Genomic DNA, 52,309 nt, shown 5'->3' with positions numbered 1-52,309 from the left:
GGCGATCATCGATGCCAAAAAGGACAAGCCCCACTGGGGCGCCCGCAAGATCAGGGAGCTCCTGGTGCGGCGCCTGGCAGGTGACGTGCGCATTCCCGCCCGCTCGACCATTCATGCTGTCCTTGACCGCTACGGCCTTGTGAAGCGGGCAGGCAAGAGGCGCCAGAGGGCATTGGGAACCTCCCTTTCATCCGGATCGGTTCCCAATGCCCTCTGGTGTGTCGACTTCAAGGGAGAGTTCCGTCTCGGTAATCAGGCCTACTGTTACCCGTTGACCGTGACCGACCATGCTTCGCGCTTCATCCTGGCCTGCGAGGCATTGGAGGGTACAAAGGAAGTGCCCGTCATTGCCGCCTTCCACACCCTGTTCCAGGAGCGTGGCCTGCCCGATGCCATACGTTCGGACAATGGCGTCCCGTTTGCCAGTCCCAACGGGCTCTACAATCTCTCGAAACTCTCTGTCTGGTGGCTCAGACTCGGCATCGCCATCGAACGCATCAAGCCCGGCCATCCGCAGCAGAATGGCCGGCATGAGCGCATGCACCTGACCCTGAAGCAGGAAACCACCCGGCCGGCCTGCGAAAATCACCTGCAACAGCAGGTGCGGTTCGATGACTTCGTCAGGGAATACAACACAGAACGTCCGCATGAAGGCCTCGCCATGGCGACCCCTGCAGAGATCTACACGCCGTCATCGCGCATCTATGACGGCCTGCCAGACATCGATTATCCCTTCCATGATCGCGAGGTCCTGATAACCGCCTGCGGCCGGATCTGCATGCATCGGAAAAAAATCAATATCTCCACCGTGCTCGCGGGTCAGCGTGTCGGCGTAAAGGAGGTCGACGACGGAATATGGCTCGTCTCCTTCATGCACTATGACCTCGGATACGTTGACCTCGAGCAGAGAACCCTGCAGACAATCGACAACCCGTTCGGAGCAAAAGTGTAACCCATCTCTCCGGTACATACTGTGACCTATGTGTCCGGGCCGGACAAATAACGCCTGGCAGGGGCAGTAGGACTCGAACCTACGACACCCGGTTTTGGAGACCGGTACTCTACCAACTGAGCTATACCCCTACAGGCGAAGCGGTGGTTTGCCCCAAATGCTTGCGGGCTGCAAGACAGAAGGTTCAGACAAACACCAAAACTGGAGCTGTTTTGCCCCTCCTTGGGCGCCAACGGAAAAGGCCGCTTCCTTCCGGAAGCGGCCTTTGTCTTTGTGTTGCTGTGTCCAGCCTACTTCTTGATGGACGAGACGACGCCGGCGCCGACGGTGCGGCCGCCTTCACGGATGGCGAAGCGCAGGCCCTGGTCCATGGCGATCGGCTGGATCAGCTCGACATCCATTTTCACATTGTCGCCCGGAAGGACCATTTCCTTGTCGGCCGGCAGGGTCACAACACCCGTCACGTCGGTCGTGCGGAAGTAGAACTGCGGACGGTAATTGGTGAAGAACGGCGTGTGACGGCCACCCTCTTCCTTGGTCAGGATGTAGGCTTCGGCTTCGAACGTCGTGTGCGGCGTGATCGAACCCGGCTTGCAGAGAACCTGGCCGCGCTCGACGCCTTCACGGTCAACACCGCGAAGCAGTGCACCGATATTGTCGCCAGCCTGGCCCTGGTCGAGCAGCTTGCGGAACATTTCAACGCCGGTACAGGTCGTCTTGACGGTCGGACGGATGCCGACAATCTCGATTTCCTCACCCACCTTGATGATGCCCTGCTCGATACGGCCGGTCACAACCGTGCCGCGGCCCGAGATCGAGAACACGTCTTCGACCGGCATCAGGAAGGGCTTGTCCAGCGGACGCTCAGGCGTCGGGATATAGTCATCCACAGCCTGCATCAGCTCGAGCACCTTGTCCTTGCCGATTTCAGGATTACGGCCCTCGACAGCGGCCAGCGCGGAGCCCGCGATGATCGGAATCTCGTCGCCCGGGAAGTCGTACGAGGACAGAAGTTCACGCACTTCCATCTCGACCAGTTCCAGAAGCTCGGCATCATCGACCTGGTCAACCTTGTTCAGGAAGACAACCATGGCCGGAACGCCAACCTGCTTGGCCAGCAGGATGTGCTCGCGCGTCTGCGGCATCGGGCCGTCAGCGGCGTTCACAACCAGGATCGCGCCGTCCATCTGCGCCGCACCGGTGATCATGTTCTTCACATAGTCAGCGTGGCCGGGGCAGTCGACGTGCGCATAGTGGCGGTTGGCCGTCTCATACTCGACGTGCGCCGTGTTGATCGTGATGCCGCGCGCCTTTTCTTCCGGCGCAGAGTCGATGTCCGCATAGGACTTCGCTTCGCCGCCGCTTGCTTCCGCAAGAACCATCGAAATCGCCGCCGTCAGCGTCGTCTTGCCGTGGTCAACGTGTCCAATCGTGCCGATGTTCACGTGCGGCTTGTTGCGTTCAAACTTTGCCTTGCCCATCGGGCCTCTCCTTGATGTGTCTGGTGTCCGGCCCGCCGGACGAGGTTTGATATTGAAATAGCAGGCAGACTGCCCGTTAAACGCGCCTCTTACCCATGTGCGGCGAGGGTTTCAAGCGGGCATTTGTAGGCTGGCTGCGCGCGGTGACACCCGCTTGCCTTCCGGACCCAAGGCCGGATATGCCATGAATCAGCTTATTCACCGAGGGACGTTTTATGGTTTCATACCTTTCCGCACACGCCCAGCGAGTTCGCAGAAGCCCACTGAAAGACATCGCCGCGAAACGTGCAGGTGCGTCCACCCTCACTGCAGCTGGCTGGCGCATCGATATGGCGCGGCAATACCTCGACGCCGAATCCGAGGCCGCCCTGATCGAATTCGGGCGCACCAGCGATCTCGAAGCTGAGGCAGAGGCGCTATTTGGGGCGGCCATCGTCAACCCGTCTGAAGGTCGCCCTGCCCTGCATTGGGCGCTTCGGTCGACATCGCCGCTCTCCGGAGAGGCCGAGACCGTCAGGCAAAGCGTGCTGCCTGCCCTGCAATTTGCCCGCGACGTTCGTTCCGGCAAAGAGACGACCGCCAATGGCAAGGTGTTCACTTCCATCGTTCATATCGGAATCGGCGGATCCGATTTCGGGCCACGCCTTATCGCCGATGCCTTCGAAGACTCAGCACCTGCCGGAATGGACCTTCGCTTCTGCGCCAATGTCGATCCTCTGGATCTCGACCGGGCGCTGGCCGGACTCGATCCCAAAGAGACGCTCGTCATCGGCGTGTCCAAATCGTTCGGCACCGAAGAGACTCTTTATAATCTCGCCCGTGCACGCACCTGGCTAGAGCGCGCGCTCGGTGAAGATGCCGCCCTGCACCTGGCTCTCGTGACCGCCGCCCCGGAAAAGGCGAAAGCCTGGCTCGGCGGACGCGATGCACACATGTTCGATATGCCCCTATCGGTCGGCGGACGGTTTTCACTCTGGTCGGCTGCATCGCTCGCCTGCATGATCTACCTGACCGCTGACGTATTCGAGCGGATTCTGGCGGGTGCCGAGGAGATGGACAGGCACACACGCGATACACCGCTGGCTACCAATGTGCCTATGCGCCTTGCCCTGCTCGACTACTGGAACACGTCAGTTCTGGATGACAGGATGCGCGTTCTGCTGGCCTATGCAAACCGGCTGAGGCTGCTGCCAACTTATCTGCAACAGCTCGAAATGGAATCGAATGGCAAGAGCGTCGGCCCGGACGGCGCGCAGGTGCCGGTGGCAACAGCCCCTGCCCTGTGGGGCGGGGAAGGCTCGGTCGGCCAGCATTCCTATCACCAATGGCTGCATCAGGGCTCACAGGCCGTTCCGTGCGAATTCATCCTGGCTCCCGACACCGGTCGCGATTCCGAAGGCTTGGCGGCTCTCGCTGCTCATGCCCTCGCCCAGGCCGAAGTCCTCGCCAATGGGCGTAACCTCGCTGAAGTCCTGAAAGAAGAACCCGGTCTTGAGGACAATGTCGCCCGCCAGAAGGTCCACGCCGGGGGACGCGCCTCGACATTCATGATGCACAAGGCGTTTGGACCCGAAGCCTTTGGCGCGCTGGTCGCAATGTACGAACATCGCACTTATTTTGCCGGCAAGCTTTGGGGCCTCAATCCCTTCGACCAGTGGGGCGTCGAGCGCGGCAAGACCATGGCTGCACGCTTAAAACCCGCCTTGACAGGTGATGCGTCTGCGACCGATCCCGTTACCGCCTCTCTGATCTCAGCTCTGCGCTAGACATGGCATCGATCCGAATCCTCCGCGAAAAGGCAATCGGGGAGACGCGCTGGGTCGCTTATGACGCAACAGATCGCCCGATCGCGCTGCGGCTGGACAGATGGAGCGATCAGGATACGCGCGCGCACCTCGGCAGTGTGGCCGAATGTAGAATCCGGGCGATCCATGAACGCCAGGGCGGGGCTTTTGTTGAACTCTCTCGCGGAATCGAGGCCTTCATGCGCCTTGCCGAAGGACACCGGCTGACAGAGGGCCAGAGCATTACGGTGAAAATCGTTGCGGAAGCCCGGCACGGAAAGCTCGCCCGCGTCCAGTTGATCGACCCGCGCGAAAAGGGACAGCCTCAACAAAGTGCCGCAGACCTTTGGATATCGCGCCTTGCCAATGCCGCCAACGCAATACCGGAAGATGTGCCCGTCGGAGACCCGAATATTCAGGCCGCCTGCGAAGAGGCCCTTTCGGAATTGGTAACACTGCACGGCGGCGGCACGCTCCGAATACAACCCACAGCAGCGCTTGTTGCCGTCGACCTCGACACATCAGGCCGTAATGATAATGGCCGGGCGGCTGCCCGCGCACTGCGCATAAACCTCGAGGCTGGTCGTGAACTCGCGCGTCAGATAAGCCTTCGCAATCTCGGCGGCGCGGCCGTACTGGACTGTGTTTCGCCGATCAACCGGGATGCAGGCATTAATGTGCGTGATGGATTCCTCGCCGCCTTCGCCGCCATTTCAACGCGGCAGGCCAAGGCACTTGCGCCATCGCCGTTCGGTTTGATGGAAGCATCAATCGCCTGGGGAGAAACACCCATTGCCGACCGGCTGCTGGATCTGGCAGGCGTACCGACCGACGAAACCCTGTGTCTTGACGGGCTTCGCCACTTGCAGCGAGAAGCCCGGGCGCAACCCATGGCGCGTTTCCAGTTGAACCTCCCGGAGCGCGCACATGCGTGGATGATCGGGTGCGGCCTTGACCTTCAGGCCCGCCTTGACGAGTCTTTCGGCGCCAGATTGACAATATCGCCCCACGCCAAGCCCCAGCCCGAAGTATTCCAGATATGAGCAAGCCCATTTCCCCCGAAAAGCGTACACCGAAATGCGCGCATTGCCGCAAGAAGCCCGTTTCGCCTGAGTATCGGCCATTCTGCTCGAAGCGATGTGCCGATGTCGACCTGGGTCAGTGGTTGAAGGGTGGATACGCTATCCCCGGCGCACCTGTTGAATTGGACGAGAACGTCGACAGCGGACGCGCGCTGGAAGACTTCTCAGGTGATGACTGAAAACGCGATAGACAAGCGTGCCCGGCTTGGTTATTACCCGCCTTCCCTACTGGCCCGCCCGGGTAGCTCAGGGGTAGAGCAGCGGATTGAAAATCCGCGTGTCGGTGGTTCGATTCCGCCCCCGGGCACCATTTCGCCTCCCGACAGGACACCTTCCCGCCAGACATAAGGCGGAACGACTGCCTCCAAATCGAGCAACCTGCATGTTATAGGGGGGCGCCAAGCAGCAGAACGGAACCTGGCGAAGGTTTGTGAGTACCATTGCCAGGTGCTCACATGATCAAAACTCGTCCCCATTCGTCCCGGCGCCTCGTTGCCGTATCCAATCGTACGTCATTCGGCAGCCCCAGCGCAGGCGGGCTTGCCGTGGCCCTGTCCGACACGCTCGCCGAAACAGGCGGCCTGTGGATCGGATGGAGCGGCAAGATCTTCGACATGCCGCGGCGGCGCGTCCATTTAACTGAAGAAGGCGGCGTGTCCTTCGCCCTGATCGACATGTCAAAGTCTGATTATGAAGGCTTCTATCTGGGCTATGCCAACAGCGTCCTTTGGCCGGTCATGCACAATCGACTCGATCTGGCCGTATTCGACAGCGACTATCTTGCCGCCTATACTGCCATCAATCAGCAATTCGCTCGGGCCATATCGGACCAGACCGCGCCTAGCGACCTTATCTGGGTTCAGGACTACCATTTCTTCCTGATTGCAAAGCAGTTGAAAGATGCCGGTTGTCATCGTCAGACCGGTTTCTTCCTTCATATTCCTTTTCCCGCGCCAGAAGTGTTCCGCTCGATCCCTGACCACCGATTGCTCGGTGAGGGCTTGTGCGCCTATGACGTCGTCGGCCTTCAAAGCCCGCATGATTGCAAGAATTTCACGCGCTACATTCAGGAAGAACTGGGCGCCGAACAGGTCGGGGAAGAACGCTACAGGATTGGCGACCACACCTTCACATTGCGGCTTTGCCCAATTGGAATCGACGCAGAGAGTTTCAGCCAAAGCGCAACCAGCGATGCAGCTGAAAATGCGGCGCGCAAACTCGCAAAGTTCCTAGGCGATCGGCATCTCATCATCGGCGTCGACCGGATGGATTATTCAAAAGGCCTGCCGCAGCGTTTCGAAGGCATGGCAACGCTTTTCGACAAATATCCCGTCCTCCATGGCAGCATATCCTTCACTCAGATTGCGCCGCCGTCCCGCTCCGTCGTCGAGGAGTACGCTCAACTTCGACAGCAACTCGACGAATTGTCAGGCCGCATCAACGGTGACTATGGCGATCTCGACTGGATACCCATCCGCTATCTGGCGCGCGGCTATGAGCGAGATGAACTTGCCGGGCTGTACCGTCTGGCAAGAGTGGGGCTGGTCACGCCGCTGCAGGATGGCATGAACCTCGTCGCGAAGGAGTACATTGCGGCGCAGGATCCGGACGATCCCGGGGTGCTGGTGCTCTCCCAGTTTGCAGGCGCGGCCGAGCAGATGAAAGAGGCCCTCATCATCAATCCTCATGACCGGGACGCCGTCGCTGATTCCGTGCTCACGGCGCTCAACATGCCGCTCGAAGAACGCAAAAGGCGCTGGCGTGTCCTGTATGACGGCATTTGCCGTCAGGACATCACCTGGTGGCGAGAACACTTCCTCTCTGCGTTTGACTCAGCCCCGGCCGGAACCTAGTGCAGGGCATGCCCCGCATTCCTGAACGATCCTTCACGCTTTCGGCGCACGACGCAGTCTTTCTCGACTTCGATGGCACGCTTGCCGCCCTCCAGGACGATGCGGAAACCGTCTGGCTAGCCGACGGCATGGCGCCAATACTGGAGGCCTGCGCTGACCGCCTGGACGGCGCGCTTGCCATCATTTCCGGACGTGATGCCGATGACCTCGCCAGGCGCGTGCCGCAATCCCTCTGGCGTTTCGGCAACCACGGCTTGCGCGTCCTGGCGCCGGACGAACATTCTGGTGGCAACATGACAGCGGCTCCGCATCAGCTGATCGAGGCAGTGTCGGATATTGCCGGTCGGTATCCGGGCGTTCGCGTAGAGCCGAAAGGGCAGGTTCTCGCCGTGCATTACCGCGCCACACCTTCAGCCGAAGCGGAACTCGGCATCGCCCTCAGGCAGGCTATCCAGCCCTTCGCCGGCTACAGCCTGCAACATGGAAAGATGGTCTACGAAGCCAAACCCGCCGCTGCCAACAAGGGCGACTGCCTGCTAAGGGCCATTTCGCGCGAACCCTTCGCAGGACGCCGTCCGGTAATGATCGGCGATGACACGACCGATGAAGACGCTTTCATCGCCGCCCAGAGCGCTGGCGGCATTGCGGTCAAGATCGGCGACGGCAAGACAGCCGCGCGTCATCATATGGCAACAGTGGATGACGTACACGCACTATTGAGGGAGTTTGCATCCGAATGAGCACGTTGGACATGGGCATAATCGGAAATGGAACCATCGCGGGCCTGGTCAGCGCTGACGGTGACTACCAATGGCTTTGCCTTCCGCGCTTTGATGGCGAGCCCGTATTCAATCAGCTGTTGGGCGGTTCCGGCACGTTCAATGTCTGGATCGACGGATTGAAATCGCGGTCACAAACCTATGACGCCAATACGGCTATTCTCCGTACGCGCCTGGAAGCAGAAGATGATGCCATACTGGAAATCGTCGATTTTGCGCCGCGGTTTGAAAATCGTGGCCGCGTGTTTCGCCCTGTGTCCGTAGTGCGGCGCTTCCACGTTATCTCCGGTACGCCGCGAGTGCGGATCACGCTCACGCCCGAGACAGATTGGGGTGCGCGCCAACTGCCTTCGGTGCGCGGCGTCAATCACATCCGCTTCACTGATGGCGAACTGGCCTTCCGGGTCACCACGGATGCCCCTGTTTCCTACGTCCTGTCGGGCACGAGCTTCCTCCTCGAGCATGACGTATCCTTCATCCTCGGCGCGGATGAGTCCCTGACCGATACGGTCGATGTCATTACGCTCGACTGGGAAGAACGTACGCGGAAATACTGGTCAAAATGGTCGCGCAGTCTCGCCGTGCCGTTTGAATGGCAAGACGCCACGATTCGCGCGGCCATTACGCTGAAACTCTGCGTGTTCGAGGAAACCGGCGGCATCGTGGCTGCGCTTACAACGTCAATTCCCGAACATGAAGGATCTGAGCGAAACTGGGACTACCGCTACTGCTGGATCCGCGATGCCTATTTCACGGTATCCGCCCTCAATCGCCTGTCCGCCATGGGCACGCTGGAACACTACATGCGCTGGGTTCGCAACATCGTCGCGCAGTCACGCGGCGGACACATCCAGCCGGTCTATGGCATCGGCCTCGAATCCGATCTCACCGAAGAACATGCCACGCACCTTCCCGGATATCGCGGCATGGGCCCGGTGCGCCGCGGCAATCAGGCGGCCGAACACGTTCAGCATGATGTCTATGGCCAGGTCGTTCTGGGCGTATCGCAATCCTTCTTCGATCACCGCCTGCTTTCGCCGCCCGGCATTGCCGAATTTCACCAGCTCGAACCTGTTGGTGAACGCGCCTTCGCCGTGCACGACACGCCGGATGCCGGCATCTGGGAATTCCGGACCATCGCCAACGTGCACACGTCCTCAGCGATCATGTGCTGGGCCGCCTGCGACCGCCTGTCGAAGATCGCCTCGCACCTTTGCCTGCCCGACCGCGCAACCTATTGGACCGAGCGGGCCGCCATCATCCACCAGACAATTATGGAAAAGGCCTGGAATCCCGACATTGGCGCCTTCACTGCCGCGTTTTGCGGCGATGACCTCGACGCGTCAGTGCTGCTCATGGCCGAGATCGGCTTCCTCCCGCCAACTGACGCGCGCTACATCGCAACGGTTGATGCAATCGACAAAACCCTTCGCGAAGGCAACCATGTCTATCGCTACAAGACCGAGGATGATTTCGGGCGCCCGAAGACGGCCTTCACCGCGTGCACCTTCTGGCATATCGATGCCCTGTTCCGCGTCGGCCGCTCAGACGAGGCGCGCGAAATGTTTGAATCCGTTCTCGCCAGCCGCAACCATGTCGGCCTGCTGTCTGAAGATGTTGATCCCGTCACCGGCGATCTCTGGGGCAACTTCCCGCAAACCTATTGCATGGTCGGCATCATCAATTCGGCGGCCCTGCTCAGCAAACCGTGGACGTCCGTAGTCTAGATTCAGGCTGCAACATCCGACGATTTTGATCGCGGTACCGACGCGTCGAGCACGCCCGGAACGTCCCATTCTCCCTCTGGCCGGATCATGACCATGGGATCGGTTGCGGGCTTCAACACCTGCGGGTGCTCAGGTAGAGGAATTTCGATCTCAAGGTAATCGAAATCCGAGAACGAGAATTGCGGGCGTCCTTCAGCCAGCTTGCATCGGAACGTGCGCGACCAGACTGGCCAGAGGCGCGACTGGATCTGTGCGATCATCAACCGGTACCCTTTTCGCGTGGCCAGTTCGAACGCCTCGGCCAGCATGACCGGCAATGCAGGGCGTCCCCTCTCACTGCGCAGCAGAACGACGCGTTCCAGTTTGGCAAAACCGGCAAACCATCTCATACTGAGCGTGCCGACCGCGTTTTCACCGTCAAAAACGAGAAAGTGCGTAGCGCATAGGTCGTTTCCGTCAAATTCCTCTGTGTACGGGCACGCCTGCTCCGCCATGAAAACTGCCGCGCGTATGGATACCATCTTCTGGTAGTCTTCCAGAGTGCGCACAGGCCGCGCTGCGTAACGCTCAAAAGCGCCCGCTGGCACAGCGCGACACAATACAGTCTCTCCGATCGACGGCCTGTCCCTCACGCCGCTTCCCCGGAAACAGGTGTCAGCGCTTCCTGGACATAGAGGTCTGCAAGTCCCCCTTCATAGGGCGTAAAGCCGAGGCGTTCCATGGATCGCCGGCCATCTTCGGTCGCGCCGCGCGCAAAGCATGGATAGGCACTGAACAGCTCCACGCGCATGACCGCCGCCGCAGTCATCACGTTCCATCGCGCCTCGCGTGTCGCGCCAGCATAGACGCCGATATAGAAAGCAGTACAGCCCTCTCCATTTGAACACAGATGCGCCGGATCGGGTCGCGCCGGATTGTAGGATCCATCCCGAACGGCCGCTTCACCTTGCTTTGACAAGGGCAAGGTCAGGAAAATGCCCTCGACGGGGTCTCCCGTCACCCATGCCGTCATTCCCGTGATACGATCCATTTCGGCCACGGCGTCGGGATCGGCAATCTTTGAAGACATCAGCGACTCGGCCAGCGCAATGCCCTGTTCCAGCTCCGAACGGGTCGCCCGGCGGAAGCCGAATGCCGCGCCTTTTTCAGCCACACGGGCCAAATCGATAAAGCCAAATCGCGTAAAACCATTTATGATTGTATTCATATCTGTTTACCACTAGAAGCGTACTTAAGTGATGCCACAGGCGTTGCTGCGTGGCTTGACCGACAACTGAAACGGGGGATTACACCCGTGAAAGAGGGCGCGCATGCTGAACGAGACATTTGACTGGGATCGATTGCGGATATTCCGCGCGGTCGCAGAACTGGGCAGCATGTCTGCTGCGGCCGATAAATTGGGAGGATCCGTCCCCACAATCAGCCGGCGCATCAGCGAGCTTGAACGGGCCCTCCGGACCGAACTCCTGAAACGATCCACCAGGGGAATTGATCTGACCGAGGCCGGCAGACTTCTACTCCGTCATGCCAATCTCATGGCCGATATCGTCTCCGCGGCGCATGATGACGTGTCGGATTCCGATACGCCCGATGCCGGGCCGGTACATATCATGACCTGCGATGCGCTCGGCCCCTATTGGCTCGCCCCCATCCAGCCGGAATTCAGGATGCGTCATCCGGGCGTAGAGCTGACGCTCTCGACTTCGAACCGGATCCCCGACCTGCTGGAAAATGAAGCAGATATCGCGATCCAGTATGAACAGCCCAAACGCAGCGAGCTTATCTGCCGCCGCATGGGCGTCGTTCACTATCTCTGCTTCGCGTCTAAAGATTACCTCGCCCAAAACGGCGCGCCCGCTAGCCTGTCAGACTTTCATGAACATGGTTGCTTGCTACATGAAGGCTATGTTCATCAGTCCAGCCGCTGGGCAGATGGCGCCGAACTGGCGAGACGGCTAATCCCGTTTTCGCTGGTCACCAATTGCACGGCGACATTGATCTCATCCTGCTTGGCGGGCGGCGGTGTCGCCGTACTCCCATCCTATGTTGCGGCCGCTTATCCGGCACTCGTCCCCCTGCCCCTTCCGGCCATGGCGTCGATCCAGTTCTGGCTCAGCTATACGGAACGCATCCGGCGTCTTGGCCGGGGCCAGGTCGTGATCGAATGGCTTCGCCAGGCATTCGATCCAGCCAAATCCGGCTGGTTTCGCGAAAGCCTCGTTCGACCGTAGCGGACAGGCGACGCCCCTTCGGCAGAACCTTTTGCCTCGAATTTCGCACAACACGCATGAATTCTCTCAAGTCCTCCTATTCCCGCGCACGGTCTTTCCCGCTAGGTCTGGGACATCATCGCACCAATGGGAATCTGCCTATGCCGAGCAAACTCGATCATCTCAAGACCCTCGAGCAACGCCTGCTATGGCTGTCGGCTTGGACGGTTCACAATGCCAACCACCTTCGGGACAAGCACGATGACGATGTAAAGGTCGGCGGCCACCAGGCTTCCTGCGCGTCCATGGTGTCGATCATGACGGCGCTCTATTTCCACACACTGCGCCCCGAAGATCGCATCGCTGTCAAACCGCATGCCGCACCGGTCTACCACGCCATGCACTACCTTATGGGCAACCAGACCCTCGAAAAACTTCAGAACTTTCGCGGCTATGGCGGCGCGCAGTCCTATCCAAGCCGCACCAAGGACATTGACGATGTCGATTTCTCCACCGGCTCGGTCGGTCTTGGCGTTGCGGAAACCGCCTTTGCATCGATTGTGCAGGACTATCTCGAAGCCAAACCCTGGGCCTCAGAACGTCCGCTCGGCCGGATGGTTGCGCTCGTGGGCGACGCCGAGCTCGATGAAGGCAATGTCTATGAATGCCTGCAGGAAGGCTGGAAACACGACCTGCGCAATACATGGTGGATCATCGACTATAACCGCCAGAGCCTCGACGGCGTTGTCCACGAAGGTCTCTGGGAAAAGGTCGAAGCCATCTTCAAGGCTTTCGGCTGGCGCACGGTCGTGCTGCGCCATGGCGCGCTGCAGCGTGCGGCGTTTGCAGAGCCCGGTGGCGAGGCGCTGAAGGAATGGATCCAGTCCTGTCCGAATGCAGACTATTCCGCGCTGACCTATCAGGGTGGCGCCGCCTGGCGCAACCGGCTGATGGACGACCTCGGAGACCAGGGAGACGTCAGCGCCCTACTCTCCAGACGCAACGACGACGACCTCGGCGCCTTGATGAACAATCTCGGCGGCCAGTGCATCGAGACGCTGACCGAAGCCTTCGATGACATCACCGATGACACGCCCACCGTCTTCCTTGCCTACACGATCAAGGGCTGGGGCACACCGCTCGCCGGTCACAAGGACAATCACGCCGGCTTGATGAACAAGTCCCAGATGGCCGACTTTCAGGCCAGGATGGGCATTGCCGCAGGCGACGAATGGGTGCCCATGGCAGGCGTCGAAGACTCCTCTGCCCTCAACGCCTTCCTGCGGGGCGTTCCCTTCTTCGCAGATGGCCCCCGCCGCTTCACTGCCCAACGGGTCGCCAGTTCCGGACCGATTTTTCTCGACGATGACGTCCAGTCCACGCAGGCCGGTTTCGGCAAGATCCTCGACGCGCTCGCCAAGTCGAAAACCGAACTCGCCGACCGCATCGTCACCACCTCGCCGGATGTCACGGTCTCGACGAATCTCGGCCCCTGGGTTAACCGGCGTTCCCTTTTCGCCCGCGAATCCAAGGGTGACACCTTCCGCGAGCAGCAGATCCCATCGACACAGAAGTGGCAATTTTCCCCGACGGGCCAGCATATCGAACTCGGCATTGCCGAAATGAACCTCTTCCTCCTGCTCGGTGCGGCGGGCCTATCGCATTCCCTGTTCGGCGAGCGCCTCATCCCCATAGGCACCGTCTATGATCCCTTCATCGCCCGAGGCCTCGATGCGCTGAACTATGCCTGCTACCAGGACGCCCGATTCATCATCGTCGGCACCCCTTCAGGCGTCACGCTCGCCCCGGAGGGCGGCGCCCACCAGTCTATCGGCGCCCAGCTAATCGGCATGAGCCAGGACGGACTCGTCTCGTTCGAGCCTGCATTCCTCGACGAACTCTCCATCATCATGGACTGGTCTTTCGACTATCTCCAGCGCGATGGCGACGGAGACCCTGACGAACGCACCTGGCTGCGCGACGAGACGGGCGGCTCGGTCTATCTGCGCCTCACGACGCGCCCTCTGGAACAGGTCCGGTGGTCTGATCGCGGCGACGAGACCTTCCGGCAGGGCGTCATTGACGGAGGCTACTGGCTGCGCAAGCCCGGCCCGAATTGCGAGATCGTGATCGCCTATCAGGGCTGCGTCGCGCCTGAGGCCATCAAGGCCGCCGGACGCATCGGCAACAATCGCCGCGATATCGGCGTCCTCGCCGTTACCTCCGCAGACCGCCTCAATTCAGGCTGGACCGCCGCCCGCCGGGCCCGCGCCCGTGGCAACAAGGGCGCCAAAAGCCAGATCGAACGCCTGATGGAACAGGTGCCCCGCGACTGCACGCTCATCACCGTCACCGATGGTCACCCCGCCACGCTCGCCTGGATCGGCGGCGTGAAAGGCCACGCGACGACGCCGCTCGGAGTCGAACATTTCGGCCAGACCGGCACGATTCGCGACCTCTACCGGCACTTCCAGATCGATGCCGAAGCCATTGTGTCGGCAGCAAGCCACCTGTCGCCCGGCAAGGTGATCTGATCAGGCCGTTTCAAACCATCCCTGCAGGCGCGCCGCATCATGGCGGCATTGCTCCGGGCTGCCAAACAGCTGCCGGTTCACGCCAATCCGTTTGAACCAGTAATGCAGGCCGACAAGGTCCGTGAAGCCCATTCCGCCATGCACTTCCGTCGCCGTCCGCGCGATGAACGTGCCGGCTTCGGCGAGGTGCGATTTTGCCAGTGCCGCCATGACCAGTCCTTCCGGTTCGCCAGTATCCAGTGCATGCGCCGCATGCCAGATAAGCGCCCGTGAAGGCTCCAGCCGCGCAGCCATCTCGGCGCACATGTGCTTCACGGCCTGGAACGAACCGATCACCCGCCCGAATTGCTGACGCTCGCCGGCATAGGCCACGGCCTTGTCCAGCATGGCCTGCGCCGCGCCGAGCGTATCGGCCGCCACCAGCAGCCGTGCCGCAGCCAGAACTTCGTCGTCAGGATTCAGTGTCATTTCACTCATCTGACCACCAAAGCGCACTTCCGAGAAAATCCGCGTCCGGTCGATTGTCTGCATGACCGCCAGTTCCGGCGTCTCCACCACATGAAGCGCGCCGCTGATATCTGCGGCCAGCAAATGCGTGGAGCCCTCTGCCGACACCGCCAGCAGCAACGTGCCCGACAGCTTGTCGTTTTCCACCATCACGCCCGCCCCATCGCGGCGCGATGACAGCTCGGTCAAAGCCAGCCCCATCCGGGTTTCGCCCGAGGCGATCCCCGGCAGGAACCCTTCCCCAGCAAACCGCATTGCATGCGAGGCAACTGTTGTCGCCATGAACCGGCTCGGCGCAATCGCATAGCCGAGCGCCTCCTGCACAACGCAGGCATCCAGCAGGCCGAGGCCTAGCCCGCCATGGTCTTCAGCAATGTGAAGTCCGGCAAGCCCGAATTCATCGAGCCCGGTTGCCAGTGAAGCCGCAGCCGCTTCATCCCCGACCGCGATCTTGCGGATTGTGTCCAGCGGTGCGGCATCCTTCAGGAAGCCATTCAGGCTGTCCTGCAACATGCGCTGGTCCTCCGAGAGTGCAAATTCCATGGGTCTTATCCTCTCAGGCCTTGGCCAATTTGGGTTCGCGCGGCAGGCCAAGGCCCCGTTCCGCAATAATGTTCTTCTGGATCTGCGCCGTGCCCCCGCCAATGATCAGCCCAAGGTCGTACATGTAGCGCGCCTGCCACGAACCATCTGCCCGCAAATGCTCGCCCTGCTCGTACATAACGCCGAGTTCGCCCAGCGCATCAATCGCCAGCCGTGCAATCTCGTGGTTCAGCTCGCACCCCATCAGCTTCACGACGAGGCCAGCCAGCCCAGCACTCTCCTTCTTCAGGTTATGCGTCGTGATACGCAGTCCATTGGCCTGCATCGCGTAGACTTCGCCCTGCAGCTTCAGCAACCGGTCGCGCAGCAGGGGATTGTCGATCAGGCGTTCGCCATTCACCGTCTCCCGCTTCATCATGTCCACCAGCTCGACAAGCCGCCCTTTGGTCGCGTTCGGGTCGCCCAGCATGCCCCGTTCGTGCGTCAGGGTCGCATTGGCGACCTGCCAGCCCTTGTTGGCCTCGAACACGATGCCGCTCTTGGGCACGCGCACATCTGTGAAGAAGACCTCATTGAAATTCGCCGTTCCGGTCATGTCGACAAGCGGCCGAACCTCTATGCCCGGCGTCTCCATGGAGAACAGGATGTAGGAGATTCCCTCATGCTTCTTCGCCGCGGGGTCCGTCCGCACAAGGCAGAAGATCATGTCGGCCTGCTTGGCGGTCGATGTCCAGATCTTGCTGCCATTGATCACATAATCATCGCCATCTTCCACAGCTGCTGTCCGCAGCGCCGCGAGGTCCGATCCCGCACCCGGCTCCGAATAGCCCTGACACCAGATCATTTCGCCATACAGTGTCGGTCGGATATAGGCCGCCTTCTGTTCCGGGGTGCCGAGTTCCAGCAATGTCGGCACAAGCATCGAAATGCCCTGGCTGGACATGGCGCGAGGCAGGCCCGACCGGGCGAATTCTTCGGCAATGATACGCGACTTCAGGATATCAGGCTCAGCGCCATACCCGCCATACTCGGTCGGAATGGTGCGTGCCGCGAGGCCCTTTTCGATCAACAGTTTCTGCCAGGCCAGCCGCTTGGGATTCTTCATCCCCCTGTCGTCACTGGTCGGTGCAAGGTGTGCATTTGCGGCGAGAATGTCGGCCACTTCCTGACGGAAGGCCTCGTATTCCGGGCTGAACGATAGATCCATGGTCGCGGGGTTCCCTGATTTTTTCAGGACACTGGCAACCCTTCCCTTGGGGCTGCCAAGAGGCGTTCTGCTGTTTCACGTCTTTCTGCTTGCTGAACGCAGGGTAAGCCAGCCTAGTGTCAGTCAAACCCAATCTGGAGGAACGCCCAATGTCAGTCGAATACGAAACCCGAGGCCATCTCGCAATCATCACGCTCAACCGCCCGGAAGCCCGCAACGCCATCAACGGCGTCATGGCTACCGGCATCGAGAGCGCCCTTGACCGTTTTGAAAGCGATCCGGATATCTGGGTTGCCATCCTAACGGCGAATGGCAAGGCATTCTGCGCGGGTGCGGACCTGAAAGAAATCAACGCCGGCAATGGCGGCGCACTCGGCACCGAAAAAGGCGGCTTCGCAGGCATCGTGAAGCGCGAGCGCACCAAGCCCCTCATCGCAGCCATCACCGGCAGCGCCCTGGCCGGCGGAACTGAGATCGCACTCTCCTGCGACATGATCGTGTGCGCCGACACCACCAATTTCGGCCTGCCGGAAGTCAAGCGCTCGCTCGCTGCCGCTGCGGGTGGCCTGTTCCGCCTGCCCCGCGTCATCGGCATGCCGACAGCGCTCGAAGTGATCCTGACGGGTGATCCCCTGCCCTCGCAGCGCGCCTACGAACTCGGCATGGTCAACAAGGTCGTCCCCGAAGCGGACGTCATGGACGAAGCCACGAAACTGGCTGACCGCATCATCGCGAATGCGCCACTTGCCGTTCAGGCCAGCCGCAAGGTCGCCGCCGCCGCACTGACCGATAATGACGAAAACCTCTGGCGCGCCAGCGGCAAGGCCTTCGCGGGCCTCGTCGGAACGGAAGACTTCAAGGAAGGCCCGCTTGCATTCATCGAAAAGCGGGCGCCCGTCTGGAAAGGCAAATAGCCTAGTCCTCTCGCACCACACGTGCCTTTCCGCGGCCGAGGGCCAGCGCCTTGATCGCGCCGCGGAAAGTCTGCACTTCCTGCTCGGTCCAGTCAGCCCGGATCAGGGCTGCACGAAGATTGTCTTTCATCAAGGGCGTTTTCGCCGGCGGGAAGAAATATCCGGCCCGTTCCAGCTCTGCCTCGAAATGCTCGAACATCCGGAACACGTCATCCCGCGTCGCAGGCGGCGATCCCGCCGAGCCAGCATCCAACGGCGCCGCTACGGGTGTGACATGGCTCTGCGAGGGATAGTCAGCCGGGCTTTCCGCTGCGCTCAGCTTGCCCCACTCATGCGCAAACACGCAAACGGCCTGCGCGAGGTTCAGGCTCTTGAATTCGGGACTCACCGGATAGGTCATCAAAAGATCGGCCAGGGCCACCGCCTCGTTCGGCAGGCCCGACTTCTCGCCCCCGAACATCACCGCTGCCACCCCCTTGCCCCCCACAAACCGCCCATGCGCCGCCTCTGCCGCCCCGACCGCATCCGTCACGCGCTTCTCGATGCCCCGCAACCGCGCCGTCGCTGCGATCAGGTAAGTCACACCCTCCAGCACATCCTGCAGTGTTTCATGCACATTCACAGTCACGCCCGCCTCGAACGCACCCGCTGACATGGTTTCCGCGGCCGGATTCGGCCACCCATCGCGCGGCGCCACCAGCCGCAGGTCCGTCAGCCCGAAATTGCGCATCACCCGCGCCGCCGCGCCAATGTTTTCACCAAGTTGCGGGGAATGAAGGATGACGCAGGGTCTGCGCTGTTCTGACATGGTGGAACCTGTTTTGACGCGGGCAGCCGCTCTGCTATAGGCCACTCCAATAGCTCCAACCGCAAGGATTACAAAACATGGCTAAGATCAAGGTCAAGAACCCGATTGTCGAAATGGACGGGGACGAGATGACCCGCATCATCTGGCAACTCATCAAGGACAAGCTGATCCATCCTTACCTGGATGTCGATCTGAAGTATTACGACCTGTCGATCCAGAAACGCGACGAGACGGATGACCAGATCACCGTCGATGCCGCTGAAGCCACCAAGAAATACGGCGTCGCCGTCAAATGCGCCACGATCACGCCTGACGAACAACGTGTCGAAGAGTTCAAGCTGAAGAAAATGTGGAAGTCGCCCAACGGCACGATCCGCAACATCCTGGGCGGCGTCGTCTTCCGCGAACCGATCGTGATCTCCAACGTCCCGCGCCTCGTTCCAGGCTGGACCAAGCCTGTCGTCATTGGCCGTCACGCTTTTGGCGACCAGTACAAGGCCACTGACTTCCTCGTGCCCGGCAAGGGCAAACTGACCATGACCTGGGTCGGCGAGAATGGCGACAAGATCGAAAAGGAAGTCTTCGACTTCCCGGAAGCCGGCATCGCCATGGGCATGTACAACCTCGACCAGTCGATCCGTGACTTCGCGCGCGCAAGCTTCAATTACGGCATGCAGCGCAAATGGCCGGTCTATTTGTCAACCAAGAACACGATCCTCAAGGCCTATGACGGCCGCTTCAAGGACCTGTTCCAGGAGATTTTCGACGCAGAATTTGCTGACAAGTTCAAGGCATTCGGCGGTACGTATGAGCACCGCCTGATCGACGACATGGTGGCAGCGGCAATGAAATGGTCCGGCGGTTACGTCTGGGCCTGCAAGAACTATGATGGCGACGTGCAGTCCGACACGGTTGCCCAGGGCTACGGCTCGCTGGGACTGATGACGTCGGTGCTGATGACACCCGATGGCAACACGGTCGAGGCTGAAGCCGCTCACGGCACTGTCACGCGCCACTACCGCAACCACCAGAAGGGCGAAGCGACCTCGACCAACTCGATCGCTTCGATCTATGCTTGGACGCAAGGCCTGAGCCATCGTGGCCGCATGGACGGCACACCTGACGTTCAGGCATTTGCTCAAACTCTGGAGCAGACCATCGTGAAGACCGTGGAAGCCGGTTACATGACGAAAGACCTCGCGCTACTCGTCGGGCCTGACCAGGAATGGCTGACGACCGAAGGCTTCATCGAGAAAGTCTCCGAAAACCTGCAGGCGGAAATGGCGAAGGCTTAAGCTTTTCGTCCAGCGCAAAAAAAGACCCCCGTCACTGCGAAGTGACGGGGGTTTTCTTTTTTCAGGCATGAGCTTCCAAAGGCCGGCTAGATAACCCCGCCGACCAGATGGCCAATCCCGGCTGTCAGCGCCATGGCCAGCGCCCCCCAGAATGTCACCCTCAGGGTCGGGCGCCATATGCTGGCCCCGCCTGCCTTTGCCCCGACCACGCCGAGCAAGGCGAGAAAGACAAGCGATGCAGCCGCTTCAACAGGCACAAGCACGCCAAGCGGCACAATCCAGACAAGTGCGAGAGGCAGGGCTGCCCCGATCGCGAATGAAATCGCGGACGAGATTGCTGCCTGAACCGGCTTCGCCGCAGTCATATCGGTAATGCCTAGCTCGTCGCGCGCGTGGGCCCGGAGCGGATCGTCTGCTGTCATCTGGCTCGCGACCTCTTTGGCCGTCTCCGGTTTCAGGCCGCGTTCTTCATAGATGCCGGCCAGTTCAGCCAGTTCTGCCTCTGGCAGGTCAATCAGCTCCTGTCGCTCTTTGGCCAGTTCCGCCTGCTCGGCATCCGACTGCGAACTGACCGATACGTACTCACCCGCAGCCATCGACATGGCACCGGCAACCAGTGCCGCGACGCCGGCAACGGCAATCTCGCCCTTTCCGGAGGAGGCCGCAGCGACCCCGATGATCAGGCTGGCCGTGGAAACGATCCCGTCATTCGCCCCCAGTACGGCGGCCCGCATCCAGCCGATCCGGGACATTTGGTGACGTTCGTAGTGAAAATGAAATCGCGGCATAGGAATCCTGATTGTTGCTGGCTGACTGCACTGTCAGGCGTGAGAGATAATCGCGGAATGCGTCAAATGCCGCATTAGTCGGCCTGGTTCACCGAAACACCCAGGGATTCTACGGTACTGATCGTCAGGTACCCAACGGGTAGACCATTGGCGCGCTGGTAATCTTCCATCGCCTTTAGCGTGGCCGGTCCGAATTCGCCGTCTGCGGGTACGGCGTAACCTTTTTCGTTCAGCGCCTGCTGCACCTCCTTTATCTTCGCCGGCGAGGCATTTGTATTGCAAAGGACCTCGCGCGACTCGACGTTGCCCCCACCTGTCACTTCGCGCTTCTCGACAGTGCGGTAGGTTGCCGGAATGACAATGGTCTCTTCCTGCGCCGGCGTGACCACTCGCTGAAGGGTGATGGTTTCATAAACTGCCGGAACATCCTCTTCCACAACCCGGGCAGGAGACTCCACGATTTGCCGGGATATCGTCCGGTATCTTGCCGGAATGACCTTCGTCTCTGCCCGCTCCGGGGTGACGATGCGTGTTCGTGTGACTTCCTCGAACTGCGCTGGCACCTCTACCCGGGACAATCGTTCCCCTGTCGACACAGCAGAGTCGGCCGCCTCACCCCCATCCGGGATCTTTTGGCCATAGAAAGCTGCCCCCGGCTTCCAGGTTGTATAAGCAGGCCTCACGAGCACTTTCTCTGTATATGTCTCGAAACTGGCAGGAATGATGCTGGTCTCGATGCGCTCAGGTTCTTCCAGAATCTGTTCGGTTTGCGTGATGAACTGCGCCGGAATCACCGTGTAGGCCTTGGTGGCTTCCTTGACCAAAACCTCTTGTGTGTAGGTCTCGAGTACCGCCGAAATAAACCTCACCTCGGTTCGCTCGGGTTCAGCAATCATCTGTTCCGTTACGATCTCGGTCGTTTCAGGTATCAGTACGCGCGCGAAACAGAAACCGGCATCCGACGCGGGTGGATAGGCCTCACCATCCTGTGCAAGGACGCACCCGGAAAGCGCGATGGCTGCGATCGAAGCGAAAATCAACTTGTTCATTCTTCATTCCCCTGGCCGCATTTGGCCACCCGGCGTCAATCATGCACTTTCCACCTGTCTAAACCAGCGCCAGGCCACCGACCAGACCGTTTAGCCCTGGCATGATTTGAATCACGCCGCGCGCGGTGCTGGCATTCGGGGGATTCCGGGCTATACGGGCCTCACAAGCAGAGAGGCGCGATATGATTCCCCGGTACACCCGTCCTGAAATGGCTGAAATCTGGTCTCCCGAGACACGTTTTGGCATCTGGCTCGAAATCGAAACGCTTGCCGCCGAAGCGATGGAAAATCTCGGCATCATACCAGCGGGCGTCACGCAGGCCGTGCGAGAGCGCGGGGCGTTCGAAGTCGAACGTATCGACGCGATTGAACGCGAAGTGAAACACGATGTCATCGCCTTCCTGACCAATGTCGCAGAACACGTGGGTGAAGAAGCCCGCTTTCTACACAAGGGCATGACATCGTCAGATGTCCTGGACACATGCCTGAGCGTTCAGCTGGTGCGCGCTGGCGATCTTCTGATGACCGGCCTCGACCGCGTTCTCACCGCCCTGGAAACGCGCGCGCGTGAGCACAAATTCACGCCCACGATTGGCCGCAGTCACGGGATTCACGCTGAACCGACAACGTTCGGCCTCAAGCTGGCAACTTTCCACGCGGAATTCCAACGCGCACGCAGGCGCCTGGAAATGGCGCGCGAAGAAATCGCAACCTGCGCGATTTCCGGCGCAGTCGGTACATTTGCCAACATCGACCCGGCGATTGAAGCGCACGTTGCATCCAAGCTTGGCCTCATAATCGAGCCCGTTTCCACGCAGGTCATTCCGCGCGACCGTCATGCCATGTTTTTCGCGGTACTCGGCGTGATCGCATCCTCGGTTGAACGCCTGTCCACCGAAGTGCGTCATCTGCAGCGAACCGAGGTGCTGGAAGCCGAAGAGTTTTTCTCTGCCGGCCAGAAGGGATCGTCTGCCATGCCGCACAAGCGCAATCCCGTGCTCACCGAAAACCTCACAGGGCTTGCTCGGCTCGTGCGGTCAGCCGTCACGCCCGCACTTGAGAACGTCGCCCTGTGGCACGAGCGCGATATTTCCCATTCGTCCGTCGAACGCGGAATCGGCCCCGACGCAACGATCCATCTGGACTTCGCCCTGCATCGGCTTGCTGGTGTGGTGGAAAACCTGGTCGTCTATCCGGAAAATATGCTGCGTACGATCGAAAGCATGGGCGGCCTTCACAACTCCCAGCGCATCCTGCTCGCACTTGTCGAACACGGCGTCAGCCGTGAAGACTCCTACTCACTGGTGCAACGGAATGCGATGCGCACCTGGCGCGGCGAAGGCAACCTGCTTGACCTGCTCAAGTCAGACCCGGACGTCACAGCGAAACTGACAGACGCGGAACTCGAAGACCTGTTTGACCTCGAATATCATTTCAAACATGTCGACACGATTTTCGAACGCGTTTTTGGAGCCGCCTGAAGTTCTTTTGTCAGAACTGAAATCCATTCGATAAAAAATCACCCCGCAGCTTGCTGCGGGGTGATCTGTATTGTCCGCTTCAAGCGTGTTGCTAGAAGGTCGTGGACAGGCTCGCCGAGATCGTCGTTCCGCGCTCATAGGTGTTGTACTCGGTACGGCCCACATCGCTTTCAGATGTCTGGTACTCGATGTGCTTTTCACCAAGCAGGTTTCGGCCTTTCAAGCCAAGCGACATTTCGCGACCAGCAATCGTGAAATCACGATTGTAGACGAGGTCGAGCTGGATACCGGGATCTTCGATCACGTCTGGCAGTGCGGCGGCGCCCACGCCAAATCCGCGCTGCAGGATACGTTCATCAACCCAGCCGACGAGAAGCGTCATCTGCTCTACGTCACTTTGCCATCCGAACTGTGCGTTCAGAATGTTTTCCGGCGTACCCTGAAGGTCGGACCCATCAAGCCCGAACAGGGATGCATTGCGAAGCGAGCGCGAGATTGGATCGAATACCAGATCGTCATCTTGTGCCTGGACTTCAGAAGCCGTGTAAGTGTAGTTCGCCGAGAACAGCCATTCACGATCATCCATCCATGGATTTGAGATCGGCATGGCAAAATTGGTTCTGTACTCGAGTTCCGCACCGTACAGCTCTGCTTTCGGGCTGTTGATGAAGGTTGTCTCGAACACGAACGACGCCGTCGAATACTGCACTTCCTCGATCGGATTCTTGATGTCCTTGTAGAAGCCTCCCAAAGTCACGAACTGGTTGCGGCCAAGATAATACTCAAGGCGTGCGTCATAGTTCTTCAGTTCGCTGTCCACGAGACCACTGTTCCCGCGATAGGTGCGATCGGTCTCTGGATCCACGAAGGAGGAGAGCGCGAGTTCGCGGAACTGCGGACGGGCAATCGTTTGCGAATAGCCGGCACGCAACTGTAGGTCGTCTGCGAAGTTCCATGTCAGCGTTAACGCGGGCAGGACATAGTCGTTGCTCAGGTTGACGTCACCTGCTCCCGGATTACCGAACCGGTCGAATGTCTCAACCGTTTGCTCTGCATCTTCGTACCGGAACCCGACCGTGCCGCGAACATAGTCGAGAATGTCCAGCTCGGTCTGCACGTAGAATGCATTCACATCGAGTGCACCTGAATAGGAGTCGTTAGGCGTGACGACTTCCTGCAGGATAAACCGCGCAGGGTCGATGTTATCCGGCGAAAACAGGTAGTCAGGTCGCGCGGCCTGCGCGTCTGCAGGCAGGGCGTTGCCGCCGACGAAGCGAAGAGACAGGTAATTATAGTCGCGATCAGTCGACGCGACGTCAAAACCACCCGACATGACCAGCTCCCTGGCGTTTCCGATATCCACAGTATACGTGGCATCCGCACCAAAGCTGGCAATCGTGTCCTCAAGGTCGGAGAAGACTATGTTGTAGTTGTTGGCCGTGGAATACAACGGCACGCCATCCGCATCGGGGCTACGACGGAGTGAACGGTCATAAGGCGCGTCACGTGTGGAGACAGCATATGCGCCGCGCCAGTTCAGATCCAGATCACCAATTCCGTGTTCACCGCGCAACTGGAAAAATGCCAATTCACGTTCGAACCAGCCGCTCGATTCATCAAAGATCTCACCTGTGGCGCCCGGTGCGTTAAAGTCCGTGCCTGTGGTGATTTCTGCCTGCTTCGACGTCGTATGGACATAGAACAAAGTCGCCTGGATCTCGTTATCGCCCCAACCGATTGAACCGGATCCGAGCGCATTAAGCGTGGCATCGTAAGTTGTCGAGAACTGGTTCTGGTCGCTGCCGAGTACACCAGCTTCTACAGACTGACGGATGGCATCTCTTGTTGTCCATCCCGAGTCAAAGCCAACAACGCCGATCAGGCCGATATCGTACTGGCCTTTGTCGAGGATCAGGCCGCCCTCGATCGAACCGCTGGGATCCGGACCCAGCTCACCCTGCTGGATCACCGACAAGGGCGAATTGACCAGGCTTTCGCCAATGGTTTCGATCTGTTCCGGTGTTTGATCGCTCAGCCGTTCTCCGGATGCGAGAACTGCAGCCAATGGTCCTGGAATGTCGCGGAGGCCGTCATCGTAACCCGACCAGTCAAGGTCACCGCCATTGACGTACAGTCCATCCGATCCGGTCGTTTCTGTATTTGCAGAAATGCCGCCTTTGACTGTCAGAAAATTCTCGGACGGCTGGCGAAGGGTTTCAAGATCGATCACACCGCCGCCAAATTCACCCGGGTAATTGGCCGAATATGTCTTCTGTACGGCCGCACCGGCCAGGACGCTCGACGGGAACAGGTCAAGCGGCACAGTACGACGCAGAGGTTCAGGGCTTGGAAGCGGCGATCCGTTGAGCAAGGCCGACGAATACCGGTCGCCAAGGCCCCGCACGAAGGCGAAGCGTCCGGATACGATGCTCAGACCACTGAGACGGGTCAGGGCAAGCGCCGCGTTGGAATCGCCTTGACGCGCCAGGTCTTCACTCGACAGGAAAGTCGCGACCTGGGACGTTTCACGCTGCGGTTCCGGAATGAACTGACCGCGCACGACAACCGTCTGGAGGGTGCGGCTGTCTTCGGGCGTGTCTGCTGGAGGTGTTGCTTCCTGAGCGCCCGCAATGGGCGATAAAGCAAGCATGACTGCTGTCGACAGCAACCATTTGTATTTGACAGAAGTAATGTGCATTTTTCTTGACCTAGCTTGGCGTGGATCTGAGGCGCCCAATCGAGAACCTCGGTATCTGCCCTGAAATGAAAGTGCCGGGATGGCGCACGGCTTGCGTGGCCATCCCGGCGGTTCTCAACTTAACAAGGGTCGCTGGCTTCGAGGCCGCACGACCAACCCTGCCACCAGGTGTCCGAGGCGTTCTCGACAGCACCGATATAGTCGACTGGCTCAAGGTCAGCAGACAGACCCGTTACATCGAAGGCCGTGACGGCCGACTCGGCTGCACCATTGATGAAACTGTTGATCAGCGTGCTTGCTGTTGCCGTGGAGTTATTGGTGCCCGCTGCGATGGCTGCGGCTGCAGCACCCGGATCGGAGTTTGCCGTTTCCACGCCAGCGGCGCAGTCAAACAGGACCGAGTTGAACGCCGGGTCCACACCTGCCTGGTAGCCGGCCACGCCATTGCCTGCCGAAGATTCCCAGCGGAAGCATTCCGTGACTTCCTTCACCACGCCGTTGACATAGGTGCCGACCGTACCCGTGTTCAGGCGGAAAGCGTTGCCGCCTGCTTCACCCAGGAAGGTGAAGTTGGAGACCTTGGCATCGGAAGGCGGCGAAATGCCTGCAACCGAGCTGGCTTCAACCATATTGTCACCGCCGGCAGTGCGCTGCTTCACGACCACATACTGAAGGCTGCCATTGTAGCCATTGTCGGTGTCGAGCGAGTCATCATCCGCACCCGTCAGCACGAGGTGCGTTGCATTCACCCCGCCGCCGAAGAATTCGATGCCGTCATCCGAGCTGTTGTGGACCTGGACATAATCAACCGTCGTGCCCGAACCAACACCAGCCAGCGTGATGCCGTTCAATTCGTTGCCTGTCGTGACTTCGAAACCGGAATGCTTGACCACCGTATACCGCAACGAACCGCTATTATCGGCTGGCACGGCACCGCCGTAAACCGCGTCAGGGTTGGTCACACCTTCAACCACGTTGTCACAATCGACTGTCGCGGGCGTTGCGGCATTGCGGCAGCGGTTGATCGGCGCGCGGCCGAGGATGACCAGACCGCCCCATTCGCCAATGGCGTTTTCCGGGTTGGGTTGCGTACCGGTGACATCCGCTTCGGATGTCAGGACGACCGGATTCTCCTTCGTTCCGTTCGAGAATATCTGGGAGCCACGGTTCACGACAATATAGTCTGCGCCGCTTCCGCTGAAGATTGTGACGCCGGCTTCAATCGTCAGAGACGCCGGATCACCACCTGCCGCTGCACCATCAGCACCGATGTCAACACCGACATCCAGACGTCCAACAACTTCGTAGATGTTTCCGCGTGTCAGACGAACATCGTCAGTGATCACACCCGAGATGCGGCAGACCGTTTGGTCGTTCACTTCAAGCCCGGAATCGGTCGTACCGGTCGGACATGTCGGATCGGGGAAGAGGCCAAATGTCCAGCCGGTTGCCCAGTTCTGGGTTTCCGTTTCGGACGGGCCAAAGGCGCCGATATAGGTAGTCGCATCAAAAGATGCCGAAAGCGTTGTCGCATCAAACGGTGTGACAGCCGCTTCGTTCGGGCCAGGGAAGAAAGAGGCTGCGAGCGTGCTTGCTGTTGCCGTGGAGTTATTGGTGCCCGCTGCGATGGCTGCGGTTGCAGCACCCGGGTCGGAGTTTGCCGTTTCCACGCCAGCAGCGCAGTCAAACAGGACCGAGTTGAACGCCGGGTCCACACCCGCCTGGTAGCCGGCCACGCCATTGCCTGCCGAAGATTCCCAGCGGAAGCATTCCGCGACTTCAGTCACCACGCCGTTGACATAGGTGCCGACCGTACCCGTGTTCAGGCGAAGGGCGTTGCCGCCTGCATCACCGACGAAGGTGAAGTTGGATATGTTAGCATCAGAAGCTGGCGAGATGCCTGCCACCGAACTGGCTTCAACCATATTGTCACCGCCGGCAGTGCGCTGCTTCACGACCACATACTGAAGGCTGCCATTGTAGCCATTGTCAGTGTCGAGCGAGTCATCATCATTGCCCGTCAGCACGATGTGCTTGGCGTTCACCGTTCCGCCGAAGAATTCGATGCCGTCGTCCGAGCTGTTGTGGACCTGGACATAATCAACCGTCGTGCCCGAACCAACACCCGCCAGCGTGATGCCGTTCAATTCGTTGCCAGTGCCGATTGCAAACCCGGAGAAGCGCAATGAGACGTAACGCAGTGTACCACTGTTGTCCGTCGGGTCAGCGCCGCCGTAAACGGCGTCAGGGTTGCTCACGCCTTCAACCACGTTGTCACAATCGACTGTCGCAGGCGTTGCGGCATTGCGGCAGCGGTTGATGGGTGCCTGGCCCAGGATCACAAGGCCGCCCCACTCACCAATATTGTCGCCGCCAAAATCATTCGACGGGTCGCTGTCTGCGCGGCGGACGAGATCGTTCGCGCTGGTCATGACGATCGGATTGGCCCCATTGCCGTCTGCATCGATCTGCGAACCGCGATTGACGACAATGTAATCAGCGCCGGTGCGCCCGAAAACAGTTACGCCTGGCTCGATGGTCAGCGTTGCAGCTGTTCCGTCGGGGTCCGTGCCATCTGCACCGACGTCCACGCCGATATCCACCCGGCCGTCGACGGCATAAGCGATGCCAGAAACGAACGGAAGTGTAAGGTCGCTCAGATATGTACCAGAAAGGTTACAGGTCGTGAGGCCGCCGACTGCAGCGCCTTCCGTGAAACCTGCCGGGCATGACGCAGTACCGCCACCGCCACCGCCACCGCCGCCGCCGCCACCAGGAGGCGTTCCTGGATTGCTTGGACCCGGTGAAGCAATGTTACTTCCCTGTGAACACGCTGCTGCGAAGCAGAGCGCGATCGCGCTAACTGACCTGCGAAATATCATTGGAACCCCTTAGATTCTGAGCGTTGGATAGGCCGACTCCATCGCGACCCCGTCAGCGGCTGAATAGCGGGAGGGCATGACAAACAATTAACGGAAATATTTCGGTTTTAAGACACTCGCACGGCGAGGCACGCTCGCCCCGAATAACTGTGATCAAAACACGGAGAGCGTCACAAAACTTTCGCGAAAACGACATGTGAGCGCGTTAAATCCAGAATAATTGAGCGCCAATTGAGAACCAGAGGATTAATGCAATCAAGGGGCGGCCTCGGTGGAAAATATGGATTTGATTTACAGACTTGAGGGACGGCTGATTGATCTCGAAGTCAAGGTCGCGCAACTCGAGAAGGCTTTGGCCGAGATGCCAACGTCCGAGCCGGCCATTCCGGAAGAGGCGCAGAGACGGATTGCTGCCGGCGAACATCCTGTTCGTGTCATGCGCGAACTAAGGTTGCTGACCCAAAGCCAACTCAGCGAACTGTGCGGCATTCGTCCCAATCACATATCGGCAATCGAGCGTGGCCAGACGTTTGGCCTCAAGACAGCGCGCAGGCTGTCAGAAGCCCTGAACGTGCCCGCAAGTGTGCTGTTCTGACTGCTTTTGACGTCCAGATCGCGCCAGAAGATGAAAAGATGTACGTTATTAGGACGACATCCAACTATGAAGAATTAAAAACATGTACTGCAATTCAGCTTGGCACTATTGACCTGTTTACTTCATCAACATTCTAAATGCCGGATCCCGGCGATGGCTCACCTGTTCGCCAGGGGCCCTGGCGACCCAATCCGGGCAGGAAATTTGCAGTCAGAGTAGAATATGAGCCAGTTAAACATTCTTTCGAAGAAGGCACTGCACTTCCTGCCGCGCGTACGCGGCGGCTTCATGTTCCTGCTGGTTGCCGCTTTGGGATTGCTGACTGCCCGTTTCATCTGGCTTCTCATTGAACCGGGCGGTGCTGTCAGCCAGCCCTTGCGTCTGCCCGCGACAACCGCCCCCGCATCCGAAAGTTCCCCTCTCGCCACCGCAGACCTCATGCTGTTGACCCGCTCAAACCGGTTCGGAACGGGGGCGCCCGGAGGTGACATTATTCCGGATGCGCCTGCGACCAGTCTCAACTTGACCCTTAAAGGCGTGCGATCGGTCGCGACAGGTACGCGCGAACCGGCTTCCCAACAGGTGTCGATTGCCGTCATCCAGACCCCCGACGGTCGGGCGCTGACCTATCATGCCGGCGACACGATTATTGAAGGCGTCACACTCGACCGCGTTTTGCCAGACCGTGTCCTGATCCGCAAATCAGGGGCGCTGGAAACACTCATGATGGACAGCAGCATTGATGCGCTGGCTGTCCTGTCACGCCCGGGAGAAAGCGGCCTGATCGAAGGCGCGCCCCGCCCTGCAACGATTTCCGAGACGCCTGCTGCCACGGTGAATCGGTCATTGCTCGCATCGCTCGACATCGCTCCGGTATTTTCGGACAGTCTCCTGACGGGCTACCGTATCACGACCTCCGGCCCGGCGAGTGACCTTTCGAATGCAGGCCTCGAACCTGGTGACCTTGTCACGCATGTCGAAGGCAAGCCCGTCGGCGAAATCGACATTCAGAGTTTTTCCGACCGGCTGTCCACGGCAACCGAACTATCCATGACGTTACAGCGCAATGGCGCCGCTGTGCCCGTCACGCTGCGCTTCCCTGAGGGAGATTAGAATGAACTTCCGTATCGGCCTGTCGGCATTCCTGCTTGCCTCTTCAGCCTTGCCGGCCTTCGCACTGACTGGAGAGTCTGCTCAGGCATCTTCGCGTCATGTATTGAATTTTGACGATGTGGAGCTGAGTTCGCTCATCGCCGACGTTTCCATTGTGACCGGATACACTTTCATCGTGCATCCGGATGTTCGCGGCAAGCGCGTCACGGTCACATCATCTTCGCCCCTGACCAAGGAAGGTGTCTTCGACGTCTTTCTTTCCACGCTGCGTGTGCACGGTTTCACTGCCATTCCCGCAGGCAAGGACACCTATCGCATCATCCCGGAACAATCCGGGGTCAGCGAGGCCGGAACACGCTCAACAGGCGCCAACAGCCTGGTCACGGAGATTATTCACCTCAACAATTTCAATGCGCTGGAAGCTGCGCAAATGGTGAAGCCCCTCGTCGATGCACAAGGCCAGGTGATCGCCAATCCACGTTCGAACACGCTGGTCGTCGTCGACTATGCGTCGAACATCCCGCGCATTCGCCAGCTGGTGGCCGGGATCGATAAAGATCGCACGCGTACTGAAACAATTTCTCTACGGAACATTCCATCGGGAGAAATGCAATCGATCCTTATGGCACTGGAAAAACCCGGCGGCGAAGATTCTTATGCAACGAACTTCCAGGCGATCGCGTCACAATCGGGCAACTCGATCGTGATACGCGGCGATAACCTGATGGTCGAACGCGCCATGAAGGTCGTCAATCAGCTGGACGCGACCGATCGTGTCGAAGACACGCTTCGCGTCATTCCGCTCAAAAATGCCGACGCGGCCGACATTGTGCCGATCCTTGAAAAAGTCGCGGGCGCCATGGCATTCCGGCGCGGCGAGGCCGGGGGCGAAGTCACACCGAGCACCATCGCCTTCCACGCCTCAACCAACTCGCTCGTGATCAACGCGCCGGGCGAAACCCTCCTCACCCTCGAACGCGTTATCCAGGACCTCGACAAGCGCCGCGCCCAGGTGCTCGTCGAGGCCATCATCGTCGAAATGTCCGACGACACGGCGCGCGAGCTCGGCCTGCAGTTCCTGCTCAGCGGCACCGGCAATTCGTCGGTGCCATTCGTGTCGACAAACTACTCTCGTTCGGCCCCCAACCTCCTGGCCCTCGCGGGCGCCCTGAGCGGGGACACGCCCTTCAATAGCGGTGACACGAATCCTTTCGCCTCCGCTGCGGTGACATCCCTGCTTGGCTTGTCAGGCATTAGCGCCGGCATTGGCGGCCAGGATGGCAACACGCTGTTCGGTGCTATCCTCACAGCCGTGGAATCCGACAAGAACTCCCGGGTGCTGTCGAAACCGTTCAACATGACACTGGACAACGGAACCTCGTCCCTGCTCGTCGGACAGGAAGTCCCGATCATTACCGGAACAGTCCTTGGCGCGGACAACACAAACCCCTATCAGACCGTGGACCGCAAGGAGATCGGCGTCCGGCTTGACGTCACCCCGCGCATTTCTTCCGACGATGCCGTCCGCCTGGAGATCAATCAGGAAGTCTCCAGCATCGACGGTGCCATTTCGACAGCGACATCGGACCTCGTGTTCAACAAACGCCAGATCACGACTGACGTCCTTGCCGACAGCGGCGAAATAATCGTCATCGGCGGGCTGATCCAGCAATCCGATACGATCGCGAACGAGAAGGTTCCAATTCTTGGCGACATGCCGGTTGCGGGTCGCCTGTTCCGCTCCGAAGGCAAGGCCACCAAGCGCACGAACCTCATGGTCTTCATCCGCCCGACCGTCATTCGCGACCGCCAGAGCGCGCGCGAAGCCACCTCGCGCAGCTATCGTTTCGTGCGCGCCGAGGAGCTCTGGAATGACAAGAAGTCGAACGTGAATTCGCTGGACGCCTTTGTCAGTGAAGTTCTCGGATCACCGCCACCGAAATAATCCCATGAGCACGCACGCCGCCTCAACCCGCCAGTTCACCTACGCTTTTGCCAAGGAGAAGGGCCTGATCGTATTGCCTGACCGCGATAGGCTGACCGTGGGCGTACGCACGGGGGCTGACGCGATGTCGCTCATCGAGGCGCGCCGGGCTCTCGGACGGTCCCATGCAATCGAGTCGCTCGATCCGCCGAGCTTCGACCGCGCCCTGACGGCTGCTTTCAGCCAGGGACCGCTCGGCGCAACAGACATTGAAGCCGCTGTCGCAAGCCGTGGCGGACTCGAGAGCCTGATTGACGACATACCCGAAGCGGCCGACCTGCTTGGTGGCAGCGACGACGCCCCCGTCATCCGCCTTATCAACGGCCTCATCTACGAAGCCATGAAGCGCCGGGCCTCTGATATCCATATCGATCCGTTTGAAGACAAGCTTTCCATCCGTTATCGGATCGATGGGGATCTCGTCGAAGTCCTGACGCCGCCTCGCAAACTGGCGGCCCCGCTTGTGTCCCGCATCAAGGTCATGGCACGCCTCGATATCGCCGAGAAGCGCCTGCCGCAGGACGGGCGCATCTCGCTGCAGGCCGGAGGCCGCTCGATCGACGTCCGGGTGGCCATCCTGCCGACACGCTTTGGCGAACGCGTTGCGCTGCGCCTGCTCGACACACAGAACGCGCTGCTCACGCTTGAACAGCTCGGCATGGATTCCGACACCTACCAGCGCTTCGATCAGGTCCTCGGCCAGCCCAACGGCGTGATCCTCGTCACTGGCCCTGTCGGCTCGGGCAAAACGACTACGCTCTATTCCTCCATATCGCGTCTGAATACCGGCAACGTGAACATCATGACGCTGGAAGACCCCGTGGAATACGGACTTCCCGGCATCAGCCAGACCCAGATGGACTCCAAGGTCGGCCTGACCTTCGCCCGGGCCCTGCGCAATATCCTGCGTCAGGACTTCAACATCGTCATGGTCGGTGAGATCCGTGACCTTGAAACTGCCGAAGCAGCCTTCGAGTTCGCGTCGACAGGCCGTCTCGCCTTCTCGACGCTCCACACTAACAGCGCCGCAGGTGCGATTACCCGCCTTCGCGACATGGGCGTCGAAACGTATCTCATGGCGTCCACCCTGCGGGCCGTGATGGCACAGCGCCTCGTGCGAAAGCTCTGCGACGTCTGCAAGGAACCTGCGACCGCCGGGCCAGCCGAGTATGAGGCGCTCGACCTGCCGCACGCCGAATCCTTCACGCATTACACGCCCAAGGGCTGCCTGGCCTGCGGCAATACCGGCTTCCATGGCCGTATCGCGATCTACGAACTCCTGGTCGTCGACAATGCCGTGCGCAACCTGCTGCACGCAGATGCGACAGAGGATGCCATCGAGGCCGTCGCCTTTGCTGACCATCACCGTCTCATCGAGAATGCGCGGCGTTACGTGTTCTCTGGCGAGACAAGCGTGACCGAAGTGCTTCGTGTCTGCCGCAAGGAGACCCGTGATGGCAGCGTTTGAGTATGTCGCGGTCGATAATGGCGGCAAGCGCATGCGCGGTGTCATATCCGCCGACAGTCCCCGCGCCGCCCGCAAGGAATTGCGGATGCGGGATCTTATGCCTGTTGAAGTCTCGCCGCTCAATGCGAAGACAGCCCGCGGGGGCAAGGGCGCGAGCGGACGCATCTCCGAAAAAGAGCGCGCCCTGCTTGCGCGCCAACTCGCGGTCCTGCTCCAGTCGGGACTGACGGTCGAACAGGCCCTGACAGCGGCTGCCAGTGATGCCAAGCCGGAAACCGTAGCCATCCTCCACAGGGTCCGCAACGAAGTCACCGAAGGATCGCGTTTTGCCGATGCGCTGGGCACCGCGCCGCGCGCTTTTCCGCCCTTGTTCAAATCGGTCGTTGCCGCAGGCGAGATGTCGGGGCGCCAAGGCGAAGTGATGGAGCGCCTGGCGGTCTATCTCGAGAACACCTGGCGCCTTCGCCAGAAGGTCCAGTCCGCTCTGATCTATCCCGCGCTGCTCGCCACGCTGGCCATCGGCATGGTCATCGCCCTGATGATCCTCGTCGTGCCTCGCCTTGTCGAACAATTCGACATGTTCGATGCAGACCTGCCTTGGCTGACCGAGCAAGTCATCGGGCTCTCCAACCTTTTGCGCAACTGGGGCTGGCTCATCGCAATCGCTATTGTCGGTGGAGTCCTGGTCCTCAGCCGCATCATGCGCGCACCTGCCGCTCGCGAGTCCCTGGACCGGCTCGTCCTGCGCCTGCCAATCGTCGGAAATCTCGCACGAACGGTCTCGGCAGCACGTTTCGCCCGCATTTTCGCAACCCTGTCATCATCGGGAGCGACCGTTCTGGAATCGCTCCAGGCCGCGCGCGGCGCCATGTCCAACAGCGTCTTCCGCAAGGCGACAGACGAAATCGCCCTGCGCGTCAGCGAAGGAGGCTCCTTCGCCGCAGCCCTGAAGGGCACAGGCGCCTTCCCGCCGATGATGGTTCACATGGTCGCCAGTGGCGAAGCGGGCCGCGACGTTCCCGGAATGATGACCCGCGCGGCAGAGTTCCTTGAAGAGGAATTCGAGAACGCCACATCGACCGCGCTCAGCCTGATGGAACCCATCATCATCGTTGTGCTCGGCGGACTTGTCGGCGTGATCGTTTTGTCGATCATGCTCCCCATCATCCAGCTCAACACGCTGGCGCTGCAATAGCGCCGCAACCCATTCAGGAGGCCAACATGACCCAAGACACAGACCAGCACACTGGTAATTCGCGTCCGAAGGATGCCGGATTCTCACTCGTTGAACTCCTGGTCACCGTTTCGATCATGGCCCTGCTGGCAACGGCCGTCGTCATTTCGGTGGGCCCGGTATTAAGCAAATCACGCGTAGACCGCGCCCGCGCTGACATAGCCGCGCTCGAAAGCGGTCTGGAACAGTACAGTTTCGACATGTTCAATTACCCCGGCGCCGATGCCGGACTGGGCGCCCTGAAAACGCCGCCCAATAATGACAAGGCCGACCAGTATCGCCCCGGCGGCTACATCAAGCGCATCCAGCAGGACCCCTGGGGCAATGACTACCATTACGCCGTACCCGGCCCCCGGTCCGGCGGCGCCTATGACGTCTATTCCGCCGGCCCCGATGGCGAGCCCGGCAATGACGATGATATAGGCAACTGGAACTGACCTGACGCATGACGCACACAAGCGACCCTTTCCACACCACTGAAGCAGGCATGACCCTGACCGAAGTGCTGGTCGCAGTATTCATCATGGCGCTGGCGGCAGGCATGGTCACAATGACCCTGCGCCCCAGGGCCGACCCGCTTGTAGAGGCCGCCACCCGTCTCGAACAGGATGTCAGCGCCGCCCTCAACCTGGCCCTGGTGACCGGAATCCCGCAAGGGCTTATGGTCACGGACAATGGCTATCAAAGGGTCAGATGGACCAACAAGACCTGGAGTGCTGCGCCGGGCGGCGCAGTCTCGTTCGGGCGCAATGTTGGGTTTGATGCGCGTCTCACATCCTCGTTCATTTCGTCCGATACGGATGCCCCCCAACCGGACGTCATACTCGACTCGACAGGCACGGCTCAAAGCGAACCGCTGAAGCTGGTACGCGGACGCGAGGCAATCGAACTTAACATTGCGCCCAATGGTGAAGTGAAGTGGGAGGCACCCGATGCCTGACCATTCATCCCAATCCGGGTTCACGCTGGTTGAAGTCATCGCCGCGCTCGGCGTTTTCTCCATATCGGCCATCGGCCTGATCCATCTGAGCAGCGAAACGACGATTGGCGCCCGGCAGGTCGATCTGCGCGCCCTCGCAGAGATCGAGGCCAGCAACCGCATGGCAGACGCCATGACCCTGCCCCCACCGGTCTTAACGGGTGTCATCGCGGGTGACGCCACCCAGCGTGGCCGCACTTTTGACTGGAACCGTACAATCTCGCCTACACAGGAAGACGGACTTTACCTGATCGACGTCACCGTTTCGGCGCCTGAATCCGGACAGGTGCTCGCACACGTCCAGGCTTTGAGGGCGGGCCAATGAAACGGGCAGACGCAGGCTTCACACTCGTCGAAACGCTGGTCGCGCTGGGCGTCACAGCCATGCTGGCAACAGCCGGCACGCTGATGATGCTGCAGACCCTCCAGGGCAGCCGTGCCATCGACACCCGCATGGAAAAGGTACGCCAGCTCGAGGCGGCCAACGGCCTCCTGCGGGCAGACTTCAGCGAGATGACCAGGCGCCCGTCTTCGGCGCCCGACAGTTTCATGCCCGCCGCCGGGTTCTACGGGCGCAAGGGAGACGCAACTGGCGAACTGATCAGCTTTGTCCGTACCGGGTGGAACGATCCCCGCACCGAAAGTGACCGCAGCGAGCTTCAGCGCGTCACATATCAACTGGATGACGGAGAACTCATCCGCAAGGCATGGCTCCGGCCAGACCCGGTCAGCACCACGCCCACGGTCGAGCGTGTTCTCCTCGATGGCATTGACGCACTGTCCATCCGCTACCGCCTTCGCGGCGTCTGGTTTGATGAATGGCCCGCCGATACATCTGGCACGCATCCGGACATGATCCAGCTCGACCTGACATTCGCCGAGAATGACCAACTGCATCTCATGTACATGGTTGGCTCAGCGCAATGAACCGGTCCCCCGCCCCCAAAGATCGCGGCGCCGCGCTCCTGTCGATCCTGATGATCGTCGCGGTTATGTCCGTCGCCGCACTCACCGCCGTTGACGCGCTTGGCCGCTCACTCAGTCTTTCGCGGGTCTCATCGCAACGTTCCCAGACCATGTGGGCCGCACGCTCGACCGAATCCATCGGCGCTGTTGCAATCGCCCGCATGCTCAAGCTCGACGACGATGCATTCAGACTTGCATTGGAGAACAATCAGGCGATCACCTTGCCCTTCGAGCGCGGCGTGATTCAGGCGACGCTGGGCGACGACTCCAATTGCTTCAATCTCAACACGATTACCGGCGAGCCGGGGGATGTTGCGATCATCCAGTTCAGCGCCTTGCTCGAGGCACAGGGCATGTTCCCGTCAGATGCGCGCGCGCTGGCCGACAGCCTTGCTGATTGGGTAGATGGCAATACGGTGGCGCGGGACTACGGCGCCGAGGACAGCTATTACGCAACGCTCGAAACCCCGTATCGCGCAGCCAATACGCCCCTGGAAAACCTCTCCGAACTGCGGGCAATCAAGGGATTCACGCCGGAAATCATCGAGATCGTCCGCTCGCTGGTCTGTGTGCGCCCCTCCAAGTTCCAGTCCGCCCTCAACTTAGAAACACTGACCGAGGCAGATGCACCCCTGTTGATGGCCCTGTTCTCCAGCGAACTCGGCATTGAAGACGCCCTGTCCGTCATCCGCGCCCGGCCGCTCTCAGGCTGGCAATCGCGCGACACATTCCTGGCCGACAGCAGGATTCAGGCGATCGCGACAGCAGCCCGTAATGACTCCATCATTGGCGTCCGGCCAACACATCTGCGTTTGACAGCCCGCATCAGTTCAGGCTCAACGCAGGAAACGCTCCAGCTGGTCTACGCATCCGATATCGCGGGCAAGGTCAGCCTCATCCAACGCACGACGGGAGACTTCTGATGGCCCGGCGACTATACACTTTGCTCCCAAGCCACGGCGCGCCGGCAGAATATGCCCAGATGGGTGACAAGGGCATTCGCCTGATGACTTTCAATGAGGCGGATATCGATTCCGGCGACGAAATAATTGTCTTTGTTCCGGGCACAGAGGTCGCTTGCTTCGACGTTCGGCTTCCGGCTCAGAACGCATCGGAACTCCGCCGGTCGGCAGCGTTCGCCCTGGAAGACGATCTGGCAGTGGCAGTTGAAGACGCCCACGTCGCAATTGGCCAGCCGCTGCCTGGCGGAATGCGGCCTGTCCATGTGGTCAATCCCGAATTGATGACGCAATGGGTGTCACGGCTGAATGCGGCAGGATTGAAATCCGCCCGGCTGGTTGCCGATGTGTCCGTCCTCCCTGAAACGCCGACAGCCGTCGATGCTGGCTCGCACATTCTGTTTTCAACGGGCCACCGGCATTTCGCCGCCGATGCCAGCCTGCCTGACGACGCGCTCCGCGCGCTTGTCCAGACAGCCGCAGCCCCGCTCACCACATCCAGTTCCCAACTGGCGCGCAGACTCGGCGTAACCGCCTCCGAACCGTCCTCGATGCCCCTGCTCGGCCAGCTTGCCCAATGGGCCGAGAAGGCCGGACCATTGACGGACCTGCGCCAGGGACCGTTCGTCAGCCGGAAGCAGGCCGAGTTCAAGATCGGCGCCTGGCGCCCGACATTGATCCTGGCCGCTGCGGCCGCTATCGCTTTCCTCTCGGTCACGGCGCTCGAATCCCGTTCGCTATCCCGGCTGGGCTCTGCACTGGACCGGCAGGCGCGCGACATCTATTCGTCCGCCTTCCCCGGCGTGCCTGTTCCAGCCAACCTCGCGTCAGCCATCCGCACCCAGGAATCCGCTCCGGTCGCCAACCGGCTTCCATTCCTCGAAGCGGCCGCCTTGCTCTACGAAGCGGTCCCGGCCGATAGCGACATCTCCATACAGGGCCTGCGCTATGACCAGGCAACAGGGCGCCTGATCGCGAACATGACCTACCCCAAGTTTGGCAGTGATACAGATCTCAAGAGCGCTCTGGAAGGAAAAGGTCTCGCAGTCTCCTTGGGCGACTCCCGCCAGCAGGATGGGCAGGTCCTCGGTGACCTTACTCTGGAGGGCGCCCGATGATGCAATGGTGGGAAAGACTCAGCCAGCGTGAACGCACACTTGTCGGCGCAGCAACGGCTCTGCTTGCGCTCATTGTTCTGCTGCAGTTCATTCTGCTTCCGCTGTTTGCCAGCCGGTCAGCGGCAGCCCTGCGTGCGGAGCAGGCCGCACGCACAGTTGACCTGATGACGTCGCGCGGATTTACCTCCTCAGCCGGAACAGATGCGGCATCCGCCACGGGAACACCTGTGGACGCGGACACAAGCCGTCGCGCCATCCTCGAGGCCGCGACACGCCGCGGACTCGCCATCGCCCGCGTTCAAGTCAGCGCGGACGGTGTCGTCACGGTACAGGTCGATGACGCAACTGCCGAAAGCGTCTTCGCATGGCTCGTTGAACTCCGGTCCAGCGCTGGGCTTGAAGCAAGCAGGGCCACGATCAACGAAGCTGGATCCGGTCTGGTCCGATCGAGTTTCGAATTCGGAGGCCCGGTTTCCGGATGAAACACATCACGCTCATTCTCGTCTTCATCGTCACGCTCGGTTTCGGAATCGTATCCGGAATCCCGCTGTCCTTTGTCATGCGAAATGCCGGACTCGTGCAAAAGGGCGTCAGTTGGCAGCAGGCGCGTGGCACCGTCTGGCACGGACAAGTGACTGGCCTTGGCTATCATGATCACGCCATCGGCGCGCTGGATGTGAAATCATCGCCCTTGTCACTCATCGCCGGTTCATTCGGCTCCGACATCAACTGGATGGGCCCCGCAGGCCGCGCACGTGGCAATATCAGCGTTTCGAATTCGGCGACAAAGGTTTCAGGCGTTGCCGCCGAGCTGGACATCAGCCGGCTGCAAGGCGTCCATCCTGAACTGCGCCGTGTCGGCGGCGCGCTGAAACTCTCCAATGCCGCGGCTGCCTTCAACGGATCCGGCACGTGCACGGATGCCAGCGGCACCGCCCAACTCGATCTCGTCAGACGCCTCGGCGTCCAATATGGCCGCGACTGGCCGGTACTCACAGGCGCGCCCACATGCATCAATGGAGACTTGCAGCTACCGCTCTCCGGCGACGGCCCGAATGGCGAACGCTTCGAGATCACCATGCGAGCGCTCTCCGATGGCCGAACGGGTATGGATATCCGCGTCGAGCGCCTTGATCCCCAGGCCAATGCCGCGCTCGCGGCAATGGGCTTCACAAATACCGGAAACGGCTACACGCTGCGTCAGGAAGCAGCATTGACCGAGGAGAACTAGGCATGCGGACGTCAAGCGCCATAAGTCTCGCCGCCGCACTGGCCTTTCTTGGCGCCTGCGCCGGTACGCCCGACTCCTCTTCCGAGCTGGCATCCGCAGCCGAGGTCATTTCAAACTCGGGCGAACTCCCTTCGCAGACCCTCGCGCCGGGTGCATGCGGCCTCTTTCTCTGGACCCAATCGCCGCCCGTTCGCTTCGTCTTCTTTACCGAAGCCGGCACAGACACCGCCCTCATCAATGTCGACGGAACCGAAACGCCACTGCAACTGACATCGACCGGCGGTAGCCTGTTCGGCCAGTTCATGACCCAGATGACCTACCGCTCCCCAACCGGCAATGTCGGCATCAGCTTCCAGCCCGGTGAGCGTCTGGACGGCGGACAGAGAGTCAAGAATGGGCGGCTGTCACTCGTCAGCAAGGACGGCTGGGAAACCATGATCCCCGTTTTGGGCCTCAGCGCGTGCCAGCCGGAAGAGCGCTAGGGCATCCGGGCCTGCCACTCTGTAGCTAAATGATAATTCCCGCCCTGACCGGGCTGGCGACGTCTTTCGGCATCCTCCGCTGACCAGCCTGCATTTCAGCGGAAAAGTCGTAAAACAACAATTTATTGTCGATTATCACCTATCACTTATTGTTTTTCAATAATTTCGATGCTATCCAGACTCATCAAGGTGGGGCGCGCCACTAAGGCGCCATTTCTCCGCCAGCAAAGTCAAATCTGGGTATCTGAACCATGTCCTACGCCGAAACAGCTCAAAAACCGCCATTCAGATTTGGCCTGCTTATCAAGCGGATCCTTTTCCTGGCGCTCCCGGTCTTCGTTCTGATTGGCTCAGTCGGCGGCTTCGTTGCCATGGGTGCGCTGAAGCCCGCACCGGAGGAAAAGGCCGACCTCATCGAGGCCGTGCCTGTTCTCACCGCGACCGCGCGGTCCGAAGCCGTCTCGATCAAGGTACGCGGCCAGGGCGAAGTCAAAGCCCGCTCTGAAGTCATCCTCGCCTCAGAGATCAGCGGCCGTGTCGCCTACGTCTCGCCAAAATTCCTGGCCGGCGGCCAGTTCGAGCGCGGCGAGACGCTGGTGCGCCTCGAAGCGCGTGAATACGAACTGGGCATCGTCCAGGCCGAAGCCGCCGTCGCCCAGGCCAATACCGCCCTCCTGCAGGAAATCTCCGAAGGTCAGATCGCCACCCAGGGCGCCGAACAGCTGGGAATCGACCAGGTCTCGGACCTTACGCTCCGCCGGCCCCAGCGGGCACAGGCCGAGGCCCAGCTCGCATCGGCCCGCGCCCGCCTCGATGACGCCCGCCTGCAGCTTCAGCGCACACGCATCGTGGCGCCCTTCTCGGGCCGCGTACGCGAGAAAACAGTCAATATCGGCGCCTATGTCTCGCCCGGTGCGCGCCTCGGTGAAATCTATGCCAGCGACGTCGTCGACATCGCCATTGCCCTTACCGATTCCGACCTTGCAAATCTCGGGCTCGGTATCGGCTTTTCCGAAACCGCCACACAAAAAGGCCCGCCGGTCACCCTGTCTGCCATCGTCGCCGGTGTGCCGCACACATGGACGGGTCGCATCACGCGCACCGATAGCGGCTTTGATCCCGAGACGCGCGTCCTCTTCGCCTATGTCGAGGTCCAGGATCCCTATGGCAAAGGCGCCGACAACGGCACGCCACTCGCCACAGGCCTCTTCGTTGAAGCGGAGATTGCCGGACGCACACTGGAAGACAGCGTCGTCCTTCCCCGCACGGCGCTACGCGGCAAGGATAGCGTGTTCGTCGCACGCGGCGACGAAACGCTCGAAATCCGTCCCGTTCAGGTAGCTTTCTCCGAACGCGAGCGCCTCATCCTCACATCAGGCGTCGACGAGGGAGAGCGTGTCATCACATCGCCCGTGCGCGCCGCTTCGAATGGCATGAAGATCAAACCTGTCGACCGACTCGAAACCGCCTTCGCGGCCGATACAAGCGCATCTGAAGAATAGAGGGAGCCGGGGGCATGTCTGGAATCGTTCAATGGTGGGCCAATAACAAGGTCGCCGCAAACCTGCTGATGATCGCCATCATCCTCGGAGGCCTGGTTGCCTTCATCCGCATGGAACGCGAGATCGAACCCTATGTCGAGTTCCCCGGCGCCCAGATTTCGGTCGTCTGGCGCGGTGCCTCCCCGCAGGATATCGAAGAGCAGATCACGGTCCGCATGGAAGAGGCCGTCAGTTCGGTCGAAGGCATCAAGGAACTGCGCTCGGTTTCGAACGAAGGCGTTGGCACCCTGATTGTCATCGGCAACCAGGACCTCGACGAAGGCAAGTTCCTGCAGGAACTGAAACGCCAGATCGACTCCATCAGCAGCTTCCCCAGCGCGGCCGAGCCAGCCCAGCTCAACGTCTTCCGCAGCCGCGACGAGATCATCCGTATTGCCGTATCCGGTGACGAAACCGTCAGCGAACAGGAGCTGAAACACTTCGCCGAAGCCACACGCCGCGAGATCGGACTGCTTGGCCATGTTCCGTCCGTCGAACTGTTCGGCGTCCGCAACGAGGAGATTTCGATCGAAGTCTCCGAAGAGGCCCTGCGCCGCTATGGTCTCAGCCTCTCCGACGTTGCCGATGCCGTCGGCAGCACGTCGGTGAACATCTCCGCCGGCAATGTCCGCAGCGACGGGGGCAACGTCCAGCTGCGCACACGCTCACAGGCCGACACGCAGGCCGAGTTCGAAAATATCATCGTCAAGCAGATGCCGAATGGCGCTGTGGTCCGCGTCTCAAACATGGCCGAGGTCATCGACGGTTTCGAGGAAGTGAACCTCCTCGCCACGGTCAACGGAAAGCGCACGATCCTCGTCCAGGTCATGAGCGGCCCGAAGATGAACATCGTGAAGATGTCAAAGAACGTGAATGCCTATGTCGATGAGGCCGTGAAGAACCTGCCGCCCGGAATCTCGATGACGATCTGGCAGGATTCTGCCGACGACTATAACAGCCGCATCCAACTGATCGGGACGAATTTCCTGTCCGGCCTGCTTCTCGTCCTGATCACCCTGCTCCTCTTCCTTCGGCCCGCGATCGCTCTCTGGGTGGCCGTCGGTATCGGCACCGCCTTCGCAGGCGGTCTCGCCCTGCTGCCCGTGGCGGACGTCTCGTTCAACATGATCTCGACTTTCGCCTTCCTGCTCGTCATCGGCGTGATCGTGGATGATGCCATCATCGTGGGCGAGGCGATCCACTCGCGCACGGAAGAGGGCGAGGAAGGCCTCATCGCCGCCGTGAACGGCACAAGAATGGTCATCAAGCCTGTCGTCTTCGCCGTCTTCACCACGATGATCTTTTTCGCCCCTTGGATGTTCCTGTCAGGCGGCACCAGCGAGTTCACGCGCTCCATCTCGCTTGTCGTGATCTTCGCGCTGCTCTTCTCGCTCATCGAAGCGCTTCTGATCCTTCCGGCACACTTGTCCCACCTGAAACCGGTCAATCCCAAAAGCCGCATCGCGCGGTTCCAAGGCGCGGTTGCCAACAGTATCGTCTGGGTCGCCCGCAACCTCTACCGCCCGCTGATGATCCGCGCGCTTCGCCATCGCTATCTCACCGCGTCGATCTTCATTAGCGGCATGGTCCTTTCTGTTGGCCTGCTCACCAACGGGCTCGTGAAAACCGTATTCTTCCCGGAAACGGAATCCGACCAGATCGAAGTTACGGTCGAAATGCCGGAGGGAACGCCCTATTCCCGCTCGCTCGAAGTCCTCGCCCAGATCCAGGCCGGTGAAAAGGCGCTCGAAGAAGAGATCAATGCCTCGACCAATGGCCAGGGCAAGCTGATCGAGAACTGGTACACCCGCTCGCGCGACAACAATATCCTTGCGCTGGTGAAGCTCGTTCCGCCGGAAACACGTACGCTGACGGCAAAGGAAACCGCAGAGCGGCTTCGCGTCCTGATCGGCGAAGTGCCGGATGCGGAAACCATCACGGTGAACTACAAGAATGCCAACAATGATCCGCCGATCCAGTACATGCTTAACTCGACCGATCTTGACGCGCTCAATGCCGCGGCAGAGGATCTGATGTTCAAGCTGCGTTCGTATGACGGCGTCTACAATGTCGTGAACGACGTCCAGAGCGCGACGGACGAGATCCAGTTCGACCTGAAGCCCGGTGCAGAATCGCTCGGCATCACCACAGCCGATGTCGCCCGCCAGGTCCGTCAGGGATTCTATGGCGAGGAGGTCCAGCGCCTGCCCCGAGATGGCGAAGACGTGCGCGTCTTCGTGCGCTACCCGCGCACAGACCGGGAGTCGCTCGACTTTTTGAACAATATCCGTATCCGGACAGCGGACGGACGCGAGCTGCCCCTCTATGCCGTGGCCGATATCCGCTTTGAAAAGGGCATCTCCCAGATCAAGCGCCGCGAACGCCGCCGGGCGGTCGTGGTCAGCGCTGAAGTGGTTGCCGAGCGCATTTCGGAAATCCGGGCTGATCTCAATGACAATTTCTTCGCGGAATTTGACAAGGCCCATCCCCAGGTCCGGCGCGGCAGCATCGGCCGGGCACAGGGCGAGGCTGAATTCTTCGTCGAGATCATGACATTCCTTCTGATCGCGATCGGCGTGGCCTATTTCCTCGTCGCGGTGGCGTTCAAGTCCTATGCGGAACCGATCCTCATCCTGCTGGCGGCAATCCCGTTCTGCTTCACAGGCGCCATGGTCGGGCATCTGGCCATGGGTTATCCGCTCAGCATCCTGTCCTATATGGGCATCATGGCTGCGGCGGGTGTGGCAGTGAACGACAATCTCGTGCTCCTCGATTACGTGCACCAGCTACGCGAAAAGGGCATGGACGGCGCACGCGCGTTGATCGAGGCTGGCACCCGCCGCTTCCGGCCCATCCTGCTCACCTCGCTCACCACCTTTGTCGGCCTCCTGCCGCTGATGATGGAACGCTCCATCCAGGCCCAGTTCCTCATCCCGATTGCCGTCGGCCTGGCCTTCGGTGTGATTTTTGCCCTGCTGGTCACCCTGTTCTTCGTCCCCGCCCTGTACGGCATCGGCGCCGATATCAAACGGTTTTTCGGCTACCTCATCAGTGGAAAACCCCGTCCCGGCTTCAATGCCCTGCTCGACGAAGACGACCTGAAGGACCTCGCACCGGTACCGGCCGAATAGTACGCGCATTCGGCCAAAGTCTGGCGGCAACAGAGCTTAGCTCTTGCCTTCAGACCTTTGGCCGTTAAACCCCCCGATATGCTCACAATATCGAACCTCGACTATCGCATCGAAGCGCGCCTCCTGTTTGAAGGCGCGTCCGCCCAGGTTGCATCTGGCTGGAAAGTCGGGCTCGTGGGCCGCAACGGTACAGGCAAGTCAACGCTGCTCAAGCTGATCCGCGAAGAGATCGAACACCCGACAAATGATTCCTCCATCCGGCTCAACCAGGGCGCCCGCCTCGGCTGGGTGGCTCAGGAAGTCGCCCCGACCGACGAAACCATTCTCGAAGTCGTGCTCGCGGCTGATACCGAGCGGCATGCCCTGATGCAGGAAGCAGAGACCGCAGAAGACCCCATGCGGATCGCCGACATCCACACCCGCCTTGTTGACATCGACGCCTGGTCGGCGGAATCCCGCGCCGCTGAAGTGCTGATGGGCCTCGGGTTCACGCAAGCCGACCTTGAACGCCCGACCCGCGAATTCTCGGGCGGTTGGCGTATGCGCGCCGCCATTGCGGGCGTCCTCTTCTCTCAGCCGGACCTGCTCCTTCTGGACGAACCAACTAACTATCTCGACCTTGAAGGCGCCGCCTGGCTCGAAGGCTATATCAAGAAATACCCGCACACCGTGCTGATCGTCTCGCACGACCGGGAAATGCTGAACCGCTGCGTTACTCACACGATGGCACTTGAGCACAGGAAGCTCACCATCGTGCCCGGCGGCTATGACGCCTGGCTGCGCCTGCGCGCCGCAAAATACGCCCAGCTGGAAAGCCAGCGCGCCAAGCAGGAAGTCGACAAGGCCCACCTGCAGGCCTTCGTTGACCGCTTCCGCGCCAAGGCCTCAAAGGCCCGTCAGGCCCAGTCACGCGTCAAGATGCTCGAAAAGATGCAGGACATCTCGATCCCGATGGCCGAGCGGACCGTGCCGTTCCATTTTCCCGAGCCCGGCGACAAGATGGCCCCGCCCCTGCTCGAACTGCGCGGCGCCGAACTCGGCTATGGCGGCGACGCGAGCATCCTGCGCGGTGTCACGCTCCGCCTCGATCCCGACGACCGGATCGCGATCGTCGGCACCAATGGGCAGGGCAAGACGACGCTCGTGAAGTCCATTGCCGAGCGCCTGCCGCTCATGGACGGCGCCCGCGTCACTCATAACAAGGTGCGTATCGGCTACTTCTCGCAGGACCAGCTCGATGAACTGACCCCCGGCGAAACCGTGCTCGACCATGTGCGCCACGCCATGCCCAAGGACACACCGGTTGCCAAACAGCGCTCGACCGCCTCGCAGATGGGCTTCAGCCATGAAAAGGTGGAGACCAAGGTTGAAAAGCTCTCAGGCGGCGAAAAGGTCCGCCTGCTCCTCGGCCTGATGGCCATGGAAAAGCCCCACATCCTGATCCTTGACGAGCCGACATCCCACCTCGACATCGACAGCCGCGAAGCCCTGATCTACGCGCTGAACGATTTCAAGGGTGCCGTCCTGCTCATCACCCACGATATCTTCCTGGCCGAAGGCACTGCCGACCAGCTCTGGCTGGTCAAGGATGGCAAGGCCGACGTCTATGATGGCGACCTGCAGGACTACCGCGCGCTCGTGCTCCAGGCCGACCGCAACAAATCCGATCCGAAGCCCAAATCGGGTAAATCGGAAGCCGCCGAACCGGCCCCGAAGGTCAACAAGGCCGACCAGCGCCAGCGTTCGTCGGAAAGCCGCAAGGCCGCGTCGGACCTGAAGCGCAAGGCAGACGATGCCGAGAAACGCCTCGACCAGATCAACACGAAGATCTCAGCCATAGATTCCGAGCTCGCAAGACCAGGTTTACCGTCGGAACAGCTGCAGGACCTGCTGCGCCGGCGCGCCGATCTCGTCGCCGAGGCGGAGGCCACCGAACTGGCCTGGCTTCAGGCCGTCGAAGACTATGAAATGGCCCTGAACGACTGATTGCTGCGCGTCGGGCGAATAGTTGATCACTATTTGTGCTAACAGGCATGATAGATGAAATTTGCCTGAGCCAGACAATATGTTTGAAGGATCTGTCACAATAGTACCACTGTACAAAGCGGACGAATTTTGCACAGTTAGAAATTGAAAACGCTCGCGAAGAACTTGTGAGTCGACAGCGTATATTGTCCGGCCATGAGAACATGCCCGCAGAGGAATAAAATGGGTGTTTCAGACAGTCTGAAAAGGGCCATCGCTTTCCCGCGGGAACAGGTGGTTCTGGCGAACGCCTCAGGCGCGGAACTCGCCATTCTTGAACACGGCCAGCGTGCTGCCGCGTCTCCGGATGCCATCCTCCTGCCTCCCATCTATCCCGAATGGCTCGGTGATCGCCTCTTCTCCCACACGCATGGCTGCCGGTTTAACTATGTCGTCGGCGAAATGGCCCGCGGAATTGCCACCACCCGCATGGTGGTCGAAGCCGTCCGGGCGGGATGCCTCGGCTTCTATGGCAGCGCCGGCCTCTCTCCCGACGTGATCGAAACCGGCCTTCGGGAGATCAAGGCCCAGCTGACCCCGGACCAGACCGCCTGGGGCGCCAATCTCATCCACTCGCCCCAGCAGCCCGGCTATGAAGCGCGCGTGGTCGATCTCTTCCTGGCTGAAGGGGTGAAACGCGTCTCTGCGTCCGCTTTCATGAAACTTTCGGTTGATCTGGTGCGCTACACGGCCGTCGGCCTCACGCGCGCGCCAGATGGCACGATCCGCCGCGAAAATCACGTCTTTGCAAAAGTCTCCCGCGCCGAAGTCGCCGAACCCTTCATGTCGCCCGCTCCGGACAAAATCCTGGCCGGCCTGGTCGCCAGCGGCGCAATCACGGCCGAACAGGCCGATCTCGCCCGTCAGATACCCGTCGCCGCCGAAATCACCGCCGAGTCCGATTCCGGGGGCCACACAGACAACCGCCCCGCCAGCGTCCTGTTCCCGTCTCTAACCCTCGCCCGGGACCGCGTTGCGGCGCGAACCGGTGTCGATGCCAATGCCATCCGCATCGGCCTGGCGGGTGGCCTGTCCACGCCCGCCTCCGTCGCCGCCGCCTTTTCCATGGGCGCTGCCTACGTTCTGACGGGGTCCATCAACCAGTCCGCCGTCGAATCCGGCCTCTCGGAAGCCGGCCGCCGCCTGCTCGCCAAGGCCGGCCCGGCAGACGTCGCCATGGCCCCTGCCGCCGACATGTTCGAGCAAGGTGTGGAAGTGCAGGTGCTCAAACGCGGCACCCTCTTCGCCATGCGCGGCAAACGCCTGCATGCCATGTACCGGTCCGGCGCGAGTTACGAAACGCTCCCCGAAAAAGACCGCGCATGGCTCGATGACGTGCTCGGCGAGCCGTTCGGCGCCGCATGGCAGCGCACGCTCGCCTATATCCGGCAGGCCAATCCCGCTGAAGCCGCCCGCGCCGAGTCAGACGGCAACAAGCGCCTCGCCCTCGTCGCCCGGCGCTACCTGTTCATGGGGGCCCAATGGGCGCGCGAAGGCACGCCCGGCCGCGAGATGGATTACCAGGTCTGGTGCGGCCCGGCCATGGGCGTGTTCAATGAATGGGTAGCCGGCAGCTTTCTCGAGCCGACCGAAAACCGAACCGTCCGCCAGATCGCGTGGAACCTGCTCGAAGGCGCCGCCCAGGTCACCCGCGCAGGCCAGCTGCGCGCGCTCGGCCTCCCCGTGGCGCCGACAGACTTCGCCTACACACCCCGTCAATTCGCTGACGTTGAATGAGACCCTCCATGATAAACGAACCCCGCACACAAGCCGAGCCCATCGCCGTCATTGGTGTCGGGTCCATCTTTCCAGGCCGCGGCGGCAATACCGGTTATTGGCGCGACATCTTCCAGGGCCGCGACACGCTGAGCGACACACCCGCCACGCACTGGCTGCTCGACGACTATTACGATGCCAATCCGCTGACCGCCGACCGCACCTATGGACGGCGCGGCGGCTTCATCTCGCCCATCGCGTTTGATCCCATGGCCTTCGGCATTCCGCCAAACGCCCTGCAGCAGACCGACAGCGCCCAGCTCCTCGCCCTGATCGCCGCGAAACATGCGCTGGACGATATCGACAGCACAACCGGATGTGAAATAGACCGTACACGCACCAGCGTCATGCTGGGCGTCGCCTCGGCCACCGAACTCACTGCCCACATGGCCGGCCGCCTCCAGCGCCCCGTCTGGGTCAATGCCCTGCGCCAGTCCGGCCTCGGCGAGGCCGATATCGCCGATATCGTGAAGCGCATGGAAGCCCATTATATCGAGTGGAAGGAAAGCACCTTCCCCGGCCTGCTCGGCAATGTCGTCGCCGGGCGCATCGCCAACCGCCTCGATCTTGGCGGCAGCAATTACGTCACCGACGCCGCCTGCGCCTCCAGCCTCTCGGCCCTCCAGATCGCGCTGCATGAACTCCGCTCCGGCGATTCCGACACCGTCCTCGCAGGCGGCGTCGACGCGCTCAATGACATCCTCATGTATATGTGCTTTTCGAAGACGCCAGCCTTGTCGCCCACGGGCGATTGCCGGCCATTCTCGATCGATGCGGACGGTACGATGCTGGGCGAAGGCGTCGGCATCCTCGCCCTACGCCGCCTTTCGGATGCAGAGCGCGACGGAAACGTGATCCATGCAGTCATTCGCGGCCTTGGCGGCGGATCGGATGGCAAGGGCACTGCCATCTATACGCCGCTTCCCTCCGGCCAGGCCCGCGCCATCGAACGCGCCTATGTTCAGGCTGGCTACGGTCCCGAATCCGTCGATCTGGTCGAAGCCCATGGCACAGGCACGAAGGCCGGTGACAAGGCAGAGCTTGCCGGCCTGCACCTCGTCTTCGACGGCAAGGGTGACGGCGAACCATGGTGCGCAGTGGGATCAGTCAAATCCCAGATCGGCCACACCAAGGCCGCTGCAGGCGCCGCCAGCCTTATCAAGGCCGTCCATGCCCTCAGCCGCAAGACCCTTCCGCCCACGATCAAGATCGGCGAACCGGCTGATGTGCTGAAAGACAGCAAGAGCTTCTATCTCAACAGCGAGGCCCGTCCGTGGATCTCGCCGGAAACCCGCCCGCGCCGGGCCTCGGTCAGTTCCTTCGGCTTCGGCGGCAGCAATTTCCATGTCGCGCTCGAAGAATATACCGGCCCCAACGCCATCCATCCGCCGCGCGTGTTCCCCTCGGAACTTTTCCTCTTCTCGGCCGGCTCCAGCGATGCCCTCGTCGAAGAGATCGAAAGCCTGATCCATACGGAAACCGGTGAAGATGGTTTCGCCGCCCTCGCCGCCTCCACCCATGCCCGCTTTCAGGCAGATGGCCGCGTGCGTGTCGCCATCGTCGCTGACGACCAGAAAGACCTTGCGGCCAAGGCCTCGCGCCTGATTGGCCAGATCGAGTCCGGCACGCTCGGCATCGCCCCGCTGGGCACCGGCATCCACGCCTCCACCACCCCGCCAGAGACGGGCAAGATCGCCTTCCTCTTCTCCGGTCAGGGCAGCCAGTATGTCGGCATGGGCGCTGACCTTGCCATGGCTTTCCCGGCCGCGCGCGCCGTCTGGGATATTGCCGCGGGTCACACTGTCACCGGCCCGATAAAGCTGCACCGGCTCGCCTTCCCGCCCGTCGCCTTCGACCAGGTCGAATTCGGCGAACAGACCCAGCGCCTCACGGAAATGCAGAATGCCCAGCCCGCCATCGCCGCTGTCGCCCTCGCCCAGCTCGCCTTGCTTGAGCGCCTCGGCATTGATCCCGACATGGCCGGCGGCCACAGCTTCGGCGAGATCATGGCGCTGCATCTGGCGCGCAGTTTCGACATCGACGGCGCACTGACCGTTGCCGCCGCGCGCGGCCGCCTCATGGCAGATGCCGCAAAGTCCACACCCGGCGCCATGATGGCCGTCCAGACAGACGCAGAAACCATCGCTCCCATCGTCGCGAAGGTGCCCCACGTCGTGCTGGCCAATGATAACGGGCCCAGCCAGGTCGTCCTGTCCGGCCCGGTCGATGCCATCAAGGCGGCCGAAGCCCTCTGCATCGAGAAGGGCCTCAAGGCGCGCCGTCTTCAGGTCGCAACCGCGTTCCACTCATCCATCGTGCATGCAGCCGTCGAACCCTTCGCGGCAGAACTCGCATCCCTCCGCCCGCGCAAACCGAAGCTGCCCGTCTATGCCAACGCCACGGCCTCGCCTTACGCCGTCAAGGTCGCCGACCTGCCTGCCGTCATCGCGGGACAGATCGCCACCTCTGTCCGCTTCCGCGAACAGGTCGAGGCCATGTACACGGCCGGCGCGCGGCTGTTCGTTGAAGTCGGTCCCGGATCCATCGTGACCGGCCTCGTGAAAGACGTCCTGGGCGAGCGTCCCTATCACGCCCTGTCGCTCGACAACAAACGCGCCAACGGCCTGACGCAATTCCTCTCAGCCGTCGGCGAACTCAGCGTCGCGGGCCAGGTTCTGGACCTCGCCGCCCTGTTTGCCGACACGCCGCCACCGGTTCCCGCCGCGCCGCCCTCAAAGCATGCGGTCTACATTTCCGGCGCCAATTACGACAAGCCCTATCCGCCCCGGAATGGGGCCGCAGGTCGCGCTGCGCCGAACGTGGCCCCGACCATGGCGGCCCAGCCAACCATGGCCGCACCCGTCGCACCTCCGCCAAAGGCCGCAGCTGCCGCGCCTCCCCCTCCCCCATCAACCGCACCCGCCACTCCGATCTCTAACAGGACCTCAGCAATGCCCGACACGCCCCAAACCTATCCCGCGCCCATGCCGGCCTCTTCGTCCGCAGAGCGCATCTGGAGCGAAGTGTCCCAGCTTCATTCTGAATATCTAGCGACAACCGCAGCCAGCCATACGGCCTTTCTGAACGCGGCCGCTTCCCTCCTTGGCGGCCAGCCGCTCGCGCCGTCGCCAGC

41 protein-coding genes and 2 tRNA genes are annotated in these 52,309 nt (G+C 60.8%); 32 read left to right on the top strand and 11 right to left on the bottom strand.

The window, feature by feature from the left end; all coding sequences use genetic code 11:
* The coding region (locus VR74_RS00510) for an IS481 family transposase (protein WP_045693487.1) at nt 1-952 on the top strand (952 nt) is incomplete at its 5' end.
* A gap of 55 nt (nt 953-1,007) precedes the next feature.
* On the opposite strand, the gene VR74_RS00505 is transcribed toward VR74_RS00510, so the two are convergent.
* A tRNA-Trp gene (locus VR74_RS00505) sits at nt 1,008-1,083 on the bottom strand.
* 159 nt (nt 1,084-1,242) lie between these two features.
* Nucleotides 1,243-2,433: an elongation factor Tu gene (gene tuf / locus VR74_RS00500; RefSeq protein WP_045693485.1), complete on the bottom strand. Its 1,191-nt coding sequence runs from the start codon at nt 2,431-2,433 to the stop codon at nt 1,243-1,245.
* 215 nt (nt 2,434-2,648) lie between these two features.
* On the opposite strand from tuf, the gene pgi reads away from it, so the two are divergent.
* The 7 genes from pgi (at nt 2,649) to VR74_RS00470 (ending at nt 9,658) form a co-directional block, all read left to right on the top strand.
* On the top strand, nt 2,649-4,199 hold the full coding sequence (gene pgi / locus VR74_RS00495) for a glucose-6-phosphate isomerase (protein WP_045693483.1): 1,551 nt from the start codon (nt 2,649-2,651) through the stop codon (nt 4,197-4,199).
* Nucleotides 4,200-4,201: 2 nt separating this feature from the next.
* Entirely contained in the window at nt 4,202-5,260 is a 1,059-nt protein-coding gene (locus VR74_RS00490) for a ribonuclease E/G (protein WP_045693481.1), read from the top strand.
* On the top strand, nt 5,257-5,478 hold the full coding sequence (yacG, locus tag VR74_RS20205) for a DNA gyrase inhibitor YacG (RefSeq protein WP_299949226.1): 222 nt from the start codon (nt 5,257-5,259) through the stop codon (nt 5,476-5,478). The genes VR74_RS00490 and yacG overlap by 4 nt, the downstream gene beginning before the upstream one ends.
* A 56-nt stretch (nt 5,479-5,534) precedes the next feature.
* Nucleotides 5,535-5,609, top strand: a tRNA-Phe gene (locus VR74_RS00485).
* Nucleotides 5,610-5,754: 145 nt separating this feature from the next.
* On the top strand, nt 5,755-7,152 hold the full coding sequence (locus VR74_RS00480) for a trehalose-6-phosphate synthase (protein WP_045693479.1): 1,398 nt from the start codon (nt 5,755-5,757) through the stop codon (nt 7,150-7,152).
* A gap of 8 nt (nt 7,153-7,160) precedes the next feature.
* The gene (gene otsB, locus VR74_RS00475) at nt 7,161-7,892 is read left to right on the top strand and encodes a trehalose-phosphatase (RefSeq protein ID WP_045693477.1); all 732 of its coding nucleotides are present in this window, start codon (nt 7,161-7,163) and stop codon (nt 7,890-7,892) included.
* A complete protein-coding gene (locus tag VR74_RS00470) occupies nt 7,889-9,658 on the top strand; it encodes a glycoside hydrolase family 15 protein (protein ID WP_299949224.1) in 1,770 nt (589 codons plus the stop codon). The genes otsB and VR74_RS00470 overlap by 4 nt, the downstream gene beginning before the upstream one ends.
* 2 nt (nt 9,659-9,660) lie before the next feature.
* Here the strand turns inward: VR74_RS00470 and VR74_RS20200 are convergent, their stop codons facing one another.
* Together VR74_RS20200 and VR74_RS00460 are read right to left on the bottom strand one after the other, a co-directional pair.
* Nucleotides 9,661-10,047, bottom strand: a complete 387-nt coding sequence (locus VR74_RS20200) for a hypothetical protein (RefSeq protein WP_299949220.1) — start codon at nt 10,045-10,047, stop codon at nt 9,661-9,663.
* Nucleotides 10,048-10,286: 239 nt separating this feature from the next.
* Complete coding sequence (locus VR74_RS00460; RefSeq protein ID WP_045693472.1) at nt 10,287-10,865, bottom strand: hypothetical protein; 579 nt, start codon at nt 10,863-10,865, stop codon at nt 10,287-10,289.
* A gap of 103 nt (nt 10,866-10,968) precedes the next feature.
* Here VR74_RS00460 and VR74_RS00455 point away from each other — a divergent pair, with 103 nt between their 5' ends.
* Together VR74_RS00455 and VR74_RS00450 are read left to right on the top strand one after the other, a co-directional pair.
* Nucleotides 10,969-11,889, top strand: coding sequence for a LysR family transcriptional regulator (locus VR74_RS00455; protein ID WP_045693470.1), 921 nt, complete (start codon nt 10,969-10,971; stop codon nt 11,887-11,889).
* A 140-nt stretch (nt 11,890-12,029) separates the two neighbouring features.
* Nucleotides 12,030-14,402 carry a transketolase gene (locus tag VR74_RS00450; RefSeq protein WP_045693469.1) on the top strand — a complete coding sequence of 791 codons (2,373 nt, stop codon included), beginning with the start codon at nt 12,030-12,032 and terminating at the stop codon, nt 14,400-14,402.
* Here VR74_RS00450 and VR74_RS00445 read toward each other — a convergent pair whose 3' ends face one another.
* Both VR74_RS00445 and VR74_RS00440 read right to left on the bottom strand, forming a co-directional pair.
* On the bottom strand, nt 14,403-15,452 hold the full coding sequence (locus tag VR74_RS00445) for an acyl-CoA dehydrogenase family protein (protein WP_045693467.1): 1,050 nt from the start codon (nt 15,450-15,452) through the stop codon (nt 14,403-14,405).
* A 13-nt stretch (nt 15,453-15,465) separates the two neighbouring features.
* On the bottom strand, nt 15,466-16,659 hold the full coding sequence (locus VR74_RS00440) for an acyl-CoA dehydrogenase family protein (protein ID WP_045693465.1): 1,194 nt from the start codon (nt 16,657-16,659) through the stop codon (nt 15,466-15,468).
* A gap of 149 nt (nt 16,660-16,808) precedes the next feature.
* Between VR74_RS00440 and VR74_RS00435 the strand changes: the two genes are divergently transcribed.
* Nucleotides 16,809-17,573, top strand: a complete 765-nt coding sequence (locus VR74_RS00435; protein ID WP_045693463.1) for a crotonase/enoyl-CoA hydratase family protein — start codon at nt 16,809-16,811, stop codon at nt 17,571-17,573.
* Nucleotide 17,574: 1 nt separating this feature from the next.
* On the opposite strand, the gene VR74_RS00430 is transcribed toward VR74_RS00435, so the two are convergent.
* The gene (locus VR74_RS00430) at nt 17,575-18,426 is read right to left on the bottom strand and encodes a TrmH family RNA methyltransferase (RefSeq protein WP_299949219.1); all 852 of its coding nucleotides are present in this window, start codon (nt 18,424-18,426) and stop codon (nt 17,575-17,577) included.
* A gap of 32 nt (nt 18,427-18,458) precedes the next feature.
* Between VR74_RS00430 and VR74_RS00425 the strand changes: the two genes are divergently transcribed.
* Nucleotides 18,459-19,676: an NADP-dependent isocitrate dehydrogenase gene (locus VR74_RS00425; RefSeq protein WP_045693458.1), complete on the top strand. Its 1,218-nt coding sequence runs from the start codon at nt 18,459-18,461 to the stop codon at nt 19,674-19,676.
* A gap of 86 nt (nt 19,677-19,762) precedes the next feature.
* On the opposite strand, the gene VR74_RS00420 is transcribed toward VR74_RS00425, so the two are convergent.
* Entirely contained in the window at nt 19,763-20,464 is a 702-nt protein-coding gene (locus VR74_RS00420) for a VIT family protein (RefSeq protein ID WP_045693456.1), read from the bottom strand.
* A 74-nt stretch (nt 20,465-20,538) separates the two neighbouring features.
* On the bottom strand, nt 20,539-21,513 hold the full coding sequence (locus VR74_RS00415; RefSeq protein ID WP_045693454.1) for a peptidoglycan-binding protein: 975 nt from the start codon (nt 21,511-21,513) through the stop codon (nt 20,539-20,541).
* Between the two features lie 182 nt (nt 21,514-21,695).
* Here VR74_RS00415 and purB point away from each other — a divergent pair, with 182 nt between their 5' ends.
* Nucleotides 21,696-22,994, top strand: coding sequence for an adenylosuccinate lyase (purB, locus tag VR74_RS00410; protein ID WP_045693452.1), 1,299 nt, complete (start codon nt 21,696-21,698; stop codon nt 22,992-22,994).
* A gap of 91 nt (nt 22,995-23,085) precedes the next feature.
* On the opposite strand, the gene VR74_RS00405 is transcribed toward purB, so the two are convergent.
* Entirely contained in the window at nt 23,086-25,692 is a 2,607-nt protein-coding gene (locus VR74_RS00405; protein WP_045693450.1) for a TonB-dependent receptor, read from the bottom strand.
* A gap of 119 nt (nt 25,693-25,811) precedes the next feature.
* The gene (locus VR74_RS00400; RefSeq protein WP_299949216.1) at nt 25,812-28,283 is read right to left on the bottom strand and encodes a hypothetical protein; all 2,472 of its coding nucleotides are present in this window, start codon (nt 28,281-28,283) and stop codon (nt 25,812-25,814) included.
* A gap of 571 nt (nt 28,284-28,854) precedes the next feature.
* Here VR74_RS00400 and VR74_RS00395 point away from each other — a divergent pair.
* The 19 genes from VR74_RS00395 to VR74_RS00305 all read left to right on the top strand — a co-directional run.
* On the top strand, nt 28,855-29,169 hold the full coding sequence (locus tag VR74_RS00395; protein ID WP_045693446.1) for a helix-turn-helix transcriptional regulator: 315 nt from the start codon (nt 28,855-28,857) through the stop codon (nt 29,167-29,169).
* A gap of 222 nt (nt 29,170-29,391) precedes the next feature.
* Nucleotides 29,392-30,282 carry a type II secretion system protein N gene (locus VR74_RS00390; protein WP_045693444.1) on the top strand — a complete coding sequence of 297 codons (891 nt, stop codon included), beginning with the start codon at nt 29,392-29,394 and terminating at the stop codon, nt 30,280-30,282.
* Nucleotide 30,283: 1 nt separating this feature from the next.
* Nucleotides 30,284-32,227, top strand: a complete 1,944-nt coding sequence (gene gspD, locus VR74_RS00385) for a type II secretion system secretin GspD (protein ID WP_045693442.1) — start codon at nt 30,284-30,286, stop codon at nt 32,225-32,227.
* A 4-nt stretch (nt 32,228-32,231) separates the two neighbouring features.
* On the top strand, nt 32,232-33,734 hold the full coding sequence (locus VR74_RS00380) for an ATPase, T2SS/T4P/T4SS family (protein WP_045693439.1): 1,503 nt from the start codon (nt 32,232-32,234) through the stop codon (nt 33,732-33,734).
* A complete protein-coding gene (gene gspF, locus VR74_RS00375; protein WP_045693436.1) occupies nt 33,721-34,929 on the top strand; it encodes a type II secretion system inner membrane protein GspF in 1,209 nt (402 codons plus the stop codon). The genes VR74_RS00380 and gspF overlap by 14 nt, the downstream gene beginning before the upstream one ends.
* 26 nt (nt 34,930-34,955) lie before the next feature.
* Entirely contained in the window at nt 34,956-35,405 is a 450-nt protein-coding gene (gspG, locus tag VR74_RS00370; protein ID WP_045693434.1) for a type II secretion system major pseudopilin GspG, read from the top strand.
* Between the two features lie 8 nt (nt 35,406-35,413).
* Nucleotides 35,414-35,908 (top strand): prepilin-type N-terminal cleavage/methylation domain-containing protein, encoded by a 495-nt coding sequence (locus VR74_RS00365; RefSeq protein WP_299949214.1) that lies wholly within the window; start codon nt 35,414-35,416, stop codon nt 35,906-35,908.
* On the top strand, nt 35,901-36,272 hold the full coding sequence (gene gspI, locus VR74_RS00360) for a type II secretion system minor pseudopilin GspI (protein ID WP_299949212.1): 372 nt from the start codon (nt 35,901-35,903) through the stop codon (nt 36,270-36,272). The genes VR74_RS00365 and gspI overlap by 8 nt, the downstream gene beginning before the upstream one ends.
* A complete protein-coding gene (gene gspJ / locus VR74_RS00355; RefSeq protein WP_045693430.1) occupies nt 36,269-36,874 on the top strand; it encodes a type II secretion system minor pseudopilin GspJ in 606 nt (201 codons plus the stop codon). The genes gspI and gspJ overlap by 4 nt, the downstream gene beginning before the upstream one ends.
* Nucleotides 36,871-37,836 carry a type II secretion system minor pseudopilin GspK gene (gspK, locus tag VR74_RS20195; RefSeq protein WP_299949210.1) on the top strand — a complete coding sequence of 322 codons (966 nt, stop codon included), beginning with the start codon at nt 36,871-36,873 and terminating at the stop codon, nt 37,834-37,836. Before gspJ ends, gspK begins: the two co-directional genes overlap by 4 nt.
* Complete coding sequence (gene gspL, locus VR74_RS00345; RefSeq protein WP_299949208.1) at nt 37,836-38,990, top strand: type II secretion system protein GspL; 1,155 nt, start codon at nt 37,836-37,838, stop codon at nt 38,988-38,990. The genes gspK and gspL overlap by 1 nt, the downstream gene beginning before the upstream one ends.
* Nucleotides 38,987-39,472, top strand: coding sequence for a type II secretion system protein GspM (gene gspM / locus VR74_RS00340; protein WP_045693426.1), 486 nt, complete (start codon nt 38,987-38,989; stop codon nt 39,470-39,472). Before gspL ends, gspM begins: the two co-directional genes overlap by 4 nt.
* Nucleotides 39,469-40,221 carry a type II secretion system protein N gene (gene gspN, locus VR74_RS00335; protein ID WP_045693424.1) on the top strand — a complete coding sequence of 251 codons (753 nt, stop codon included), beginning with the start codon at nt 39,469-39,471 and terminating at the stop codon, nt 40,219-40,221. The genes gspM and gspN overlap by 4 nt, the downstream gene beginning before the upstream one ends.
* Before the next feature lie 2 nt (nt 40,222-40,223).
* Nucleotides 40,224-40,703: a hypothetical protein gene (locus VR74_RS00330; RefSeq protein ID WP_045693423.1), complete on the top strand. Its 480-nt coding sequence runs from the start codon at nt 40,224-40,226 to the stop codon at nt 40,701-40,703.
* Between the two features lie 251 nt (nt 40,704-40,954).
* A complete protein-coding gene (locus tag VR74_RS00325; RefSeq protein ID WP_045693421.1) occupies nt 40,955-42,205 on the top strand; it encodes an efflux RND transporter periplasmic adaptor subunit in 1,251 nt (416 codons plus the stop codon).
* 14 nt (nt 42,206-42,219) lie between these two features.
* The gene (locus VR74_RS00320) at nt 42,220-45,375 is read left to right on the top strand and encodes an efflux RND transporter permease subunit (protein WP_045693419.1); all 3,156 of its coding nucleotides are present in this window, start codon (nt 42,220-42,222) and stop codon (nt 45,373-45,375) included.
* A 78-nt stretch (nt 45,376-45,453) separates the two neighbouring features.
* A complete protein-coding gene (locus VR74_RS00315) occupies nt 45,454-47,361 on the top strand; it encodes an ATP-binding cassette domain-containing protein (protein ID WP_045693417.1) in 1,908 nt (635 codons plus the stop codon).
* A 222-nt stretch (nt 47,362-47,583) separates the two neighbouring features.
* Nucleotides 47,584-49,137, top strand: a complete 1,554-nt coding sequence (locus VR74_RS00310) for a PfaD family polyunsaturated fatty acid/polyketide biosynthesis protein (protein ID WP_045693415.1) — start codon at nt 47,584-47,586, stop codon at nt 49,135-49,137.
* A gap of 8 nt (nt 49,138-49,145) precedes the next feature.
* The coding region (locus VR74_RS00305; protein WP_299949206.1) for a beta-ketoacyl synthase N-terminal-like domain-containing protein at nt 49,146-52,309 on the top strand (3,164 nt) is incomplete at its 3' end.

Origin of the sequence: Hyphomonas sp. BRH_c22 (genome assembly GCF_000961795.1) — a bacterium.
GTDB lineage: Bacteria > Pseudomonadota > Alphaproteobacteria > Caulobacterales > Hyphomonadaceae > Hyphomonas.
Note: the sequence above shows the minus strand (reverse complement) of the source record. Positions and strands in the feature narration are given on the sequence as shown.

Excerpts from the sequence above, each read along its gene's own strand:
- gspI (WP_299949212.1), top strand. The coding sequence starts at position 35,901 with ATGCCTGACCATTCATCCCAATCCGGGTTCACGCTGGTTGAAGTCATC.
- gspL (WP_299949208.1), top strand. The coding sequence starts at position 37,836 with ATGGCCCGGCGACTATACACTTTGCTCCCAAGCCACGGCGCGCCGGCA.
- VR74_RS00425 (WP_045693458.1), top strand. The coding sequence starts at position 18,459 with ATGGCTAAGATCAAGGTCAAGAACCCGATTGTCGAAATGGACGGGGAC.
- VR74_RS00470 (WP_299949224.1), top strand. The coding sequence starts at position 7,889 with ATGAGCACGTTGGACATGGGCATAATCGGAAATGGAACCATCGCGGGC.
- VR74_RS00330 (WP_045693423.1), top strand. The coding sequence starts at position 40,224 with ATGCGGACGTCAAGCGCCATAAGTCTCGCCGCCGCACTGGCCTTTCTT.
- gspM (WP_045693426.1), top strand. The coding sequence starts at position 38,987 with ATGATGCAATGGTGGGAAAGACTCAGCCAGCGTGAACGCACACTTGTC.
- VR74_RS00325 (WP_045693421.1), top strand. The coding sequence starts at position 40,955 with ATGTCCTACGCCGAAACAGCTCAAAAACCGCCATTCAGATTTGGCCTG.
- gspN (WP_045693424.1), top strand. The coding sequence starts at position 39,469 with ATGAAACACATCACGCTCATTCTCGTCTTCATCGTCACGCTCGGTTTC.
- gspF (WP_045693436.1), top strand. The coding sequence starts at position 33,721 with ATGGCAGCGTTTGAGTATGTCGCGGTCGATAATGGCGGCAAGCGCATG.
- otsB (WP_045693477.1), top strand. The coding sequence starts at position 7,161 with ATGCCCCGCATTCCTGAACGATCCTTCACGCTTTCGGCGCACGACGCA.
- gspK (WP_299949210.1), top strand. The coding sequence starts at position 36,871 with ATGAACCGGTCCCCCGCCCCCAAAGATCGCGGCGCCGCGCTCCTGTCG.
- VR74_RS00365 (WP_299949214.1), top strand. The coding sequence starts at position 35,414 with ATGACGCACACAAGCGACCCTTTCCACACCACTGAAGCAGGCATGACC.
- VR74_RS00395 (WP_045693446.1), top strand. The coding sequence starts at position 28,855 with ATGGATTTGATTTACAGACTTGAGGGACGGCTGATTGATCTCGAAGTC.
- VR74_RS00450 (WP_045693469.1), top strand. The coding sequence starts at position 12,030 with ATGCCGAGCAAACTCGATCATCTCAAGACCCTCGAGCAACGCCTGCTA.
- VR74_RS00435 (WP_045693463.1), top strand. The coding sequence starts at position 16,809 with ATGTCAGTCGAATACGAAACCCGAGGCCATCTCGCAATCATCACGCTC.
- VR74_RS00490 (WP_045693481.1), top strand. The coding sequence starts at position 4,202 with ATGGCATCGATCCGAATCCTCCGCGAAAAGGCAATCGGGGAGACGCGC.
- gspD (WP_045693442.1), top strand. The coding sequence starts at position 30,284 with ATGAACTTCCGTATCGGCCTGTCGGCATTCCTGCTTGCCTCTTCAGCC.
- yacG (WP_299949226.1), top strand. The coding sequence starts at position 5,257 with ATGAGCAAGCCCATTTCCCCCGAAAAGCGTACACCGAAATGCGCGCAT.
- VR74_RS00420 (WP_045693456.1), bottom strand. The coding sequence starts at position 20,464 with ATGCCGCGATTTCATTTTCACTACGAACGTCACCAAATGTCCCGGATC.
- VR74_RS00460 (WP_045693472.1), bottom strand. The coding sequence starts at position 10,865 with ATGAATACAATCATAAATGGTTTTACGCGATTTGGCTTTATCGATTTG.
- tuf (WP_045693485.1), bottom strand. The coding sequence starts at position 2,433 with ATGGGCAAGGCAAAGTTTGAACGCAACAAGCCGCACGTGAACATCGGC.
- pgi (WP_045693483.1), top strand. The coding sequence starts at position 2,649 with ATGGTTTCATACCTTTCCGCACACGCCCAGCGAGTTCGCAGAAGCCCA.
- VR74_RS00315 (WP_045693417.1), top strand. The coding sequence starts at position 45,454 with ATGCTCACAATATCGAACCTCGACTATCGCATCGAAGCGCGCCTCCTG.
- VR74_RS00480 (WP_045693479.1), top strand. The coding sequence starts at position 5,755 with ATGATCAAAACTCGTCCCCATTCGTCCCGGCGCCTCGTTGCCGTATCC.
- gspJ (WP_045693430.1), top strand. The coding sequence starts at position 36,269 with ATGAAACGGGCAGACGCAGGCTTCACACTCGTCGAAACGCTGGTCGCG.
- VR74_RS00455 (WP_045693470.1), top strand. The coding sequence starts at position 10,969 with ATGCTGAACGAGACATTTGACTGGGATCGATTGCGGATATTCCGCGCG.
- VR74_RS00310 (WP_045693415.1), top strand. The coding sequence starts at position 47,584 with ATGGGTGTTTCAGACAGTCTGAAAAGGGCCATCGCTTTCCCGCGGGAA.
- VR74_RS00380 (WP_045693439.1), top strand. The coding sequence starts at position 32,232 with ATGAGCACGCACGCCGCCTCAACCCGCCAGTTCACCTACGCTTTTGCC.
- gspG (WP_045693434.1), top strand. The coding sequence starts at position 34,956 with ATGACCCAAGACACAGACCAGCACACTGGTAATTCGCGTCCGAAGGAT.
- VR74_RS00415 (WP_045693454.1), bottom strand. The coding sequence starts at position 21,513 with ATGAACAAGTTGATTTTCGCTTCGATCGCAGCCATCGCGCTTTCCGGG.
- purB (WP_045693452.1), top strand. The coding sequence starts at position 21,696 with ATGATTCCCCGGTACACCCGTCCTGAAATGGCTGAAATCTGGTCTCCC.
- VR74_RS00405 (WP_045693450.1), bottom strand. The coding sequence starts at position 25,692 with ATGCACATTACTTCTGTCAAATACAAATGGTTGCTGTCGACAGCAGTC.
- VR74_RS00440 (WP_045693465.1), bottom strand. The coding sequence starts at position 16,659 with ATGGATCTATCGTTCAGCCCGGAATACGAGGCCTTCCGTCAGGAAGTG.
- VR74_RS20200 (WP_299949220.1), bottom strand. The coding sequence starts at position 10,047 with ATGAGATGGTTTGCCGGTTTTGCCAAACTGGAACGCGTCGTTCTGCTG.
- VR74_RS00445 (WP_045693467.1), bottom strand. The coding sequence starts at position 15,452 with ATGGAATTTGCACTCTCGGAGGACCAGCGCATGTTGCAGGACAGCCTG.
- VR74_RS00390 (WP_045693444.1), top strand. The coding sequence starts at position 29,392 with ATGAGCCAGTTAAACATTCTTTCGAAGAAGGCACTGCACTTCCTGCCG.
- VR74_RS00320 (WP_045693419.1), top strand. The coding sequence starts at position 42,220 with ATGTCTGGAATCGTTCAATGGTGGGCCAATAACAAGGTCGCCGCAAAC.